The organism is Streptococcus raffinosi, from assembly GCF_030284685.1.
In the GTDB taxonomy this organism is placed as follows: Bacteria; Bacillota; Bacilli; order Lactobacillales; family Streptococcaceae; genus Streptococcus; species Streptococcus raffinosi.
Map to the genome: position 1 here is coordinate 1 of NZ_JASUZV010000008.1, position 57,671 is coordinate 57,671.

A 57,671-nucleotide genomic window follows, 5' to 3' on the forward strand; every position below is an offset into this window, starting at 1 on the left:
TCATAAATTCCTTTTATACTCTATCAGAAATAATGTTGAGTCAGAAACCGTATTATACTTGACAAATGGTAGAAAAATAAGTCTAAGTTTTGGGGCTTGGTAAGGTGGAGTCTAATTCGACATAAATATTATATTCCAGTGTTTGTGATGGTACAAATTATATTATCCATTGCAATAATTTACGGATTTTTATTCATTACAAATGCCAATGATACGATTACGATGTCTTATCTTTGTACAGGAGCAATAGCAATTAATGTGATAGCAGTAACTTGTGTATTAGCTCCCCAAATTGTTAGTGAAGCTAAGCAAAATGGAGTTTATGACTATCAAAAAACATTACCGGTCTCTAGAATAGGGATTTTACTTTCAGATTTATTTATTTGGGGGTTACTATGTCTACCAGGTATTTTATCTAGTTTACTAATTAGTAGATTCGGATTTGGGTTAGATATTTCCTTTGATGTCTTTGCAATGCTTTCAATTTTATTGATCATATTTGCTTTGCTTTCGGTAGGATTTGCGATTGCTTATTTGCTACCCTCTAATCTTGTATCACTAATAAGTCAACTTATCATGATTGGAGGATTGTTATTTTCACCGATTATTTATTCTCCAAATAGACTGCCTGAATGGACAGAAAAAATTTATAACTATTTACCTTTTGTACCTTCAAGCCAGGTGATTAGAGCAAGTGTTTTTGACTTAGAGCAAATCAATTCTCAGCATTTCATTGTTCTACTTGCTTGGGCAATTGTAGGCTTCTCTCTATCATTAACGATATTATCTAGGAGGAAATAAAAATGACAGTACTAGAAATTACTGATTTAACAAAAGTAGTAGATCAGAAAACTTTATTAAATAATATCAATCTTTTACTGACTTCTTCACATATTTATGGGCTTATTGGAGAAAATGGAGCTGGAAAAACAACATTATTTAGATGTTTATTAGGTTTAAGTTCATTTGTTGGAAAAATTTATATCGATAACGAGTTAGTAACTAAAAATAACATAAATGAATTTTTGAAAAAAATTGGTTTTATTTCTCCTTTTCCAGATAGCTATGATTCTTTGACAATTGAAGAGGTATTCGAACAACATATTCGATACTATGGAGTGGCATGCATTGAAGCAGAAAAGTATTTAAAGGAATTTGGTTTAACTGTTTCTTTGACTGATAAAATTTCAATGCTTTCCTTAGGTATGAAACAACGGTTGAATATTGCTCTGGTTCTTTTACATAATCCTGATATAGTAGTACTTGACGAGCCTTTTAATGGTTTAGATAGGGAGGGGATTTCGTTATTAAAAAAAGTTTTAGTGGAGTTAGAACAGAAGGATAAATTGATTATTGTTTCTAGTCATTCCTTTGCAGAACTAGAGAGTGTTATTGATAAAGTTATCATGATTCAAAACGGAAAAATAGTAAAAACATCTGATTTTAGAGAAATAAAATCTGGAGATTTAAAAACATTAGAAGATTTATATCAAAAATATCAAGTAGAGGCTAATTTATGTTGAATCAAAGTAATTATGAATTGAAAAGAAATAAAAAGCATTTTAGCGGTTTGCTCTGGACAAATATTATTGTACATTTCAGTTTTTTAATATTTTTTAGTTTGGTTGGACGATTTGATTCCTCTGAATCACAGACTATTTTAAACTCTTCTACTGGAGTAATGGCGTTGGCAACAACAGTCACATTCTCAGTTGCGGTTGTTTATGGAGTTGTACTGTTTAATCGGTTGTTACTAAACTATTATATTAAGCAAGCAAGAGAAAAAACATATCTTTTTCCTGGTGGTCGTTTAAGTATATTTTGGGGTAAAGTTTGTGCTTTGTGTACTTATTTTGTATTTAATTTTTTCCCTGTTGTATTATTTGAGAATTTCATATTTTATTTTATTGTAAATGCATCGGGATTTGCAATGATCAGCTTCCTGAGTTATGTTTTTAAAGTTATGCTTATTGTTATATTCTCAACGTTATTCTCACTTGCTATAATTTTATTATCTCAATTATTCGGTCAAATTTTACAGTCAAGTAATACATCAGTAGTTGCATCGGTGATTTTAGTATCTGTAGTAGGGAATTTTGTAGCACTATTATATCAAATAAATAATTTTATAATTATTTTAATTATATTGATTACATTGGTGGTCCTAACTATAATATCAAAAATATTAGCAAACAGAATTCAAAAAGATGACGTTATTGAAGGTTGAATATTCTATATGAATACTAAAGGAATTGGACAAAATGTTGCTGAATGTTATTATGTGTAAGTTGGTAGGAGGTAGTATTTACATTCACTTATTTCAAGAAAGAAGAACAGATTTATCAGATACATTATCTTTTCTGTATTCAAACCTACTTATATTAGTGATCTCTTGGCGACTTTACTACACATTTAATGTTTTAAAATATCTATAGATAAATTCACTTATGAAGATAAGATTTAAATCTGTAAATTTCTGAAACAAGGATGTACTTTCGTATGGAATAAAAATCGGTTTGTAGGTCACAATGATAAATAAAGAAAGCTAAAAAGACTTATCTCTATATTGCATAGAGATAAGTCTTTTAATTATGTGACTTTAAGTCTGTTTCGCTCCGAAGGTGCGAAACAAATAAACCACCCGCTATGCGGGTGCGCATCGAAGGTTATACCGTCATAACAAAAAAACTCCAAACGAGTTACAATATAGGTGTTCAAGCCAATTGTAAAACGAAAGGAGTTAAGACTATGGCGCAAAAAGCTCACAGTTTATCACATACAAAATGGATGTGTAAGTACCACATTGTATTTACACCTAAGTATAGACGAAAAATAATCTATAATCAATATAGGAGTAGTCTGGGAGAGATTTTTCATAGACTATGCCAATATAAAGGCGTTGAAATAATAGAAGGTCACTTAATGCCAGATCATGTTCATATGCTAGTAAGTATTCCACCACGAATGAGTGTAGCTAGTTTTATGGGATATTTAAAAGGTAAAAGTGCATTGATGATGTTTGATAAACACGCCAATTTAAAATATAAATTTGGTAACAGACATTTTTGGGCAGAAGGTTATTATGTAAGTACGGTAGGACTTAATGAAGCCACAATTAAGAAATATATTCAGGAACAAGAGAAGCATGATATCGCTTTGGACAAATTAAGCGTAAAAGAATATGAAAATCCCTTTATGGATAATGGTAAGTAATGCGAATGCCTCTTTGAGAGGCTTGTGACGAGTCAAAAGCAATAAGGCTTGAACAAAGTGAAAGCCAGCGTCTTTAGGCGCTGGCTGGTATTATGGGCTTATAGCCCTTGATCAAACCACCCGTTAGACGGGTGGTTATGATTGCGATAAGCGATTGATTGAAACTGATAAATTGATTTGGTTTCCTGCCAAAAATTCTTTGGCAGTTTTTGTTTTTCTATTTTAGTCTGGTTTTGTTTATCATGTCCTCTACAAGGATGTACTTTAATTGTCTAGAATCGCTTTCTAGGACAACTATATCCTATTTACTGGTTTTCTCTAAAAAAATGCTATGATAAATCTAGGGAGGGGATTATGATGCAGATTAATCTTGAAAATTTAGTTCCCATTTCTGAAGCTAATCAAAATTTTTCTAAAGTTGCTCGTATGGTCGACAGCAAGGGGACTGCAGTGATTCTAAAAAATAATAAGCCCAAGTATGTATTGGTAGAATATGACACCTTAATTAAAAATGAATAAGGTGAGACAGAAGTTGCAGAGCAGGTCACAGTCGACGATGTGGCTAACTCTGTTTTGTCTCGTCATTTAGATGCCTTCAAGGAATTAGCGAAATGAAGCGATAAAACAGATAATTTAGTGATAGCAAAATAGATAGAAAACCAGGTCATCAGCTCTGGTTTTTCTATTGCTTTTAATATTTTCATTTGTTAGAATGTAGATAATGTGCGTGCTTGTCACGCCCTTTTTCTGTGTCTTTTACGGCTTTAGTGGTTGTAAATAACTATAAAAATCCTAAAGGCATGGTAATTGATAAAAAAGAAAAGGAGAAATTTATGGCTTATATTTGGTCTTATCTCAGACGTTATCCTAAGTGGCTGGTGATGAATTTTACGGCAGCCATTTTATTTGTTATTGCTAACTTGGGTTTGCCGACGGTTCTTGCCAGAATGATTGATGAGGGAATAAACCGTGGTGATGTTGATAAGCTTTACGCTTATGCTTGGGTCATGTTTGGTGTAGTTTTGACTGGGATTGTTGGTCGTATACTTCTGTCCTATGCGGTTGGTAAGTTGACCACTACTATGGTGCAGGTCATGCGTAATGATATTTATGCCAAGCTTCAGGAGTATTCCCACCATGAGTACGAGCAGATTGGGGTATCCTCTTTGGTGACTCGTATCACGTCGGATGCCTTTGTTCTCATGCAGTTTGCAGATCAAGTTCTCAAGCTGGGTGTTATCACTCCTTTGATGATGGTTTCCAGTGTATTTTTGATTTTGACGACAAGTCCATCTTTGGCTTGGATTGTGGCAATCTCCTTGCCTTTCCTAGCCGTAGTTGTCTGGTATGTGGCGGTAAAAACGCGTCCGCTTTCTGAAAAGCAACAGGCAACTCTTGACAAGATTAACCAGTATGCTCGTGAAAATCTAACTGGACTTCGTGTCATTCGAGCTTTCGCTAGAGAAGATTTCCAAGAGAAGAAGTTTGCCTCTGAAAATGCTGCCTATGCGGATAATTCCAGCAAGCTCTTTAAATTGACTGGTTTGACCGAGCCACTTTTTGTACAAATCATCATCGCCATGATTGTGGCAATTGTTTGGTTTGCTCTTGAGCCATTAGGCTCTGGAAGTTTAGCTATCGGGGACTTGGTTGCCTTTATTGAGTATAGCTTCCATGCACTCTTGTCTTTCCTTTTCCTAGCCAACCTCTTTACCATGTATCCTCGTACGGCGGTATCTAGTGAACGTCTGCAGGAAATTATGGACATGCCGATTTCTATCAATCCAAATGAAGATGGCGTGACAGAAACCGAGACTAAGGGATATTTGGAGTTTGACAATGTGACCTTTGCCTATCCTGGTGAAACGGAAAGTCCTGTCCTACACAATATTTCTTTCAAGGCAAAACCTGGTGAAACCATTGCCTTTATCGGATCTACGGGTTCAGGTAAATCATCACTTGTACAGTTGATTCCACGCTTTTATGATGTAACACTTGGACGCATTCTTGTTGATGGTGTAGATGTCCGTGACTACAATCTTAAGGCTCTTCGTCGTAAGATTGGCTTTATTCCACAAAAAGCCCTGCTCTTTACAGGGACTATCGGTGAAAATATCCGTTATGGTAAGGAAAATGCCAGCCATGAGGAATTGAATCAAGCTACGGATGTGGCTCAAGCCAAGGAATTTATCGAAAGTAAGGAAGAACGCTATGATTCTCACTTGGCTGAGGGTGGCAGCAACCTTTCTGGTGGACAGAAGCAGCGTTTGTCAATTGCACGTGCGGTGGTTAAACGTCCTGATCTTTATATCTTTGATGATTCCTTCTCTGCCTTGGACTACAAGACTGATGCGACTTTGCGCCGTCGTCTAAAAGAAGTGACTCAAGATGCGACAGTCCTGATTGTAGCCCAACGTGTGGGAACCATTATGGATGCAGATCAGATTATTGTTCTGGATAAGGGTGAAATCGTTGGTCGTGGCCGTCACGAAGAGCTTATGGAAAGCAATGACATTTACCGTGAAATTGCTAATTCACAATTGAATCAAAAGAGTCTTACAGAAGATTAGAAGGAGGTCAAAATGAAGAATAATAAAAAGAAAACAACTCATTCCTCAAGTTTTGGCCGTCTTTGGTCCTACTTGCAGGCTTATCGTTTGCCACTTTACCTAGCTATTTTCTTGAAAATTGTTAGTGTCATCATGAGTGTTCTTGAACCTGTTGTGATTGGATTAGCCATTACGGAACTGACTAAAAATACGCTGGACATGTTCAAGGGTGTGGAAGGTGCCCATATCAACGTTTCCTATGTTGGTGTGGTTCTGGTCTTTTATCTCTTGCGTGGTCTCATCTATGAGTTGGCTTCTTACTATTCCAACTATTTTATGACCAATGCCGTGCAGGCAACGGTTCAGGATATGCGTAATGAGATGACTGAGAAAATCAATCGTACCTCAGTGTCATACTTTGACAAGCATCAATTTGGGGACCTCTTGGGACGCTTTACCAGTGACGTCGAGACAGTTTCGAATGCCTTGCAGCAGTCCTTTTTGCAGGTAGTTAATGCGGTCTTTACTTTGGCCTTGGTTATCGGGACAGTGCTTTACCTTAATCTTCAATTGGGAGCTATAGTTGTCATCACCATTCCCATTACTTTCTTTGGTGCTCGCTTTATCATGAGTAAGTCTCAGCCCTATTTTAAGCAGCAGGCTGATGCCCTAGGTGCTCTTAACGGTTTTGTTCAAGAAAATCTGACTGGTTTCAATGTGCTTAAGCTCTTTGGTCGTGAGGACAGATCCTTAGATGACTTTAAAGAAATCACGGAAGACCTTCAGAAGGTAGGGTTTAAGGCCAATTTCATTTCAGGACTCATGATGCCTGTCCTTAATGGTTTGTCTGATTTGACCTATCTGATTGTTGCTGTTCTTGGTGGTTTGCAAGTTTTGGCTGGTCGTCTGACGATTGGTAATATGCAGGCCTTTGTTCAGTATGTTTGGCAGATTAACCAACCCATTCAGAACTTGACTCAGTTGGCTGGACAATTGCAGAGTGCTAAATCTTCTTTGGACCGTATTTTCCAACTGATGGATGAACCAGACGAGGCCAATGATGCCACTGAGGTGCTTGAAGGAGACTTGACTGGCCAAGTTAGTTTTAAGCATGTGGACTTCCAGTATGTGGCTGATAAACCTCTGATTCGTGACTTTAATCTTGAAGTCAATCCTGGTGAAATGGTGGCTATTGTCGGCCCAACTGGTGCCGGAAAATCAACCATTATCAACCTCCTCATGCGTTTCTATGATGTGACTGCAGGTTCTATCTCGGTGGATGGTCATGATATTCGTCACTTGTCACGTCAAGACTATCGTAAACAATTTGGTATGGTGCTTCAGGATGCTTGGCTCTTTGAAGGAACTATCAAGGAAAATCTTCGCTTTGGTAATCTTGAGGCGACTGACGAAGAAATCGTTGAAGCCGCTAAGGCTGCCAATGTGGACCATTTTATCCGTACTTTGCCTGGTGGTTACAACATGGAAATGAACCAGGAATCAAGCAACATTTCACTGGGACAAAAGCAACTTTTGACCATTGCCCGTGCGCTTTTGGCTGATCCAAAAATCTTGATTTTGGACGAGGCAACTTCATCAGTTGATACCCGTCTGGAACTATTGATTCAAAAGGCCATGAAGACCCTTATGCAAGGTCGAACAAGCTTTGTCATCGCTCACCGTTTATCAACTATTCAAGAAGCAGACAAGATTTTGGTCCTTAAAGATGGTCAAATCATCGAACAAGGGAACCATGAATCCCTCCTTGCAGATAAAGGTTTCTATTACGATTTGTATAATAGCCAGTTTGCGGAGAAATAAACAGAAAATGCCCCCAGTTTTAACTGGTGGGCATTTTGTTTACTTTTTATGTTTTAAACTTCTGATAAATTGGATTTCTTCTTCGGTAAGATCCTTCTTAACAAATGGATTACCAAAGTTTTTTCCAGTCATCATGAAAATGTCGTATTTAGTTTCATAAATATCAGTAATGTCTTCATAATTAAGAGTTAATGTCCCTCTCTTTGTGGTGACGATAACATGGTCTTCTTCAAAGGTAAAAGTCGACTCAAGATTCTGCATTAGAGGATTCTTGTTATAGGTCCGATTCATTTTCATGTTAATCAAGTAATACATAGCAACCAAAAATAGAGATGCTAAGAAAATACCGTAAATTGGTAGACCATTTGCAACACAGTATATCAGAATCAGAATAGGCATAATAATCAGATAAGCCATTGCAAATTTATGTTGTCTAAAAATTTTCCAAGAAAATCTAAGGTAAAGGTCCCTAGTCATTGTGCTTTTAATTGTAAATGGTAACATTTTTCCCTCCTTAGCAAGTATTATAACATAGGAAAAATGTAAATGAAAATAAGGTTAAGAATGCTTTTACATTTTTAACCTTATTCTTTTTAATATTTATTTCTCAGCACGTCGTGTGACGAACATGGCATCTCCGAAACTGAAGAAGCGGTAGCGTTCTTGGACGGCGTGTTTATAGGCATCGAGGACAAATTCACGACCAGCAAAGGCTGAAACCAACATGACCAGAGTTGATTTTGGAAGGTGGAAGTTGGTTGAAAAGGCGTCTACGACTGTGAATTGGTAGCCTGGTTTGATAAAGATATTGGTCCATCCTGAGTCGGCTTGGAGTTGACCATCGTATTTATTGCCGATTGTTTCCAGTGTTCGGATAGAGGTTGTTCCAACAGCAACAATGCGGCCTCCAGCGGCTTTGACGCTATTAAGGGTATCGGCAGCGTCTTGACTGAGGGTGTAAAACTCTGAGTGCATCTCATGTTCGTCGACATTCTCAACAGAAACAGGTCGGAAGGTTCCCAGCCCAACGTGGAGGGTGAGGTAGACCAATTTTACGCCTTTAGATTCAATCTTTTGAAGCAATTCAGGTGTGAAATGGAGACCAGCTGTTGGTGCAGCGGCAGAGCCATTTTCCTTGGCATAGACCGTTTGGTAACGGTCACGGTCTTCCAATTTTTCATGGATATAAGGTGGCAATGGCATCTCGCCCAAACTTTCCAAGACCTCAAGGAAGATACCGTCGTAGCTGAATTCTACGATTCGACCACCGTGATCCAGTTCCTCAGTGACAGTGGCAGTCAAGCGCCCATCACCAAAACTAACCTTAGCACCTACTTTAAGGCGTTTGGCTGGCTTAGCCAAAACTTCCCATTGATCCCCTTGGGTATTTTTCAAAAGGAGAAATTCCACATGGCCGTGGGTATCAGGCTTTTCACCATAGAGACGGGCTGGAAGCACACGTGTATTGTTCATAACCAAGGCATCGCCAGGATTAAGCTGGTCAATGATGTGGTCGAAGTGGGTGTCAGTCATTTCCTTGGTTACAGGGTCAATGACCAAGAGTTTAGAGGCATCACGTTGCTTCAAGGGTGTTTGGGCAATCAGTTCCTCTGGCAGTTCAAAATCAAAATCGTTTGTATTCATTTCTTTCCTCGTTTAAAAATGTTCAGCCTTTTTATTATAGCACGATATAGGACGACCGTCATTAAACTTGTCGAGTAAAAGCGCTTGACAAAAAAGTTAAAAAAAGAGATAATAAAGAAAAATGGTATATACCAATTAGCGAGGTGTGAAAAATGAAAACGATTATTGTAAAAAATCAACTTGAAGGAGGAAAGGTTGCCTTTGACCTTTTAAAAGAGAGCCTTGCAGCGGGTGCTCAAACTTTGGGCTTGGCTACAGGTAGTTCCCCTATTGCCCTTTACCAAGAGATGATTGAGAGTGATGTGGATTTTTCAGAACTTTACAGTGTCAATTTGGATGAATACGTCGGACTAGCACCAGACCATGAGCAGAGCTACCATGCTTTCATGCAAGAACATCTTTTTAATGCTAAACCATTTAAAGAGAGCTTCTTGCCTGACGGCATGGCTGAAGATTTGGAGCAGGCAGCTAAGGACTACGATGATATCTTGTCCCAACATGTCATTGACTTTCAAATCTTAGGAATTGGAAGTAATGGGCATATTGGATTTAATGAGCCAGGTACGTCTTTTGATAGTCAAACCCATGTGGTTGACTTGACTGACAGCACCATTGAATCTAATAGCCGTTTCTTCGCCAGTCGAGACCAAGTTCCTACAAAGGCTATTTCAATGGGGATTGCTTCCATTATGGCTGCTAAGACGATTATCTTGTTTGCCTATGGTGACAAGAAGGCAGACGCCATTTTCAAGATGGTAAAGGGTCCGGTAACAGAGGAAGTACCGGCCAGTGTCTTGCAACATCATCCAGACGTGACTCTTATCTTGGATGAAGCAGCCGCTGCGAAATTGTAGGATAATACATGAGTCAAGAAGATGTGAGTATAGAAAAAAACAGGTTGAGCTAGTGCTACTCAACCTGTTTATTAATGAATAAACATAATATAGATTTTGACTTCAAATATTTACGTTACCTAATTATTACTCATTTTTCATCAATTACCTAAAATTCTTTAGTCGGAATAGTCCCTATTTTTATTGGTAATAAAATCTCTATTTGATATTGTCCATCTTTTATAAAGCGTTTGATATTACCTTGATATTCTTGAACAAGAGCATCAATATTTCGCAACCCCCAGCCATCTTTTTGACGGGATTTACGAGTAGATTTTTCTTTCTCATCAAAATTATTTCTAATTTTGATAAAAAGATTTTGTTGAAAGTATCGGATATTAAGTGATAAGCTTCTTTCTTTATTTGGTAGTCTGAGACAAGCTGCAATACTATTGTCTAGGCAGTTTCCTAATATAACAGCTAAAATATCTGGTTGAATAGATAATTCTTGTGGTACAAAGCAATCAATTTCCATTTCTATCTCATCTTTTAAATGATGTAGTTTTTGATTAAGTAAAAAATTAATAGTTTGATTTTTAGAGTAGAAAGTTTGTTCACCTACTATACTATCTGTTAATGAATAAAGATAATCTTTTGCCTCTTCAGGATTTTTCTCTAAAAGCGATAAAAGAGTCAAATGTTTATTTTTTAAGTCATGCCGAAGACTTTGGAGACGTTGATACTCTTCTTGAGATTGTTGTATTTCTCGAACTTGAAACTGTAGCTGTTCTTTTTCCAATTGATTTTGGTAATATTGCTGCTGTTGACGAGCAAGGTACAGATTAAAATAAAGAGAGGAGAGCGTCAATACAATGAGAGATGAGAGAGAAATGATTGATAGGTAATCTGCTCCAAATACCCCTCCTTGAATGGCAGATATTGTAAAAGCAAAGAAAATAGATAAAAGAGGCACGATAAACTGATAAAGCCAGTTTCCCTTAGAAGTAGCAATACGAAGCCTTTGATGGGATAGGAGAAGCTTTCGTAAAATAAGAGTTATTCCTGTAGATAAGAAGAAACTTATTCCGAGATACAAACTAATAGCTTCTAAATTTTTTGATAGTTCCCCTAAAGGTAAAATTAGTTGGATTCCTTGGTTTAGAACAGCCCCTGCTAACAAACTTAGACTAGTTTGTAAAAGAATCCAAAAGGAAGACTGGCGAATAGGATAATCAAAATTGAGGCCGATTAGATAGTATTCTAAAATGTTTAGAAGGAGATTACTGACCAAAAAAATACGACTTTCAGAGAATAGGAACACGAGTTCCCCATGAAAAATCAATATGAAAAAAAGGGCTACTAAAGGCTTCTTTTTCATATTGATTTTAGACAATGGTCTATAAAATAACATACTTGCTAGAAATAAATCGTACAAGATACTGATTATTCGTAATCCTACTAACATTAAAAATGCCTTTCACTTAGATAGCTATAATACTTTTCTTTAAAAGAAAACTGAAACTTTCTACTAATTGGGAGTAGGTGTTCTTCAGTCCCATTTAGTAAAATAGTAACTGTTTTTGAATCAAAGTCTTTGATGTATTTGGGGTTTAAAATATAGGAAGCATGAATTTGAATAAAATAATTAGGGAGTTTTTCCAAAATCTCTTTTGTTTTTAGTAGAGACTTGTAGGTACCTGTCTTTGTGTATATAAATACTGAACGTTTATCTTTCTCAAAAAATACAATATCGCTCGAAGGGACAGAATAATTGTGCTTACCAAATGAGAAGGTAAAAAGTGCTTGGCCTATATCCAAAAAACGCAAAATACGATCCAATACTTTCGTTAACTTTTGAGGTTCTATCGGTTTTACGATATAGTCAAAAGTCTGAACTTCGAAGACTTGTTCCATATAATCACGATAACTTGTCACAAAAATAATAGGAATGAAAGGATTAAATTTTCTAATCTTCTGTGCTACGTCAATTCCATTGATTCCTGGCATATTAATATCCAAAAAGACACAGTGGATGTCTGGCGTTAGCTGATTTAAGAGTTTTTGTGGATTTGTATAAAGTTTTGTTTCTAGAGAAAATTTATCATAAGAAAGTAAATAATGTTCTAATTGACTAGCATCTCTATCAGAGTCATCACAAATAGCAACTTTTAACATTGAAAACCTCCTCACTCATTTCTGTATGTTAATTATAACGTTAAAATGGTCAATTATGACATAATCATAAGACTCTCTTAAGGCTATTATACAATAACCCTATAAAAAATGAAGTATGCTGGGAAATCTTCTCAATACGGAGAAACGAAATTATGACTTTTGAAACGCTCACCATTGAAAATTTAACAAAATCATTTGATAAACAACATTTTGCTAATAACCATATCTTCTTAGAGCTAGAAGCTGCAAAAATCACAGCTCTTATAGGACATAATGGTGCTGGTAAATCAACTCTTTTAAAGCAAATGATTGGTTTTATTAAGCCTGATCAGGGAGATGTTCACTACGGAGATATTTCTTTTATACATAACCGTAAACAAGCTCGAACAATGATGAGTTATATGTCACAACAGTATGCACCACTTGAAAAGTTAACTGTTGAGCAAAATTTAGAGATGATTGGAAGAATGAGAGGGTTAAGCACCTCAGAACTACAAAAAGAAATTGAGCACCTTCTAGCAGATCTAGAAATAGTAGAATACCGTGATAAACAAGGGAAGAATCTTTCAGGAGGGCTAAAACGGCTTACATCTTTTGCCATGGCATTAATTGGCTCTGCTGATATCATGCTTCTTGACGAACCAACCAACGATGTTGATCCTGTACGTCGTGAAAAACAGTGGCGATTATTACAAAAACTGGCTTATAAAGGACATACTATTATCATTGTTACCCACAATCTACTAGAGGTTGAAAAATATGCGGATAATTTTGCTCTTTTTAACCATGGTAAATTATTAAAATCTGGTCCAGTACACCAAATGTCTTATAAAAATCATTATCAAATTTCTTTCAATTTTGTTAGTAAAGAATTTTTAAGTCTATTCGAACATTTTACGATAGTCAATGGTTGTGTTTGTCAGATGGAAATTGAGGAAAGTGAATTAACCCGAATACTCATTCAAGTCAAGGAAGGTCTAGAAAAAGAGCTTATTTCAAACCTTTCAGTTAAGATGAAAACATTATCTATTTCCAATCTCTATAAAGAGGAGCTTGTTAACTGATATGACTCAATTTTTTTACTTACTTCGTTGGAACTATCTTCGACAAAAAAATCTATTCATTCTATTCACACTAGCTCAAGTACTTTTGTCCGTTTCACTTCTTTTTGGGTATCCGTTGGTAATTGGTAAGATGGACACAACAACTGCTTACTATCTTGCCTCTGGAACAGTTTTAATGGGAGTTATTTCTATTGGATGTACAATTTCATCTCCTGTTATAGCTAATGCCAAGTCAGAAGGTCATGTGGACTATATTCGAGCTTTACCTATTCCTAGAATTCTAATTTCTTTAGCTGATCTATGTATATGGTTAATTGCTATTTTACCAGGTGTATTCTTCTCTTTTTTATTAGGCTGTCTTCGCTTTTCTGTCCAATTAAATTTGTCAATTTTGTCTGTTTTTGTGATGCTGCTTATTTGCCTAACAATGATTAGTCTAGGATTTTCAATTGCTTATATATTTCCCCAAAATATTGTCACGCTAATGTCTCAGCTTATTTTAATGATTGGTCTTATGTTTTCACCAATCATGTACCCGTCAGGTCGTCTTCCAGATTGGTTAGATCAACTTTATTTTCTACTTCCATTTGTCCCTTCTGCGAATCTTCTTAGAGCTAGCTTTTATAGACATGGAACTGTTTCGCTTGTAGATATAGGAGTTCTTATTTTCTGGATTTTTCTGACACAACTGCTTATCTTAGGGACACTACAGAAAGAATTGTAATACTATCTTGTCGAAAAATAATCCCACGAAACTCAGGTTGAGGCATCTGGTACTCAGCCTTTTTCTTTTGTGATAATTCTCCTCCAAACAAATCAATTGCCTAGTCCTCTTTGATAGCGCTATAATAGTTAAGTTGATTTTGACTATCAAACAACAACTATAGATATTTCATAAAGAAAGAGGAAATACAATGGCAAAACCTATTCGAGTATTGCTTTATTATAAATACCTTCCTATCGAAAACGCTGAGCAATTTGCGGCTGACCACTTGGCTTTCTGTAAGTCAATCGGCCTCAAAGGACGCATCTTGGTCGCTGACGAGGGGATTAATGGAACGGTTTCTGGTGACTATGAAACCACTCAAAAATACATGGATTACGTTCACAGCCTTCCAGGGATGGAGGACCTTTGGTTCAAGATTGATGAGGAAGAAGAACAAGCCTTCAAGAAGATGTTTGTTCGTTACAAGAAGGAAATCGTTCACCTTGGTTTAGAGGATGATAACTTTGACAGCGACATCAATCCGCTTGAAACTACAGGTGCTTACTTGTCACCAAAAGAGTTTAAAGATGCTCTTTTAGATGAGGACACTGTTGTCCTCGATACACGTAACGACTATGAGTATGACCTTGGTCACTTCCGTGGAGCCATTCGTCCAGACATTCGCAACTTCCGTGAATTGCCACAATGGGTCCGTGATCATAAGGAAGAGTTCATGGATAAGCGCGTGGTTGTTTACTGTACTGGTGGTGTCCGCTGTGAGAAATTCTCAGGTTGGATGGTCCGTGAAGGCTACAAAGATGTTGGCCAATTGCACGGTGGTATCGCAACTTACGGAAAAGATCCAGAGGTTCAAGGGGAGCTTTGGGATGGTAAGATGTATGTCTTTGATGAGCGTATTGCCGTTGATATCAACCATGTAGATCCTATCGTTGTCGGTAAAGACTGGTTCGATGGCACACCTTGTGAACGCTATGTCAACTGTGGTAACCCATTCTGTAACCGCCGTATGCTCACTTCAGAGGAAAATGAAGACAAATACCTCCGTGGCTGCTCACATGAATGTCGTGTCCACCCACGTAACCGTTATGTCTCTGAAAATGGTTTAAGCCAAGAAGAAGTTGTCTCACGCCTTGCGGCAATTGGTGAGAGCTTGGATGTAACACTTGCCTAAGTTTAAATATTGAAGAAGCTGAGAGAGATCTCGGCTTTTTATATTGCAATTTATTTCTAAAAATATGACATATATATATTGCAAATAGAAATATATAGTGTATAATATAAATGAAAAGAGATGGTAATCACAATCGATTTCGAAGAAAATATCAGATATGCTGAAAAGGAGGGGGCATGTGGCAAAGAATTTACGCTTAAAAGCAGCACGAGCGGAGCATGATATGACTCAGGGTGACTTGGCTGAAGCGGTAGGAGCAACAAGACAAACCATAGGGTTGATTGAAGCTGGAAAGTACAATCCCAGCCTAGCCTTATGCATTGCTATTTGCAAAACACTGAATAGGACTTTGGATCAGCTGTTTTGGGAGATTTAGGAAGGAAGTAAAGATGATGAAATTCAAACTGATTAATAATGAGGTTACAGATGAACGCGAAAAAGCTCTAGGTAATAAAGTTGCTGCCGAATGCTATTACATAATGATTGCAGGGACACTTGTATGCTTAGTTTATGGCTCCCTCTTTAACAATGGTGTCATCTCTGCTGATTACTTACTTTATCCATTGTTGATAAGTAGTATTTGGTCTATTTATAGATCTGCACGACTTAGTGTTAACACTTTTGGGGGTTCTGGTATGACAGTCCTAGGTTGTTTACTGGTGGCTGGGCTTTTCACCCTTATGATAATGTCAGCTAACTATCGGTACAACCATGATGTCTATCATAATAATCCCTTGGATCCTAGATATCTCATGGCTTGGCCAATTACTTATACCATATATGCTCCCGTTGTTTTCTTTATGAATTGGGCTCTCGTTGCACTGGGAAGATATGAGAGAAGGCGTCTTGAAAAACAGCTAGACGATTTGGAGAATGAAGAATAAATAGTGTTAGAATCAGACCAGACTTTTGGGTCTGATTTTATTATGTTATAATGGGTCCTAAAACTAAGGAGGTCACGTATGCTACTAACTGAATTTGATGCGAATAGACAAGCGATTATCAATCCACAAGACCTACATGAACCAATTGAGGGATTTCCAAAAGTAGTTATCTCTTGCTTTTCAAGAGTGACCTTTGCGCGCTTGCTTGAGAATTATGATCATGAAATCATCGTAAGAACCTCCATGGCCAATTTTGAAGTCATTGTCTATGGGATTACGATTGGAGACCAACAGATTGCTGTCTTTAATGCACCAGTTGGGGCTGCTTCCTGTGTGGGAATTATAGAGGATTTGATTCAATTTGGGATGGAAAAACTCGTTCTCTTTGGGACTTGTGGGGTTTTGGACCAAGATATTGAGGCGACCTCCATCATCATTCCAACAGCTGCTCTTCGCGATGAAGGGACCAGTTACCACTATCTTCCAGCTAGTGATGAGGTGGAAGTGAATAAGGAAAGTCTCCCTCTCTTCCAAGTCTTTCTGGATCATCACAAGGTTTCCTATCAAAAAGGAAAAGTTTGGACGACAGATGCTCCTTACCGGGAAACCATCGACAAAATGAAGCGTCGAAAGGAAGCGGGAGCTATTTGTGTGGATATGGAATGTTCGGCAGTGGCTGCCTTAGCAGCCTTTAGGGGCTTTGAGCTCTGCCATTTCTTCTATGCGGCAGACCACCTCTCGGAAGAAAAATGGGATATTCGAACCTTATCAAGTCATGAGGATTTAGATGGCAAGGATCGAATTGCAGAGTTAGCCATCCAATTTGCACTCTTATGGGAGAAGACGTCTTGAAAAACAGCTAGACGATTTGGAGAATGAAGACTAAATAGGGTTAGAATCAGACCAGACTTTTGGGTCTGATTTTTTATTGGGATGACATAAAACTCTCTTTTTCAAGCCTCTTATTTGTAATCATTCTAAATAACTGTTATAATACTTTTTAGAATGATTCTAAATAAGGAGGATACAATTGGAAGATAAGAATTTTGCAGAACGTTTAAATATTTTGAGAGCTGGTGTCTTGGGGGCCAATGATGGTATCATTTCCATTGCGGGAGTGGTTATCGGTGTGGCTAGTGCGACATCGAACATTTGGTTTATTTTGATTTCAGCCTTGTCAGCGATTTTTGCCGGTGCCTTTTCAATGGCAGGTGGCGAATATGTCAGTGTGTCAACGCAAAAAGATACCGAAGAAGCTGCTATCGCTAAGGAACAAGCCCTTTTGAATCGCTCACCTGAGGCAGCTAGAGAAAGTTTATATCAAACCTTCCTCAGCCAAGGAGATTGCGAAACGGCAGCGGAAGTTAAGGTCAATCAGGCCTTTAGTAAAAATCCAATCAAGGTCTTGGTTGAGGAAAAATATGGCGTTGATTTAGAAGAAATCACAAATCCATGGCATGCTGCCTTCTCTAGTTTCTTGGCTTTTTCAGTGGGTTCTTTGCCACCAACATTAGCTATCCTGCTTTTCCCAGAGCCTTACCGTATTCCTGTAACGGTGGTTGTGGTTGCACTGACCTTACTCTTGACTGGTTATATCAGTGCCAAACTTGGAAAAGCACCTGTAAAACAAGCTATGTTGCGTAACTTGACAGTAGGTCTCTTGACAATGCTCGTGACCTTTGCAGTAGGTCATATCTTCCACGTGAATGTGTAACGGTTAACAAGATGATAGGTCTACCTTTTTAGGTAGGCTTTTTTAGGTAGGCTTTTTTAGTCTACTAGACTATGCTTATCCGTGGTACAATAGGGCTATGCGTTTAGATAAATTATTAGGCCAGGCGGGCTATGGTTCTCGAAATCAGGTCAAGAAGCTCATTCGTAGTCGGCAAGTCTATGTGGATGGTGTCTTGGCAGAACAAGACAATCTCAATGTGGATGCTAGTCTCCAGACCATCACGGTTTCTGGTAAGGAGCTAGAGCATGCGCCAGAAGTCTACTACCTTATGAATAAGCCGTCAGGAGTGGTGTCAGCTCGAAAGGACAAGGAACACCAAACAGTTATTGATTTGATTAGGCCTGAGGATCAGCGAGAAGGGCTTTATCCTGTGGGGCGTTTGGATAGAGATACGGAAGGTTTGGTGCTGATTACCAACAATGGTCCCCTGGGCTTTGCCATGCTTCACCCACGCTATCATGTGGCTAAGATTTATTACGTTGAGGTCAATGATGTTCTTGGGCCTGATGCACCTGCATTTTTTGAGTCAGGTGTTGTCTTTGAGGATGGGACTATTTGTAAACCAGCTCAGCTGGAAATTCTCAGTTCTGCAAGTGATAAAAGTTGTGCTCAAATCACGATTTCAGAAGGCAAGTTTCATCAAGTGAAAAAGATGTTCTTGGCTTATGGGGTCAAGGTGACCTACCTCAAACGTATTTCCTTTGGAGATTTTGTCTTAGACGAAAAGTTACCAAGGGGAAGCTATCGTCCATTGACCGAGGAGGAAAAGAGCATCTTAAAAAGGTATTTAAACTGAGCCATTTAGTTTTGGGTTATTTGGGTTATGTTACGGTGGAAGTGTTAGCTATAAGTAATAGTTATGGTATCCCATAAGTAATTTTAACTATTCATTTGGTCAATACAGTGGTATGATAGAAGTAATTTAATCGGTAAGCTTAGTTAGCGCAACTTCATGTACTGTTTTAGGACAGTGAAAGAGGGAGGTCTATTATGACAGATGTATTTTACGAGGATTTAGCAAAGACACGTCAGCAAATTCATCAACATCCAGAAGTTTCTGAAGATGAACACGAGACAACCATTTTTTTGAAAGGGTATTTGAGAAAATTAGGTATTGAACCTTTAAATTATCCTTTAAAGACAGGACTGATTGCTGAAATTGGGTCAGGCCACCCGATTATTGCTTTACGTGCTGATATCGATGCGCTTCCAATTCAGGAAAATACTGGACTTTCTTATGCCAGTGAAAATGGAGCCATGCACGCATGTGGTCATGATTTTCACCAAACCTCTCTCCTTGGAGCAGCACAGATTTTAAAAGAAAGAGAAGCGGAGCTGAAAGGCACAGTTCGCTTGATTTTCCAACCAGCTGAGGAAAATTTCCAAGGGGCCTACCAGATTATTGAAGCGGGTGGTATTGACGGTGTGTCAGCTATCATCGGTTATCACAACAATCCTCACTTGAAACCGGGACAGATTGGTCTTCGTTCAGGTGCGATTATGGCAGGTGTGGAGCAGTTTAGGGTTGATGTCAAGGGTGTTTCTTCGCATGCGGCCCGTCCTGATTTGGGTGTGGATACGGTTTTGGTCACTACGACCATCATTAACAATTTGCAGCAAATCGTAGCCCGAACGATTTCACCTTTTGACTCAGCTGTTTTGTCCGTAACTCATATCGAAGTTGGCAATACTTGGAATGTTCTGCCGGCATCAGGCTTTTTTGAGGGAACAATTCGTACTTTTGATCCTAAGATTCGTGAGGATGTCATTGCTCGTTTTGAAAAGGTCGTTCAGGCAACAGCTGACCAGTTTGGTGCTCAGGCCGATATTGTTTGGGGCAATTCTCCCTTTGTGACTTACAACGATTTGACTCTCACACCTCTCATCTTTGAACATTCTAAGGCTTTCGCAGAAGTGATTGAAACCTTGCCATCAACAGGTGGCGAAGACTTTGCGACTTATCAGAAGGCAATCCCAGGTGTTTTTGCCTTCATTGGTTCTAATGGAGACGATGATGCTGCCGACTGGCACCATGATGATTTTCTTGTGAAAGACGAGGCTTTACCTGTAGCTGTTAATTACTATGTGGAAAACGCCCTCTTCCTATTAGATTATTTTAAGGATAATCACTAATCATTGAAGAATATATAATTGAAGCATCTAGCCGATTGGCTGGGTGCTATTCTTGTTTCGTGATGAATTTGGTGATGAGAAAGTGCGATTTTCTTTTTCTTGCTTTTCCTTTTGTTTTCCGATAAAATGAAAGCGTTGTCATTTTAAAAATAAGTTAGGAAGTGGTCAAGTATTTTACAGGAATCCTTTGCCTTATGACTTCCAAGTAAGGAGAAAATATGTTAATTGGTATCCCAAAAGAAATCAAAAATAATGAAAATCGTATGTCTCTAACGCCTGCTGGTGTCCAAAGTCTTGTGGCTAAGGGACATGTCGTGTTAATCGAAACAAATGCAGGACTTGGCTCTGGTTTTACTGATGCAGATTATGCAAATCAAGGTGCTAAAATCGTTGCAACTGCTGCAGAAGCATGGGCAGCAGAACTTGTTGTTAAAGTTAAGGAGCCACTTGCTGAAGAATATGGCTTTCTTCGTGAAGACCTTTTACTCTTTACCTACTTGCACATGGCAGCAGCTCCGGGCTTGGCAGATGCAATGGTTAATGCCAAGACAACAGGTGTGGCCTATGAAACGGTTCGTGATCAAGAAGGCCACTTGCCACTCTTGGTTCCAATGAGTGAAGTTGCAGGACGCATGGCTGTACAAATTGGTGCCCACTTCTTGACTAAGCAAGAGGGTGGTTCTGGTGTGCTTCTAGGAGGAGTGCCTGGTGTTCCTAAAGGTAAGGTTACCATTATCGGAGGTGGTGTCGTAGGGACACATGCAGCCCGTATTGCACTTGGACTCGGTGCCCAAGTAACCATTCTTGATATTAGCGCCAAACGTTTGTCAGTCCTTGAAGATGTCTTTGGTAGTCAAATTCAAACACTGATGTCAAATCCGTTCAACATCGAAGCAAGTGTCCGTGATGCTGATGTGGTTATCGGTGCCGTTCTTATCCCAGGTGCTAAAGCGCCTAAACTTGTTACTGACCATATGGTTAAACAGATGCGTCCTGGTTCTGTTATTGTGGATGTAGCGGTAGACCAAGGTGGGGTTATTGAAACAGCGGATCGTGTAACGACTCATGATGAACCAGTTTATGAAAAATACGGTGTCCTTCACTATGCCGTTGCCAATATTCCAGGAGCCGTGGCACGTACATCAACCATTGCCCTTACCAACGTTACCCTTCCTTATATCGAAGCTCTGGCAGGACTAGGCTTCAAACAGGCAATTCAAAATGATGAAGGTCTTCGTCAAGGCGTAACAACTTACCAAGGTCACATCACTAGCCAACCAGTTGCCGAAGGATTAGACAGAAACTACACGACAATTGACGAATTGCTATAAGGATCAATCTATCCTAATAACAGAGGAGCCACGCCATGATTGGTGTGACTCCTTTTTGATATTCAGTGTTTTACCGTTTGATATGGCTATAGCTACTAAGCTTGATAATGGTAGAATGACTCCTAATGATAGTTCTGTTTTATGGTATAATGAGTAGGTAAATACTATAGTAATGACTACTAAAAATGTTTATTGTTTCTTGCTTTGGCATGCAACTTATTAGGAGGTTTTTATCATGGCTAATCATATTCGTGTTATGGTGTCGATTGTTTTGGCTCAGCTGATTGTCCTTTATTTGGGACTTCAGATGGCTCTACCATTTACTAAGGTTCTAACCACGGTCGGTGTGGTTGCTTTTCTCGAGATTGTTTATCATGTGGTGATAGCTCGTAAGATTGGAGCAAACATTTCTTTCAGAGTGTTTTGGCAGACGTTTAAAAAGGTTCTTCGCAAAAATGCTGCCTTTTTAATTCTATTAGGGATTGCACCGATTTTCTTCAAAAGTGAAGACTTCATGGCCTTCATCACCCGGCAGCTTTTCTTTGTTGTCTTGGTGAGTGATGTCATCATGGCTTCAAATGACATGCCATTATCTCGATGACAGCTAAAACCTAAACATTTCATTGGGAGAATGTGGATAATGTTTACCATTCAAAGAAATCATTTGTCAGACCAAGGTGTAGATTATGTCACTTTTGGCAAGGGAGACAAAAATCTCATTATCATTACGGGATTAAGTTTGCAACGTTTAAGTGATCTGTCCGATCTTGCTATTTACGCCTTGTTTTATCAATATGCTAAGGAGTACAAGGTCTATATTTTTGATCGAAAGGACCATCTCGAAGAAGGCATTACTATTGAGGATATGGCGGATGACCTTTATCATTCTTTGGAAGCATTGCATATTGATAATGCTTCTATCATAGGCATATCACAGGGGGGTATGATTGCTCAGCTATTTGCTATCAAGTATTCTCAAAAGGTGAAAAAGCTATTATTAGCGCTGACACTCTCTCGTAATAATACCATCAGTAGAGAAACCGTCGGAGGATGGATAGAGATGGCCGAAAATGGTGATATGGATAAGCTTAATAAGGATTTCATAAGTAAAACATTTTCGTTTCCTGTGTTAAAGAAATTATATGTGATTAACAACTTATTTTTGAGGTCTGTAAGTAAGGAAAAACGTACTCGCTTTGTTCGTTTAGCCAAGTCAATTCTAGCCTTCGATTGCTATAGTTCACTTGATAAAATCACTTGTACGACTCTTGTACTGGGAGCCAAAAACGATTTAGTTCTGGGTGTGGATGGCGCCAGGGAGCTGGCAAATGGGATTCCAAACGCTTCTTATTATGAATTTGACAAATTGGGGCATGCGGCTTATATTGAAAGCAGACGGTTCAACAAAGTTTTATTAGAATTTCTACAATAAATCACTCAGAAAACTCATTTTTAAAGAGTGTTTATATCTCCAGTGATATAAGATATGAAAGCGGTTATGGCAAAAGCTGTAGCCTTTTTAATTTCCAGTTCAGATATGTGCAGTCTGAAAAATTAAATGATAGAATGGCAATAGATAGGAGGATACAGAGATGTTAAACTATGATTTGATTGTTATCGGTTTTGGTAAAGCCGGTAAGACTCTGGCCGCTAAGATGAATGCGGCTGGTAAAAAAGTTGCTGTCATCGAGCGCAGCAAAGCCATGTATGGCGGTACTTGCATTAATATTGCTTGTATCCCAACCAAGACTATGATTGTAGCGGCCGAAAAGGGCTGGTCATTTGACGAGACCATGAAGGAACGTGGTGCAGTGACTAGTCGTCTTAACGCTAAGAATTATAAAATGTTGGCCGATAATGGCGTTGATGTCATTGATGCAGAAGCACATTTTGTGTCAAATAAGGTCATCGAAGTGGTGGCCGGTGATGACCGTCAAGAGCTTACAGCTGAGACCATTGTCATCAATACAGGTGCCGTGTCTAATGTCTTGCCTATTCCTGGCTTGACAACAACTAAGCATGTCTATGATTCAACTGGTATTCAAACCCTTGAAGCCTTGCCAAAACGTTTAGGTGTCCTAGGTGGTGGTAATATCGGCCTTGAATTTGCTGGCCTTTATAACCGTTTGGGAAGCCAAGTGACTGTCTTGGATGCAGCGACTAGCTTCTTGCCACGTGTAGAGCCATCTATTGCTAAGTTGGCTAAGGAATACATGGAAGAGGACGGCATTGTCTTTGAGCAAGGTGTTAAAACTTCTGAAGTTAAGAATGACGGTGATGAAGTTGTCGTTGTTACTGACAATGGTGAGTTTCGTTTTGATGCGCTCCTTTATGCGACAGGACGCAAGCCTAATATTGAACCTCTTCACTTGGAAAACACCGATATTGCCTTGACTGAGCGTGGTGGTATCCAGGTTAATAAGCATTTGGAAACAAGCGTTCCGGGTGTCTTTGCAGTGGGTGATGTTAATGGTGGCCTTCAATTCACTTATATTTCATTAGATGATTTCCGTATTGTCTTTAATTACTTAACAGGGGATGGTAGTTATAACCTTGAAACACGTGGAGTTGTTCCAACTGCCATGTTCCTCAACCCACCTTTGGCTCAGGTTGGACTTACTGAAGACCAAGCCAGAGCGGCAGGTGGACCAGTTGCTGTCAAGGAGCTTCCAGTCGCTAGTATGCCTCGTGGTCATGTGAACGGTGATTTGCGTGGTGCCTTCAAAGCTGTGGTAAATCCTGAAACTAAGGAAATCTTGGGTGTGACCCTCTTTGGTCAAGAATCTCATGAAATTATCAATTTGATTACTCTTGCTATGAACCATCATATTCCATACACAGATTTGGCTAAACAAATCTTCACTCACCCAACTATGGCTGAGAACCTAAATGATTTGTTTGCGATTTAAGATGAAGAGAGCCGAGAGGCTCTTTTTTAATATAGAAGATTAATTTTTAAGACTTTCCTTAGGTGAGTAAGGTCGTTAGGTTAAATTATCCAGTGGATGATTTCAGCAATCCAGGAAGTTCCATGACTAATTTTTGAGCCCCTTCACTTTTTAATTTCTATACTCAGGCTAAAACAGTTCCCCGAACTGTTTTACTCTCAAAAATTCCGAGTTCCTTAAACTATTATGCTTCAGGAACTTTTCTCACAGCGGAAAGTCTTGTAAAAAGTCGTTCTAAAATCATAGGCTAATCTATTCGATAAATTCTATAGAAATGTTTGGCCAGATTATGTTCCAATTTTTCTTTTTCACTCTCTCGTTATAGACCGTTTGTCGTTCTTTATCTGAAAAGTAATGTGGTGTGGGAGAGACTTTGAAGTTAACTAAATCGTCTATTCCAAAGGGAATAAAAACCTCTAGTTCCTGATTGTCATTTAGTCTAGCAGCTATGGCAGTACATTTTTCAGGAAATTTTGAAACAGCATCGGTAGAGCTGATATACTTTTCAGTATTAGGGCTATGTATATTCATATAAAACTGATTTTTTATTTCCCAATTGTATTTAGGATATCTTATCTTTATTTGATTTTCTATTTCAACAGTTTGCTCATATGATATGTTTTTATCAAAGAAAATGACATCGATATCTGAGAAATTGATATTTGAAGATGTATTTCCGGTGCTTAAGTAGTCCCAAATATAATTGCGTAAAGTTCCAGCACAAAGCCAACAGTCATTTAGTTGAAAAGAGTGGATAATCTTTAATAGTGCCATTAGTTCGTAGTTCTGTTTAATTAGTTTTTTGACATCAATCATTTTAAAACCTCATTGGTATTGTACTAGTTTAAGATAGAAATATCAAAATAAGATTGTATCTCTAATGCCAAGCGACACTCTAGGTTAGATGTCGCTTTTTTTGCGCTTTGATGATAAGATAGAAGTGCTATAAGAAAATTCTTTAGATTGGTGCTCTTAATCCACTCAGGGAGGTTGATTGACCTTGAGTCACCACTAGAATCTGTATGAAAAATCTAGAAAGACACTCGCTTGCCAGTTGGTCTGTGAGTGTGTGTAACTTATGACTAAGAAAGTAGGAGTGGGCAAGGCCCACAGTAAGATTATTTTGATGGGTGAGCACTCGGTCGTTTATGGTCATCCTGCCCTTGCTCTCCCTCTCAAGGACATTGAGGTTGTCTGTCAGATTCAGGCGGCTGATACTCCTTTGACGCTCAAGGCTCAGGATCCCTTGACGACAGCGATTTTTTCAGCGCTTAATTATCTGGAAATCAAGAATCAACCTATTAGCTATGCTATTAAGTCTAGCGTCCCTGAAAAGCGTGGCATGGGATCGTCTGCAGCGGTTGCCATTGCAGCGATTCGTGCGGTTTTTGATTATTTTGAACAGGAGCTTAGCCGAGAGGCCTTGGAAATGCTGGTCCATCAGGCGGAGACCATTGCCCACAGTAAGCCCAGCGGTTTAGATGCCAAGACTTGTCTGAGTGACCGAGCTATCAGCTTTACCCGTAATATTGGCTTCAAGGAAATCGAGGTTGATCTAGGAGCCTATCTAGTTATCGCAGACACGGGCATTCATGGAAACACCCGTGAGGCCGTGGAAAAGGTTGAGGCTATCGGACTAGATGCCTTATCAGACCTAAATCAGCTAGGCGAATTAAGTCAGAGGGCGGAAGGAGCCCTTAAGGTCAAGGATCAAGAGCTTCTTGGGCAGCTTATGTCGCAAGCTCATAATCACCTTAAATCTTTAGGTGTGTCCTGCGATTTGTCTGACCTGCTCATAGCGACTGCTCTGGAACAGGGTGCGCTGGGAGCCAAGATGTCAGGCGGAGGACTGGGTGGCTGTATTATTGCCCTGACAAGTACTAAGGACCAAGCCCAAACGATTGCTAAAAAACTTCAAGAAAACGGAGCGGTAAACACGTGGATAGAAAGCCTGTAAGCGTCAAATCGTACGCAAATATTGCTATTGTCAAATACTGGGGTAAGGCGGATGCCAAGCGTATGATTCCTTCAACTAGTAGTATTTCACTGACTTTGGAAAATATGTATACGGAAACCAAGTTGTCTTTTCTGCCTGAGGATGCGACCAGTGATGCCATGTATATCGATGACGAGCTTCAGGGGGAAAAAGAAACAACCAAGGCCAGCAAGGTTTTAGATTTCTTCCGTACCAATCCAAACAAACATGTCAAGATTGAAACTTGGAACAATATGCCAACAGCTGCAGGTCTATCATCAAGTTCATCAGGACTTTCTGCCCTAGTTAAGGCAGCCAACGAGCTCTTTCAAGTCGGAAAAACGCAGTCTGAATTGGCTCAAATTGCCAAGTTTGCTTCAGGTTCGTCATCACGGTCTTTCTTTGGACCGTTAGCAGCCTGGGACAAGGATAGTGGTGAGGTTTACCAAGTTGAAACAGATCTCAAATTAGCCATGATTATGCTAGTTTTAACAGATCAAAAGAAACCCGTATCAAGTCGTGATGGTATGAAATTGTGTACCGAAACATCGACCTCCTTCCCAGAGTGGATTAAACAGTCTGAGCTAGATTACAAGGATATGTTGGCCTATCTCAAAGCAAATGATTTCCAAGCGGTCGGCGAGCTCACTGAAGCTAATGCCCTTCGTATGCATCAAACCACAAGTACGGCCAACCCTCCATTTTCATATCTGACGGATGCTTCCTATCAGGCTATGGATGAGGTTAAGGCCCTTCGTGCCTCTGGTGAGCAATGTTATTTCACTATGGATGCAGGACCAAATGTTAAGGTGCTCTGTCTGGAAGAAGACCTGGACCGCCTAGCAGACCACTTCCGCAAGGATTATCAGGTCATCATTTCACGGACCAAGGAGTTGCCAGATGCTTAAGCAGTCGGTCAATCAGGTCACAGTAAAAACAGGTGGAAAACTCTACATTGCTGGAGAATATTCAGTCTTAACACCTGGTCAAACGGCCCTAATCCAATTTATTCCTATTTTCATGTCAGCAGAGGTCAAGGAAGCCCAAACTACCCAGTTGACCTCAGACATGTTTGACTATAGTGTGGGTCGTGAGCCAGACGTAAATTACGCCCTCATTCAAGAGGCTTTGAATACTTTTGAGGCTTATTGTGGTGAGAAGTTGCCCGCTCTGGACCTTTCCATCACTGGAAAGTTAGAACGAGATGGGGTTAAATTTGGTATCGGTTCTTCGGGTTCTGTTGTGGTATTGCCCCTCAAGGCCTTGGCAGCAGCCCTTCAGAAAGACTTATCTAAAGACATTCTCTTTAAATTAGCTAGCTACACCCTTCTTAAGCAAGGAGACAACGGTTCTATGGGAGATTTAGCTTGTATCGTATACGAGAATCTGGTTTCCTATCGCTCCTTTGACCGTGCAAAAATAGCAGAGCTTATAGACCGAATGACTCTATCCGAACTTTTGGAAATAGACTGGGGTTATCGGATTCGTCCTGTTCAACCAGTGCTCAAAGCTCACTTTTTGGTGGGGTGGACCAAGCAAGCTGCTATTTCAAAAGACATGGTTAAGATGGCCAAATCTTGCATATCAAGCCAGTATCTAAGTGAAACCGAAGTTGCCGTTCAAGATGCCATCAAGGCTCTGGAAACAGGAGATAAGACCTTACTTAAGAGCAGCCTCCAAGCTGTCAGTGACCAGTTGGAATCGCTTAGTCCAGATATTTATGTGGACAAGCTGACAAAACTCAAAGAAGCTGAACAAGGACTTGATGCTATCGCTAAGTCTTCTGGAGCAGGTGGTGGTGACTGTGGTATCGCCTTTGCCTTTGACCAAGCCAGCCGAGATATTCTAGTTAAGCGCTGGCAACAGGCAGGCATAGAGCTCTTGTATGAGGTTTAGGGGTCAGCTAAGTAGACATTATCACGCAAGAAAGTAAAGAAATAACCTATGACAAATCGTAAAGACGATCACATCCGTTATGCCCTCAAGTACCAGTCGCCCTACAATAGTTTTGACGATATGGAACTTATCCACAAGTCTCTACCGACTTATGATTTAGATCAAATTGACTTGTCCACACATTTTGCGGGACGAGATTGGGACTTTCCTTTTTATATCAATGCCATGACAGGTGGTTCTGCTAAGGGTGGTGCAGTCAATCGAAAACTAGCTGAGGTGGCCAGTCGAACGGGTATTCTCATGGTGACAGGTTCCTATAGTGCTGCTCTAAAGGGAGAGGCACCAGAATCCTTTGACTATCGTCAAGAGTTTCCAGACTTAGACCTTGCGACTAATATCGGTGTGGATAAGTCTGTGGACCTGGGCATTAAGACAGTGGAAGCTATGAACCCAGTCTTTTTACAGCTCCATGTTAACCTTATGCAGGAGCTTCTCATGCCTGAGGGAGAGCGTATTTTCCACACTTGGAAGGAAAATGTGGCGGTTTATGCACAGAAAATAGACTGCCCACTTGTCCTCAAGGAGGTCGGCTTTGGTATGGATGTGGAAACCATTCGTTACGCCATGTCTCAAGGCATCAAAACGGTGGATATCTCAGGTCGAGGTGGAACTAGCTTTGCCTATATTGAAAATAGTCGAGGCGGCAACCGTGATTACCTTAATGACTGGGGACAAAGTACGGTTCAGACCCTCTTGCAAGCCCAAGACCTTCGTGAGAATGTGGAGATTCTAGCCTCTGGTGGCGTGCGAAACCCACTTGACATGGTCAAATGTTTGGTCCTAGGAGCAAAAGGTGTAGGCGTATCACGAACAGTCCTTGAACTAGTAGAACGTTATCCTGTGGATAAGGTTGTGACTATCGTTAATGGCTGGAAGGACGACCTTCGCCTCATCATGTGTGCCCTTGATTGTCGCACTATTGATGAGCTCAAATCTGTTGATTACATTCTACACGGTAAGCTACAAGGGACTTATGTCAAACAAGAGAAGTAGGAAAGAGCGTGCCACTTCGAAGAAGATCGCTGACGTCCGCACTCACTTAAGGAAAGTCTAAAAAAATCCATTTTACAAAAGAATATCTTACAAAAAAGAGCGGAAGCTCTTTTTTTATTACCCACTCAAGCAAAAAGTAACTTTTCCCCTTGACAAGTTACTGCCTTAGGAGTATTATTTTCAGTGAAATACGGTAGGTGAGGCTACCACAAGGATACGGATGACTACCGCAAAGCAGTGGAGACACTACTCGTTGGTCAACAGTCCTGATCGCCAAGGTCAAGACTAAGCTCATTTCATCGCCTTGCGGAGCTAAAGCTTGAACGGTCCATTTTTTGACAGAATCTATTAAAAAATCAACCTCGAGTTTATAGAGTCTTACCTGTATATGGGTAGGACTCTTTTCATTTGTCTGAGGTCCACCCACTATGTAAAAAAATGAAAGGAGAAACCTATGAGACTAATCGACGATCACCCCGAACCGCACCTAACCAGTCAATCGCTGATTAGTGTCTTAGGGACTCTATAAGTGATTGGCTCCTGATTAAATAAGGAGATTCCAATGTCAACAAATAAAGAAAGACTTATTGCTGCTCTTCAAGAGCCACTTGAAACAACCCTTACTCGCTACAAGACTCATTTGGATGGCTTGAAGGAAGACCAAGTAGAAGAAAACCGTGACCTTTATGGGGAAAATGTCATAACCAAAGGACAAGAGGATTCTATCATCAAAAAGATTTATGAATCTATCATCAATCCCTTTACTGTTATTCTCTTAGTCATTGCTCTGGTTTCCTTTATCACCAATGTCTGGCTTGCTAAACCGGGTGAAGAAGACCCAACGACTTCTATCATCATTGTCACTCTAGTTTTGATATCTGGTGGTATCCGTTTTATTCAAGAACTTCGTAGCGACAAGGCTGCCAGTAATTTGTCTCGCATGATTGTCAATACAGCAACAGTACTTCGAGATGGCAGTGAGCAAGAAATCCCAATTGATGAAATTGTGGTTGGAGATGTGGTCAAACTAAGTGCGGGAGATATGATTCCGGCTGATGTGGTCTTACTAGATTCTCGTGATTTCTTTGTTCAACAGTCTGGCTTGACAGGTGAGAGCGATGCTGTGGAAAAAGCTTGTCTGGCTAAAGCAGATGGTCAAAATCTAGAGAGCCTGCTTGAAAGTGAGAGCCTTGCTTTCATGGGAACTAATGTTATCTCTGGTCGTGCAACAGCCTTGGTTTTAGTTGTTGGTGATGAAACCATGATGGGAGCAATTGAGCAGACCATCAATACTTATGACGAACCAACTTCATTTGAACGTGAGATGAATTCCATTTCTTGGCTCTTGATTCGACTCATGTTGGTTATGGTTCCTGTTGTTTTTGTGATTAACGGTTTAACAGATGGGGACTGGCTTGAAGCCGGCGTCTTTGCCCTTAGTGTGGGAGTCGGTTTGACCCCAGAAATGTTGCCGATGATTATCACAGCCAGTCTTGCCAAGGGTTCTATCATTATGGCCAAGGAAAAGGTGGTCATCAAAAAGCTTAATGCTATTCAAGACCTAGGGGCTATCGACATCCTTTGTACGGATAAGACAGGAACCCTGACTCAGGATGAAATCGTTCTTGAGTACCCTCTTGATATCCATGGTGACCTAGACCTATCAGTACTTCGGAGAGCCTATCTTAATTCTTATTTCCAAACTGGCTTAAAAAATCTTATGGACCGTGCCATTATTAGCCGAACTGAAAGAGAAGCTAAGAAACATGACATCGTTCGTGACCTTGACCAGACCTTCCACAAGATTGATGAGCTACCTTTTGATTTTGAACGTCGTCGCATGAGTGTCATTGTTCAAGACACTGATGGATTTGTTAGTATGGTGACAAAAGGTGCCCTTGAAGAAATGCTCTCTGTTTCTAACTGTGTGGAATACAAGGGAGACATTATCCCATTGACTGACGATGTTCGTGAGGAAGTCCTTGCGGAAGTTGCACAGTTGAATGAACAAGGTTTGCGTGTTCTCGGTGTTAGCTACAAATCACAGCTTAATGAAAATGACGTCTTTAGTGTCGAAGATGAAAGTGATATGATTTTGACGGGATATCTTGCCTTCCTTGACCCACCAAAACCATCAGCAGCACCTGCTATCAAGGCTTTGGCGGAATATGGTGTGACCACAAAAATTTTGACTGGAGACAATGATAAGGTGACACAGGCTGTCTGTGAAAAAGTTGGTCTAGATGTGACGCACATTCTACTTGGAAGTGATCTTGATACTATGTCAGATCAAGATTTGGCTAAGGCTGTGGAAACGACAACAGTCTTTGCTAAGTTATCCCCAGACCAAAAGGCACGAATTATCCTAAGCCTTAAGGAAAATGGGCATAAGGTAGGCTATATGGGTGATGGTATCAACGATGCCCCATCCATGAAGGTATCAGATGTGGGGATTTCTGTGGATACAGCTGTTGATATCGCCAAAGAAACTGCAGATGTTATCTTGCTTGATAAGGATTTAATGGTCTTGGAAAAAGGTTTGGTTGAAGGACGGAAGGTCTATGCTAATATGACCAAATATATCAAGATGACCGTTTCTTCAAATTTCGGGAATATCTTTTCTCTCCTCTTTGCCAGCATTTTCTTACCATTTCTACCAATGGCACCTGTGCATTTGATTATCCTAAATCTTGTCTATGATATCTCTTGTATCGCCCTTCCATTTGACAATGTGGACAAGGAATTTCTTAAAGAGCCACATATCTGGGAAGCCAAATCAATCATGCGTTTCATGGCTTGGATAGGACCTATTTCGTCCGTATTTGATATTTTGACATATATCTTGCTCTATTTCATCATTGTGCCAATGATTTTGGGGCATGGCTATGTTCATGGTTCACCAGAAGCAGCAGCCTTTATCATTATTTTCCAAACAGGTTGGTTTATCGAATCTATGTGGTCTCAAACCATGGTTATCCACATGTTACGTTCACCAAAACTACCATTTATTCAAAGTCACCCAGCACTATCAGTTGTTGTGACAACCTTATTTGCTGCTTTCTTTGTGACTTCTCTTCCATACAGTCCATTGGCTAGTCTCTTAAAACTCAGCCATCTAAACGGTCTCTATTTCATTCTCTTGTTTATCATCATTACTTTGTATATGCTTAGTGTTACCTTTGTGAAGCATATCTATATTAAGAAATACAAAGAATGGTTATAGGATAACTATACTTAGAAAAAGAGCGTCAGCTCTTTTTTCATTACCGTCCATTCTGCCAAAACTTTTTCATTTATGGTATAATAAGACGATTATGGATGGTGAGAAACTCTAATTTAGAACGTTGAAAAAGGGTCTCATTGAACAGAATCAATAGAAAATGGGGGAGTTTCTCTTGCTTAGGAGAAACTGTAAAGAGTGCTTTCTTTATTACATGGGGTAGTAGGAGAAAAGTACTAAAATTCACAATTAAGAGGGAATAAACACATGAGTAATTACGCAATTATCCTTGCTGCGGGTAAAGGAACTCGCATGAAATCAGATCTTCCAAAAGTATTGCACAAGGTTTCAGGTATCACCATGCTTGAGCATGTTTTCCGAGCAGTTTCAGCTATTGATCCAGCTAAAAACGTTACTGTTATTGGTCACAAGGCTGAGCTAGTTCGTGAGGTTTTGGATGGTCAATCTGCCTTCACCATGCAAACAGAGCAGTTGGGGACTGGTCACGCCGTTATGATGGCTGAGGCAGAGTTGTCTGGTCTTGAAGGACAAACGCTTGTTATCGCTGGGGATACGCCTTTGATTACTGGTGAAAGCCTCAAAAATCTTATTGACTTCCACGTTAATCACAAAAATGTTGCCACTATCCTAACAGCAACTGCGGACAATCCATTTGGCTATGGTCGTATCATCCGTAATGAAAATGGCGAAGTGACTAAGATTGTAGAGCAAAAAGATGCCAACAAGTTCGAACAACAAGTCAAAGAAATCAACACAGGGACTTATGTTTTTGACAATAAACGTCTCTTTGAAGCGTTAAAAAATATCAACACTAACAATGCGCAAGGAGAATATTATTTGACAGACGTCATTTCTATTTTCCGAGAAAATGGTGAAAAAGTAGGTGCCTTCACTCTTCGTGACTTTGAAGAAAGTCTTGGGGTTAACGACCGTGTTGCCCTGGCAACAGCGGAAGATGTCATGCGTCGTCGTATCAACAAGGCTCACATGGTCAATGGTGTAACCTTACAAAATCCAAATGCGACATACATCGATGTAGATGTGGAAATTGCACCGGACGTTGTGGTTGAAGCTAATGTGACACTTAAAGGTCAAACAAAGATTGGTGCAGAGTCAGTGCTTACCAATGGTACCTACATTGTTGACTCTGTTATCGGTGCCCACACAGTTATCACCCACTCTATGATTGAGCATTCAGTGGTTGAAGATGGTGTTACTATTGGACCATTTGCTCATGTTCGCCCAGACTCTACGCTTAAGAAAGACGTTCACATTGGGAACTTTGTTGAGGTTAAAGGATCAATTATCGGTGAAAATACCAAGGCTGGACACTTAACTTATATTGGCAATGCGGAAGTCGGCTCTAATGTTAACTTTGGTGCAGGTACTATAACAGTCAATTACGATGGTCAACATAAGTTCAAGACACAAATTGCCGATAACGTCTTTATCGGAAGTAATTCAACCTTGATTGCTCCGCTTGAAATCGGAGATAGTGCCCTTACAGCGGCCGGTTCGACCATCACTGAAAATGTGCCAGCGGACTGTGTAGCCATTGGGCGTGGTCGTCAAGTCAATAAAGAGGGTTATGCGGTGAAGAAACCTCATCACCCAAGTCAACGATAAGGCTTTATGAAGGTCACCTAATGGCGACTTTTTAGGCATCACATCAATTAAGTGGTAAGAAAAAAGGAGGAAAGCCATGAAATACGAAGAAAAAACATTAACACGCGACTCAAAATTTAAAGGAAATATTTTTGAGGTAGCTGTAGACGAGGTCCTTTTACCAGATGGTAAGACGTCTCGTCGTGAGCTCATTTTCCATAGAGGAGCTGTGGCCGTTTTAGCGGTTACTCCAGAAGGTAAACTTGTTATTGTTAAGCAATACCGCAAGGCTATTGAAGATGTATCGTATGAAATCCCTGCGGGTAAATTGGAAGTTGGTGAGGCTGGTGATGAAAAGGATGCGGCAGCACGTGAACTTGAAGAGGAAACCCAATATCAGGGTGATTTAGAGTTGATTTATGAATTTTACACTGCCATTGGTTTTTGTAATGAGAAAATTAAACTCTATGTGGCGACTAATCTCAAACCTGTTGAGAATCCTCGTCCACTTGATGATGATGAATTCCTTGAAATTTTTGAGTTGACCTATGATGAGTGTATGGAGTTGGTGAAATCAGGTGAGATTAAAGATGCTAAAACGATTCTTGCACTCCAGTACTATGCACTCCACTTTGGGGGAAAATAAGTTATGGGGAGACCGCTGTTAACTGACGATATCATTGAGCAGGCCAAGCGTGGGGAGATTGATTTAACTGACCACCCTTCTTATCAGGGCTACGATGAAGACTTTTATGATGAGGCCTTTGATGCTGATTATGAGCCTTCTACCTATAAGAGTCGTCGGATTGAAAATGCGAAACGCAACCAGTTTCAGCACAAACTCAATCGTATTCTGTTTTGGGTAGTCGTACTCTTGATTATCCTCTTCATCGCTGTCTTTTATTTCTAATAATAGTCTAGGCTGGTTATGCCTAATTCTCTTATGACAAGTGATTCACGCAAGATTACAAGCTAAAAAGGAACTATATGAAAATTGGAATTATCGCTGCCATGGAGCAGGAATTGGTGCTTCTAGTGGAGCAATTGGAAAACAAGGTTGAGGAAACCATTCTTGGAAATACCTACTACACAGGACGTTTAGGCAAACACGATGTGGTTTTGGTCCAATCAGGTGTTGGTAAGGTCATGTCAGCCATGTCTGTGGCTGTTTTGGCGGACCACTTTGAAGTTGAGGCCCTCATTAATACTGGCTCTGCAGGGGCAGTAGCGCCTGGTCTAAAGATTGGTGATGTGGTCGTGGCTTCAAAGTTGGCTTATCACGATGTTGATTTGACAGCCTTTGGCTATGATTACGGCCAAATGTCTATGCAGCCACTATATTTCGAGAGTGATGCAAGCTTCGTGACGACCTTTAAGAAGGTTTTGGCTCAAGCGTCAATTGACAGTAAGATTGGTCTTATCGCTACCGGTGATAGCTTTATTGCTGGTCAGGACAAGATTGATGCCATTAAGGGGCATTTTCCAGAGGTTTTGGCTGTTGAAATGGAAGGGGCGGCTATTGCTCAGGCGGCTCATAGTGTCAAGAAACCTTTTATCGTTGTGCGTGCCATGAGTGATACAGCAGCTCACGATGCTAACCTTACCTTTGACGAATTTATTATTCAGGCAGGGAAACAATCGGCTGCTATCTTGATAGACTTTTTGGAAGAACTTGACTAATTTTCCATCGCTTAATCCCTAAAAGCTACAGAAACTTAACCTGACTTTTAGGTAAATTAGAAACTATTTGATAATTATTAATTATTTTCTTCTCATAATTGAATATTTTTGAAAATATTTTATAATATCACGAAAACACTAGCAATTGAGTTTAAAAGCTTTATTGTTAGTGTTTTTTTGTATTTTAGAAAAATTTTAGTAAAATTTAGTGCTTTTTTCTTACAAAACAAGACAAAGTGTTGCACAATTTACAAAAATGTTAATTAATTGTGACTTACATCTTGCAAAAAATTAGAATAGGAGTATAATGCTGGTTGGGAAAGATAAAAATGTTTTGTAAATGGAGGATATTATGAATAGGTTATTTAGTGATTCGAAGCAACGCTTTTCCATCCGTAAATTTTCAGTCGGTATTGCATCCGTTTTGATTTCAACTGCAATTTTTGGTATTGGTACAGCACAAGCCGATCAGGTGACAGAGGTTTCTAGTCAACCCGCTACAGATGTGGTGAATGTCTCAGCAAATCAGTCATCGTCAGAAGTTACAGTGCCATCAGTACCAACTACAGCAGTAAGTACTGAAAATACAGGTACATCAGTTGATGTTCCTAAGAGTGGTAAAGTAGACAGTCCAGTAGCTTCATCTGTCAGTTCAGAACAGGTTGAAGCTCCACATGGAAATGTGAGTAGCGAAGCATCAAATAGCTCTACAGCTTCAAATGCCACTGGTGTAACTAGTGAGCGTTCAGCTAGTGATTCAGCAAGTGTTGCTGATCACAATTCAGCTAAACATGAAGCACCTGTAGAGGCTAAGAAATTGACGAATAGTAGTACTCCTACTAGTACTTCTGATACTCAAATAACCAAAACGGGAACTGAAATTCATGTTCAAAACCCTAATGTTGAGCTTCAATTTCCAGACGGAAATAGTATTTACTCAAGAAGTAAGGTTGTTTATCATGATATTTTATTCCCTAACGATATAGCTATTAATTCAGGTGACAAAGTTGTCTTCACTCTTCCAAGTGAATTGCAATTTAAGACAAGCTATAGTGTTAATGTTTACAACCCTAATAACGAAGTTGTTGGTATTGCTCAGGTAGATCCTAAGAATAACAGCGTTGTAACTACATTTAATCATTATTTCGAAGATCACCCTATTGGGAAATATATGAATTTAGAGTTAGATACACTTTATTCAGAAGCTCTCAAAGGTGGCGAAAAATTGCACCTCAATTTCAATGGTCATGTCGTTAATGTGACAGTTGGTTCTGCAAATCCTATCCCTGGTGACGAAGTCATTGCTAAATGGGGTAGTCAGGACAAGAATGATCCAACCCTAATTAACTGGGGAATGCGTCTCAATTATGCAAGACGTGTCTTGAATAATCTTCAATTGATCGATACTTGGTCTGATAATCAAAGATTTGTTGATAATTCTTTAGAGTTACGTTACATTGATTCTGCTGAGCCATGGGTTGATAAGGGTTCAGCTATGGAATTGATTAAGAGTTTCTCTCATGACGATACTAAATTTGAGTTAAATCTTGGTCGTTTGGACCGTATGGTTTATGTTTGGTATCAGACACGATTGACCAACCCAGCATCAAATTCTAATAATCCTACGAATAAAGTTGACCTTCATGCAGATGTTGAGTCAAAAACATATACTTCTGAAGTACGTTTAGTTGGAGGCGTGGGAAATGTCGGCGGTGAACAAGAAGTACATTTCAATCTTGAATTAGCCAAAGAGTTGGCAGGTAGATCCTTGAAAGATAAGGAATTCACCTTCAAATTGGTTGATATGACAGATAATAAGATGGTTGATCTTGGTGAAACAACCAATGATGCCACTGGTAAAATTGTCTTCTCAAATCTTGTTCTTAACCAACCTGGTACCTACCACTATCGTGTGACAGAAGTTCCTGGTAATGATAGTGACGTCGTTTATGATAAGCTTCAAGCTGATGTGACTGTCCAAGTGGCTAGAGAGACCACTGATGGCCGAGAAAAATTAGTGGCCAAAGTGGTTTATCCAGATGACGTTATCTTCAACAATAAATTGGTCACACCAGCCAAAGCTAAGATTCAATTTAGCAAGGAATTGAGCAAGTCAGGTGTAAATCAAGCTTTGACTGCTAATGAATTCCAATTTGTCCTCAAGGATAGCGCTGGTCATGTGGTCCAAACTGTAGGTAATACAGCAGACGGTCATGTTAACTTTAGCGAATTGACTTTCGACAAGGTTGGTACTTACAACTATACCGTTGAAGAAGTTGCAGGTAAGGATGACGCTATCGTCTATGATACGATGAAAGCTGCTGTTTCTATCACTGTGACACGTGATGGGGATGCTCTTGTTTCAACAGTTGTTAATCCAAAAGATACTATCTTTAACAACAAGTTTGCGACTCCAGCCCAAGCCTCTATCCAATTCAGTAAGGAATTGAGCAAAGCAGGTGTTAACCAAGCCTTGACTGCTAATGAATTCCAATTTGTCCTCAAGGATGAAAAAGGTAATGTTGTTCAAACTGTAGGTAATACAGCAGATGGTCGTGTTGCCTTTAGTAACCTTAGCTTTGAAAAACCAGGTACCTACACTTATACTGTTGAAGAAGTCAAAGGTAATAACGAAGACATCATCTATGATGGTATGAAAGCAAAGGTATCAATTACCGTGACACGTGACGGAGAAGCCCTAGTATCAACCGTTACAAATCCAAAAGACACTATCTTCAATAACTATGTCAAAGAATTGAAACCAGCTAAAGCTAAATTCGTATTGACTAAAGTTCTTGCAGGTCGTCAACTTCAAGATGGTGAGTTTAGCTTCGTCCTCAAAGATGAAAAAGGTAATGTTGTCCAAACTGTGACTAACGATGCTAAAGGTAACATCAACTTTGACAGTATTAACTATGATAAACCAGGTGTTTATTACTACACTGTCGAAGAAGTCAAAGGTTACGAATCCAATGTGGTTTATGACAGCATGGTAGCTAAACTTAAAGTGACGGTAACTAAGAGTGTTGGTGATAAGGAAAACTTGCTCGTAGCAGCAGTTGTCCTTCCTTTGGATACAGAATTTAACAATAGTTACATTCCACCAAAATCTCCAAAACCACAAACACCACCAACTCCAACAAGACCACCACATGTTCCACAAAAACCATCAGTGGTTTCTACAACTTCATCAGTGAACCCACAACCAGCTAAGCCAGTTCAATCTTCTGTGAAATCAGGACCTCAACTTCCAGAAACTGGTCAAGCCAGTGATAAAGCCTTGCTTGCTCTTGGAGTGGCAGCAGAAGTAGCTGCAGTCATGGGTATAGCCTATAACCGTCGTCGTAAAGACATTTAAGGTGATAACTAAAAAACAGCTTGAAATTTTTGTTTCAAGTTGTTTTTGGTTTTTCAAGTTCGCAATTGTTATACTAGGACACGAAGTCGATATAGGGGGTCTTAAGGAGTAAAACAAACTGTTTTTTGAAGATGTCAGGTGGAGTTGGAAATTCTTGAGAAATCCACAGTTGGATGATGTTAAGGATATTGAGGAGAAATAATTCTTGTAAGAAGGGCTTTGGCATTTGAAGGTCTATCTTTGCCGGACTTATATTTTCTTTGAGCCATTTTCCATAAGTGATTTGCAAGAAGCTTCGCCAACTTGGATCTGCTGCAGTCGTGTAAAGACATCTTAGCCAGGTTCTTTTAGAGTAAAGTAAGGGAATAATATTATCACAAAAGAGTGTGATTGGATCTTTTGTGGTTAGATCCTGTTCGATATGAGAATGGATATCGGCATCAATCATTTCATGAATATACTGAATTAATTCATCATAATTGTTAAAATGATTTTGATAAATAGACTGCCTAGATATGCCTGCCTCCTTAGCAATTTGGGTTAAGGTAAAGTGAGTGCTAGAAGGGTGTTTAGAAGCGAGCGAGAAGAAGGCATTGATAATATTTTCTCTAGTTCCTTTAGGCATAAGAATCTCCTTAGTCTTTTATAATTTTATTATATTGAAATGCTTTTCAAAATCAATAGTCGTGCTAGCAAAAGAGGAATAAAAAGCTGACACCGTGTAAATTTGTGAGGTAAGTCTATCCGATAAAGCGAGAATTTTCTATGGAAAAGAGTAGGTTAGAGACTAGTTTTAGCTGTAGCAGTTACAGATTTAGAGATTAGCTTTTTGGGGGAAAAGTCATTGACAGGATGTCATGTTTTTACTATTGATTTCACCTTCTTTGAGGCTTAATATAACTATAATACAAAGGAAAGAAGGTAATTCTGATGTTGGTTTGGCGAATTGTGACGGTGGTGGAATTACTTGTATTTGCTATTTTGGTAGCCTTTATCTTGCTTAGACCAGCAGATGCAACAGGTGTTGATAATAGCCTGACTATGCAGCTAATCAGTCTAGGTTTGATTGCCTTCTTATACTTGCTATTTCTCATAGGTCAAGTTATCTGGTACATTATCCTAAAAACAAAAAAGTCGTCTACCTCTCTCTGATGGTCAAGAGGAGGGTTCTTGCTATATGTTAAGGAAGTAAATGACTATTACTACGATATTATAAATGAAAGAGGCAGGAATTGATTTCCTGTCTCTTTATATCTTTTGTCGTCGTGAGTTGAATGTTTTTCCCTTGATTTTGGGAGCTTTTTAATGCTTGAGGAGTCAGCTTCCAGATGAAATTTCGTCCAAATTAGGCTATAATTGTTAGTATGAAAGTTCTACTTTATCTTGAAGGAAAATCAGTTCTTGAAAAATCAGGAATTGGTCGGGCTCTCCACCATCAGATGCATGCCTTGGACTTGGCGGGGATTCCCTATACAACAGACATCTTGGGTGATTACGATGTTGTTCATATCAATACTTACGGACCACGCAGTTTGATGTTGTTGCATGCCGCAAAACGCCGTGGCAAGAAGGTCATCATGCATGGTCATTCGACTCGTGAGGACTTTGAAAATTCATTCATCGGCTCCAACTTGCTGGCACCTCTTTTTGGAAAATATTTGGCCCACATGTATCAAAAGGCTGACTACGTGATTACGCCATCTGAGTATTCTAAAAAATTGATTCAGTCTTACGGGGTGACGACGCCGATTATTGCTGTTTCAAATGGTATTGATTTGAAAAAATACGGCAAGGACCCGCACAAGGAAAAAGTCTTCCGTGACTATTTTGGCATTAAGGAAGGACAGCCAGTTGTGATTTGTGCTGGCCTTTATTTTCAACGTAAGGGCATCGAAGACTTTGTCAAGGTTGCTGAGAAGATGCCACATGTTCGATTCATTTGGTTAGGCAGTATCAGTAAGTGGTTGATTCCTAAAAAGATTCGAGACATTGTCAATGGCAAGCATCCCGATAATGTCAGCTTCCCAGGTTATTTTAAGGGAGCGGTCTTTCAGGGGGCTATGAGTGGCGCCAGTGCTTTCTTTTTCCCATCTTATGAGGAGACAGAAGGAATTGTGGTACTTGAAGCCTTTGCTAGTCATCAGCATGTTGTCTTGCGTGACATTCCAGTTTATGAGGGCTGGGTTGACGACACGGCCGCCACATTTGGACATAATGTGGATGAATTTGTAGTGGCCTTGCAAGATATTATTGATGGTAAAGTGGACAAACATGAAGCAGGATACAAGGTTGCGGAAAGTCGCTCGATTGATGATGTGGCTCAGAAACTTGTAGAAGCCTACAAAGAAGTATTGGAGATTTAAATGCGTATCGGATTGTTTACAGATACCTATTTTCCACAGGTATCCGGTGTTGCGACGAGCATTCGCACATTGAAGACGCAGTTGGAAAAAATGGGGCATACGGTCTTTATCTTTACAACAACTGATAAGGATGTTGATCGCTATGAGGATTGGCAGATTGTCCGTATTCCTAGTGTGCCTTTCTTTGCCTTTAAGGACCGACGTGTGGCTTATCGTGGCTTTTCTAAGGCACTGGAGATTGCCAAGCAATACAAGCTAGATATTATTCATACACAGACTGAATTTTCTTTGGGTCTTCTTGGAATTGCGATTGCGCGTGAACTCAAGATTCCTGTCGTGCATACCTATCATACGCAATACGAGGACTACGTTCGCTACATTGCCAAGGGCATGGTGATTCGACCAAGCATGGTTAAGTACATTGTTCGTGGCTTTATGAGTGATTTAGATGGGGTCATTTGTCCAAGTGAAATTGTTTATGACCTTCTTCTTAAGTATAAGATAGCAGCTGAGAAACGTGTTATTCCAACTGGTATTGAACTTGAAAAATTCCAACGCCCAGAAATCACCGAAGAGGATAAGGCGGAATTGAGAGCCAAACTTGGTATTGCTTCTGATGAGATTATGTTGTTGAGTCTTTCTCGTATTTCTTATGAGAAAAACATTCAGGCAGTCCTAGCAGCATTACCATCTGTCTTAAAGGAGGAGGAAAAGGTTCGTCTGGTTGTTGCGGGTGCTGGGCCTTATCTGGAAGACCTTAAGTCGCAGACTGCTAAACTTGGTATTGAGGACAAGGTGATTTTCACTGGTATGATTGCGCCTAGTGAGACGGCACTTTATTATAAGGCTGCTGACTTCTTTATTTCAGCATCAACCAGTGAGACTCAGGGCTTGACCTATCTGGAAGCCTTGGCAAGTGGTACCCCAGTTATTGCGCATGGTAATCTTTATTTGGATAATGTGATTACAGACCAAATGTTTGGAACACTTTATTATCATGATAATGACCTGGCTGGTGCTATTTTGGAAGCAGCCATTGCAACACCTCAAAAAGATGAGAATAAGTGGTCTAAAAAGCTCTATGAGATTTCTGCAGAAAACTTTGGAAAACGTGTTTATGAGTACTATTTGGATTTGACCATTTCTAAGGATTTCCACAATGATTTGAATGGTGAAGATAGTACCATGAAGCGCCTGACTCGCATGGTGACCTATCTACCTACTAAGGCTATCAGCCTGCCTGTTAACGGATCTGTTCGCATCCTCAAAGGGTCTGCCAAGCAGGTCAAGAAAATCCGCAATATTACAAGACTTTTGGATTAAGTAAGTGCTTTGAGTTGCATCGTTTTACAAAAATCTGAGAATTGCTTCATAAAAGAGATAATTAGCTTGAAAAATTACAGTTTCATGCTATAATAACGCATAGAGACATATCAGTCATGGGAAATCTTTTAGAGAGCGTGTGGTGCTGGAAATCACGCAGAGGACATGATTGGGACTACTCGATTAACTTTTTATGCAAACATAAAACGGTGGCCACGTTAGAGCCAATCAGAGGTGTAGGACAAACTCGTTTTTTGTCGTACACGAACTAAGGTGGAACCACGTTGCGACGTCCTTTCGAGGATGTCGTTTTTTTCTATTCATCCTTTGCTTGAATACACCTCTTTCCAAACATTACTTACAAAATTAATTTAAGGAGAAAACCATGATTAAGATTACATTTCCAGATGGCGCTGTTCGTGAATTCGAATCTGGCGTGACAACTTTTGAAATTGCGCAATCTATCAGCAATTCTTTGGCTAAAAAAGCTCTTGCTGGTAAATTCAACGGTAAATTGATTGACACAACTCGTGCTATTACTGAGGACGGAAGCATCGAAATCGTGACACCTGATCACGAAGATGCCCTTCCAATCTTGCGTCACTCAGCAGCTCACTTGTTTGCCCAAGCAGCTCGTCGCCTCTTCCCAGATATTCACTTGGGTGTTGGCCCAGCTATTGAAGATGGCTTCTACTACGATACGGACAATCAAGCGGGTCAAATCTCAAACGAAGACCTTCCTCGTATTGAAGAAGAAATGAAGAAAATCGTTAAAGAAAACTTCCCATCTATTCGTGAAGAAGTGACTAAGGATGAAGCGCGTGAAATCTTCAAAAACGATCCTTACAAATTGGAATTGATTGAAGAACACTCAGAAGACGAAGGTGGCTTGACCATCTACCGTCAAGGTGAATACGTTGACCTTTGCCGTGGTCCTCACGTGCCATCAACTGGTCGTATCCAAATCTTCCACCTCTTGAATGTTGCAGGTGCTTACTGGCGTGGAAATAGTGATAATGCCATGATGCAACGTATCTACGGTACGGCTTGGTTCGACAAAAAAGATCTTAAAACATACCTTAAACGTCTCGAAGAAGCTAAAGAACGTGACCACCGTAAACTTGGTAAAGAACTTGATTTATTTATGATTTCTCAAGAAGTCGGTCAAGGTCTTCCATTCTGGTTGCCAAATGGTGCCACAATCCGTCGTGAGTTGGAACGCTACATCGTGGACAAGGAAGTCGCCGCGGGCTACCAACACGTTTACACTCCACCAATTGCATCAGTTGAACTTTATAAAACTTCAGGTCACTGGGATCACTACCGTGAAGATATGTTTCCTCCAATGGATATGGGAGATGGGGAAGAATTTGTCCTTCGTCCAATGAACTGCCCACACCACATTGAAGTCTACAAACACCATGTTCATTCTTATCGTGAATTGCCAATCCGTATCGCTGAAATCGGTATGATGCACCGTTATGAAAAATCTGGTGCCCTTACAGGACTTCAACGTGTTCGTGAAATGTCACTTAACGATGGACATACTTTCGTTGCTCCAGAACAAATCGAAGATGAATTCAAGAAAATCCTTCAATTGATTATTGATGTTTATGAAGACTTTAACTTGACGGATTACCGTTTCCGTTTGTCTTATCGTGACCCTGCAGATAAGCACAAATACTTTGACAATGATGAAATGTGGGAAAATGCGCAACGCATGTTGAAAGCGGCTGTTGATGACATGGGTGTTGAGTACTATGAAGCTGAAGGAGAAGCAGCCTTCTATGGACCAAAATTGGATATCCAAGTTAAGACTGCTCTTGGTAAGGAAGAAACTCTTTCTACTATCCAGTTGGATTTCTTGCTTCCAGAACGTTTTGACCTTCACTACATCGGAGCTGATGGTGAAGAACACCGTCCAGTAATGATTCACCGTGGGGTTATCTCAACCATGGAACGATTTACTGCAATCTTGATTGAGAACTACAAGGGTGCCTTCCCAACATGGCTTGCCCCTCACCAAGTAACCCTTATTCCAGTATCTAACGAAAAACACGTGGACTACGCATGGGAAGTGGCTAAGAAACTTCGTGATCGTGGTGTCCGTGCCGAAGTGGATGAACGTAATGAAAAAATGCAGTTCAAGATTCGTGCTTCTCAAACGCAAAAAATTCCTTACCAATTAATTGTTGGTGACAAGGAAATGGAAGACGGAACTGTTAACGTTCGTCGTTATGGTCAAAAACAAACACACACTGAGACTGTCTCAGAATTTGTAGATAATATCCTTGCTGATATCGCTCGCAAATCACGCCCAGATGCCGAATAAATAAAGGGTCGGTTAGCTAAGCTAACTGACTTTTTAGTAGGATAAACCATGCCTGTTTTTATGAAAAGACTTTGCTTTCTGCTGGGGGCATTCCTAGTCTTATTACTAACTAGCTTTACCTATCATAGATTAGCCTTGCAAAGAGAAAAGGCCTCTCTAACACCTAAAGGTCAACTGGTAGCTGTCAATGGACACAAAATGAGCGTCTTGGTAAAAGGAAACGGTCCGCAAACCCTAGTTTTTCTCTCTGGTGCTGGAACGGCTTCACCGATCTTAGATTTTAAAGATGTGTATGATGGGCTTTCAGACAAGTATAGAATAGTCCTTGTTGAAAGAGCTGGTTATGGTTACAGTGAGGATACGTCTCAGTCAAGGGATGTTGCTGTAGTCCTTTCTGAAACACGTCAAGCACTTGCCAAAGCTCATGTGTCAGGTCCCTATATCGTGATTTCTCATTCGATGGCCTCATTAGAGACGCTCCTCTGGCAAGAAAACTACCCGAGTGAAGTGAAAGCTGTGGTTGGTCTTGATTGGGCATTTCCAGAAAGTTATTCCCATTTGAAGAGGTACCCTCAGATGTTGCGTCTGGCCCGTTGGGGAAGTCAATTAGGTCTGCTAAGATTACTGCCGAGACAATTATATATGCCCAATGAGAACCTAAGTGATAGTGACCGCCGTCTCTATCAAGAAATAGCTTACAGACAACTCTTGTCGCAAGCTATGTTAAATGAGAGCCTGTGTGTTAAAGAAAATGCTAAAAAGGTGAACTCCACTAGCATCAAGTCACAAATACCCGTGCTACTCATGGTCTCTAATGGAAAAGGGACAGGTTTCAGTCAGGAGCAGTGGCGACACTATGCGACTAGTTTTGCGAAGAATCAGGAAAATATCGAACTGGCGTTTTATGATGCTCCTCATTATTTCTACCACTATCAGACCAAAGAAGTGATTAGAAGCATAGAGGATTTCATACAAGAGACAACTGATTAAATGATTGAGGAGAGATGTGATGCTCATTGGTTCAAAAGCCTTTAATTGCTTATGGAAGGAATGGCAGGAAGAACACCAACCATTGCAAGTACTTCAGTTATTGCTGGCTTATATAGAGATGCCAGAAGACCTATCTGGGGAACTTAAAGAAACCCAAGACTTATTATCTTATTTTGATCCTGACTTGGCGCCTCATAATTCCTTTTGGAAGGATATTGTTAGGTTAGTAGATTTGGCTTTTCCTGGTGATAGCTTGTCTCAGGAAGGCCTTGTAGAGCGCCAAATTCATCAGCTACGTTACCTGATTTCGAGTCAACAGGCCCAGTATGTGCGGAGGCATTATAAAAAGCCAGGGATGACGGACAAAGATGCTTTGGCTGCCTATCTCAGATGGAAGCCATTTACCATGTTTGATCAGGGGCGTTTGCACCAAAAGATTGCTGTCCGTGCTGGGGAGGTGGTTTATCCTGATGGGATTCCAAGTATCAATCTTAAGATTCTCCTTTATAATCGCATAGAGTTTATTTTGGATAGTCAGGGAAATTTTCTCAATGAGGTCGATGCTGAGAAGGTGACGGAGAGTGGCGTGGTTAATGGCGCCAGTTTCAACTATGGCAATTATAAGCGCCATTGGCAACTGGATGTGGAACCAGTCCAACCACATGATCCTGACTATCGTAATCGGATGACAAAGGGTTTTCGATCTCCTAACAAATTGAGAAAGAAGTGGGGACGGAAAGCGCCCGAACAGTTTGATAAATCTTTCTACAATCCAAAAGGTATCTATGCCCAATCTCATAGGTCTTTGGCAAATGATGTCAAACGCCAAGCCAGAGCTTTTCTCGCTATGGTTTATGGCTTCAAACCGTTCCATACAAAGTAATCAAAGGAGTTTAATATGTCTAAACAACCCCAAAATAATAAGGGAACGGCGGTCCTAGGATCGCTAGTCTTTATGGCCTTATACGCCTTAGGTATTTGGCACAATGCTGTCCGAGGAAATATTCCCTTCCTCATTCTTTGGAGTGTCTTACTCCTTGTTAATGTCAGCTATTTGATTTTCCGTTTGAAAAAATAAAAAATAAGACAGACCTGTAAGAAATTTAGGTCTGTCTTATTTTTATATTCAATTATAACTTACCACTTGCTTTCTTCGGGGATAATAATCCAGCAAATGATGTAGAAAAGAAAACCTGTTCCGAATAAGAAAATCGCTGCAGCCCAGATGAGGCGAATAATGACAGGGTCAATGTCAAGATAATTGGCGATACCAGAGCAAACACCGGCGATGATTTTGTTGTTAGGATCTCGTCTGAGTTCTTTTTTCATGTGATTTACCTCCGTATGGCCTTGTTATATCATAACTATTTGAAACCTAGTATTAGTTTTAAGGAAGCATGAAATAGACGATTCCCATGTATTGAAGGGCTGAAGCCAACATGATGAAGAGGTGCCAAATCATGTGGAAATATGGTTTTTTCTTAGCATAGAAAGCTGCGCCAACCGTGTATGACAATCCTCCAGCAAGCATGAGTCCCCAAAAAGCAGGTCCTGTCTTAGTGATGATAGCAGGGATAATGAAGATTACCAACCAACCCATCATCAAATAGAGGAAGAGAGAGAACTTTTCATTGATTTTTTTGGCAAAGATTTTGTAGAGAATACCAAAAATTGTTGTTCCCCATTGGAGGATGATGATGCTGTAACCTAGCCAACCGCCAACTAGCGAGAGGGCAACAGGCGTATAGCTCCCAGCAATGGCAATGTAAATCATGCTGTGGTCAATGATACGTAGGACCATCTTGTGGGGTGAATTGTAATCCATGGCATGATAGATGGCTGAGCTCAAAAACATGAGGAAGAGACTGATGACAAAAACAGACATTCCGACAGCAGCAGTCATACCATAACCGTTGTTGGCATGGACGGCAGTGATTGGCAACAAGACCAGCATGGCTATAGCTCCGACAGCATGAGTCACGCTATTAGCCACCTCTTCGCCAAAGCTAAGTTTTTTACTGAGTTTGAGGTTGGGAGAAACATTAAATGTAGCAGTATTAGACATGGGTACCTCCTTCTAGGTCGTTTAAAAGTTGATGGGTAGCTCGGTAGCACTGTAGCGTCTGACAGGCTGAAAGAATGACTTGCGGTGCATCCTTGGGAATTTGACCATTCATGCAGGCGACAAAGTCATTGTAGTAGGCCTTCTGGCTTTCAGCATCTGTTCGTAGAATTTCCAAGGTTTTCGCAATCTCAGAAATCTCAAAAACGGTCTTTAGACTCGTAATCACAATAAGTCTGGCTACTTGAGCAGCATTGTATTTTTTCTTGATAGGTTTTGCGACATGGCCATGCTTGACATAATTATTGACCATAGAGGCGGTTAGCCCCTTGTCGTTTGGTCCCAAAGTGCTCTGGGTGACTTGATTGACATAGAGCAAAACCTGATCCAAATAGAGTTCAATCTCTGGTAATTCCTCCCAGAGAGGGTAGTGTTGTGTTGTCAAATTATAAAAACCTCTTTATCTAGTTTCCATAACTAGATTATAACATTATAGAAATTCAAGTCAAGTCAGAACTCGTGAGACATAAAAAAGATGTTGAGATAATATTTCCAACATCTTTATTTGTTATTCAATAAGATTATGTGATTTTTTGGACTGTTCTTCTATCACTTTTATGAGTTTCTAAGTTTCTCTAGAATTGCTTGAGCAGTTTCCTGATTCATATGTTTGGCCTTGAGAAGCTCAGTTAAAACTTGAGGCATTTCTTCGGGACTAGCTCCGGCTAACAGGGCCAGAGATTTAGCTTGGAGTTTCATATGTCCTGCTTGGATTCCTGTTGAGGTCAATGCCTTAAGGGCAGCCAGATTTTGGGCCAGTCCAAGAGAGACGATGATACTGGCAAGGGTTCTGGCATCTGGGTGGTTCAACAGATCATGGGCAATAGATACACTCGGATTAAGTCCAATAGAACCACCACGGGTTGCAATAGGCATGGGTAGGGTTAATTCTCCCACCAGTTCCTTAGCCTCTTGATCATAGGTCCATGTAGACAGGCCACGGTAGCTACCATCCTTGCTAGCATAGGCATGGCTTCCCGCCTCAACTGCTCGCCAATCATTTCCGGTTGCGATAACTAGGGCATCAATACCATTGAAAATTCCCTTATTATGGGTAGCTGCTCGGTAAGGGTCTACCTGAGCCAGTTGGCTGGCGAGTTCCATCTTCTTGGCTAGGTCATGGGCTTCTTCCTTATTTCGACTGAGGAAGCGTGTGCTAAGACGGCAAGTCGCTGTCACAAGGCTTTCGGTAGCTAGATTTGAGAGAATGGCCATGAGGCTTTGACCTTGGGAGAGATTTTCCAATTCTGGTACCAGCGCTTCCATCATGGTGTTGACCATATTGGCTCCCATGGCTTCTTGGGTATCGACAGCTAGATAGACAATGAGGAAGTCTCCCTTGGTGTCAGTCCAGAGCTTGCGTGGCCCTCCCCCGCGTTTAACGATAGAAGGGTGGGCTTCTTTAGCAATCTCTATAAGCTCTTGACTAGCTGCATGAATTTTACTTGAAGCAGTGGCTTTATCGGGGACATCAAAGAGGGCGACTTGTCCAATCATCTGACGATCATGAATCGTTGTTGTGAAACCGCCAGAGCGCTTAATGAGCTTATTGGCATAAGAAGCAGCAGCTACAACAGAAGGTTCCTCAGTAACCATGGGAACCTGATAGGTCACGCCATCGACCAAGACGTCTGGGCAAATGGCAAAGGGAAGTGTAAAGCGACCAATGACATTTTCAGCCATTTGATTGGCGGTTTCAAGAGAAAGTTGGTGATCATTACCCAGAAGATTTTGATTTTCCTGAGACAAAAGAGCATTATTTTTCAAATGCTCTTTGCGTTCTTGCGGTGTCTTCTTGGAAAAACCTGTCCAAGAGAGTTTAGTCATATTAATTTCCTTTATAGATACGTTGGTGTTCAGAGATTTCAGTCAGTCGGAAAGGGCCAGTTTGATATTCAGCGAATTGGCTAGAACCAGTGTCATCTAACTGAGCTTCTTCATAGAAAAGTTTTTCATAGTCGGCAACACTTAACTTTTGACGTTTGGCAAAGGTATCTAGACGGTCTGAACGAAGCAGGTCTTTGTAGCCTTCAACCAGATATCCTGAGAAAATTTCAGAGACAGCTCCAGAACCATAAGAGAAGAAGCCAATCTTGTCTCCAGCTTTAAGGTCTTGCGACTGTTCAAGCAAGGAAAGAAGTCCAAGATAAAGTGACCCTGTATAGATATTCCCGATTTGACGACTATAGGTAATAGAAGCTTCGAAGTTACTTGTGAGACGCTCTTTATTCTCTGAGTTCAAATCTTTTGGAATAATTTTATTAAGTCCCTTAAGAGCCAATTTGGGATAAGGAAGGTGAAGGCAGAAAGCTGCAAAATCAGCGAAATCTGCTTGATGACGTTCCTGATAAGCTGACCAAGTGGTTTTCAAACTGTCAAGGTACTGTTTGGTTGAGTAAATACCTTGAACATAAGGCGTTGAACTATAGTTGGGACGCCAGAAGTCCATGACATCACGGGTTTGTGCCACATTGTCATCAGCAAGCTCCAAGATACGAGGATCCTGACTGACTAGCATAGCTACGGCACCAGCCCCCTGAGTAGACTCCCCAGAGGAACCTACACCATAACGGGCGATGTCACTAGCGATAACCAGAACCTTGCTATCTGGATGGGCTGCTACATGTAATTTAGCGTAGTTCAGTCCGGCAGTTGCCGCATAGCAGGCTTCCTTCATTTCAAAAGAACGGGCAAATGGTTGAATGTTGAGAAGATTATGGACATAAACTGCAGCAGCCTTGGATTGGTCAATGGAAGACTCAGTAGCCACAATGACCATATCAATGGCCTGCTTGTCGTCGTCGGTTAAAATGTCAGCGGCTGCATCAGAAGCAAGTGTCACGATATCTTCCGTAATCGGTGTAACGCTAGTTGCATCAAGCATCAACCCCTTGCTGAATTTTTCCGGCTCTGCCCCACGGGCAAGAGCTAGATCCGCCATGTTTAGAACATATTGACTGGTCGCAAAACCAATCTTGTCAATTCCAATAGACATATGATGTTTCCTTTTTTCTTCATTGTAGAGCATCCAGAGGATACTAATCTATAGTGATTTTACCATAAAAGAGCGCTTTCGCCTTGAAAAAACTTTGATAGTTAGTAATATCTTATTTTTTGATAAGGGCTAGAGAATTTTACAAGACTTTCCTTGGGGGAACATGACCCTTTTGTTTCTCATTTGAAGTAGAATAAGGTAAAATTGAAGTGGTACTCTACTATTTTTTTAGCTATGTTAGAAAAGTAAAATTGTTGTTAGATATTGAAATCATTGCGAACGTTAAGTGAGACTTTCCGCTGTGAGAGCAGTGTCTGTGAATAAAGTGTTTTGTTTACAGACACTCGGAATTTTTGAGACCATAGGCTCAAAAATTAGTCTTGGAACTTCGAAGAAGTTCTAAGACGTCCGTAATCACTTTAGGAAAGTCTTAAAAAATACTTTGTTTTTAAATAGAATAAAGAGGAAAATCATGACAAAAGCAGATACTATTTTTAAAGAAAATATCACTAAAATCATGGAAGAAGGTGTTTGGTCGGAGCAAGCACGTCCCAAATACAAGGATGGTACAACAGCCAACTCCAAATACATCACAGGTTCTTTTGCAGAATATGATTTAAGTAAGGGAGAGTTTCCAATTACGACTCTTCGTCCTATCGCTATCAAATCTGCCATCAAAGAAGTGTTCTGGATTTATCAAGACCAGACAAACAGCTTAGATGTCCTTGAAGATAAGTATAATGTCCACTATTGGAATGATTGGGAAGTTGAAGACGTGCCTGCTAATAATGGGGACAAGCGTTCAATTGGTCAGCGTTATGGGGCGGTTGTTAAGAAACACGACATCATTAATCGTTTACTAGCCCAGTTAGAGGCCAATCCTTGGAATCGCCGTAATGTCATTTCTCTTTGGGATTATGAAGCCTTCGAGGAGACAGCGGGGCTTCAGCCTTGTGCCTTTCAGACCATGTTTGACGTTCGTCGTGTGGGTGAGGACATTTATTTGGATGCGACCTTGACGCAGCGCTCCAACGATATGTTGGTGGCCCATCACATTAATGCCATGCAGTATGTGGCTCTTCAGATGATGATTGCCAAGCATTTTGGCTGGAAAATTGGTAAGTTCTTTTATTTTGTCAATAACCTCCATGTTTATGACAATCAATTTGAGCAAGCCGAGGAACTTCTCAAGCGTCAACCGTCTGACTGCCAACCACGCTTGATCCTTAATGTTCCTGATGGAACTAATTTTTTCGATATTAAACCAGAAGATTTTGAATTGGTGGACTATGATCCTGTTAAACCCCAACTCAAATTTGACTTAGCAATTTAATAAATGCTTATGATTTAAGCCCATAAAGAGCTGGCAAAGTTTTTCCAAGCTCTTTTTCTCTTTTTTTGTTAGAATGGATTGTAAACGTAAAAAGAAAAGGAAATACTATGTCTAAACAACTCATTGCTATTTGGGCGGAAGCTCATAACCATGTTATTGGGAAGAATCACACCATGCCTTGGCACTTGCCTGCTGAACTGGCACATTTCAAAAAAACAACCATGGGTTCAGCTATTCTTATGGGGCGTGTGACCTTTGATGGCATGAATCGCCGTTGTCTACCAGGACGTGAAACCTTGATTTTGACACGAGACAAGGATTTTAGCTGTGAGGGTGTGAGAGTGGTGACTAGTGTTGAGGAAGCTCTAGCTTGGTTTGAACAGCAAGATAAGGACCTCTATATTGCTGGCGGTGCTGGTGTCTACAAGGCTTTTGATGGTCACTATGATGCACTCGTTAAGACAACTATCGAGGCTGATTTAGAGGGAGACACGTATTTTCCACAACTAGATATGACGGCATTTAAAGAGGTATCACGACATCTAGTGGTTAAGGATGATAAAAATGCCTATGATTTTAGCGTAAGTCGCTATGAAAAAGAAGGAGACTAGGTTCATGCAACGTAGTGTTTTTGGATTATTTACTGCATTATTGGGAGTACTATGTGTATTGTCCGCAATCCCTGCCTTTCGTAAGAAACGTTATGGTTTAGCAGTTTTTCTCTTATTAAATGCTTTTACTAACCTTGTCAATACTATTCACGCCTTCTATGGCACCCTATTTTAGAAAAGAGTGAGGAATAAATGGCTGGAAATCGTAATGAAGAAATGGTTTATTGTTCGTTTTGCGGCAAAAACCAAGAAGAAGTAAAGAAAATTATCGCTGGGAATGGCGTCTTTATCTGTAACGAATGTGTGGCCTTGTCACAAGAAATTATTCGTGAAGAAATGGCAGAGGAAGTTTTGGCTGACTTGGCTGAAACACCAAAGCCAAAAGAACTTTTGGATATTTTGAACAACTATGTCGTAGGGCAAGATCGTGCTAAACGTGCCTTGGCAGTAGCTGTTTACAACCACTATAAACGTATCAACTTCACCGAAAGTCGTGAAGACAACGAAGTGGAACTGCAAAAATCAAATATTCTTATGATTGGACCAACAGGTTCAGGGAAGACTTTCTTAGCTCAGACCTTGGCTCGTAGTTTGAATGTACCTTTTGCAATTGCTGATGCCACTTCATTGACAGAGGCAGGTTATGTGGGTGAGGATGTGGAAAATATCCTCCTCAAACTCATTCAAGCCGCAGATTTCAATATTGAACGTGCGGAACGTGGTATCATCTATGTCGATGAGATTGATAAAATTGCCAAAAAAGGTGAGAATGTTTCCATCACTCGTGACGTTTCAGGTGAAGGGGTTCAACAAGCCCTCTTGAAAATTATTGAAGGAACAGTGGCCAGTGTTCCCCCTCAAGGTGGTCGTAAACACCCTAACCAAGAGATGATTCAAATTGATACGAAGAATATTCTCTTCATCGTGGGTGGTGCTTTTGATGGTATCGAAGATATCGTTAAGCAACGTCTGGGTGAGAAAATCATTGGTTTTGGTCAAAATAATAAGGCAATTGATGATGATTCATCCTATATGCAAGAAATTGTCGCTGAAGATATCCAAAAATTCGGTCTTATCCCTGAGTTCATTGGGCGTTTGCCAGTCCTTGCTGCTCTTGAACAGTTTACCGTTGATGATTTGGTACGCATCTTGACCGAGCCTAAGAATGCCTTGGTCAAACAGTATCAAACTCTCTTGTCTTATGATGGCGTTGAACTTGAGTTTGATCAGGAGGCTCTTGGGGCTATTGCAAGCAAGGCAATCGAACGTAAGACAGGTGCTCGTGGACTTCGCTCTATCATTGAAGAAGTCATGATGGATGTCATGTTTGACATTCCGAGTCAAGAAGATGTTACAAAGGTTCGCATCACCAAAGAAGCTGTGGATGGCACTGCTTCACCGATTATGGAAACGGTGTAAAGGGGGATGTATGGCTGAAGAACAAGTCCTAAATACCCATAATGCTGAGATTCTGCTCAGTGCAGCAAATAAGAGCCATTACCCACAAGATGACCTGCCTGAAGTTGCCCTTGCAGGACGTTCAAATGTTGGTAAATCAAGCTTTATCAACACACTTCTTGGTCGTAAAAACCTTGCCCGTACTTCTGGAAAACCTGGAAAAACGCAATTGCTTAACTTCTATAATATTGACGATAAACTGCGTTTTGTGGATGTGCCAGGCTACGGTTATGCCCGCGTTTCCAAAAAAGAACGTGCCAAATGGGGGAAAATGATTGAGGAGTATCTCGTGACTCGAGACAATCTTCGTGTCGTTGTTAGCTTGGTTGACCTTCGACATGAACCAACTCAGGACGATATTCAAATGTATGAATTTCTCAAGTATTATGAGATTCCAGTTATCGTTGTAGCGACTAAGGCTGATAAGATTCCTCGTGGAAAATGGAACAAGCACGAATCCGTCATAAAGAAAAAACTTAATTTCGATAAAAATGACCATTTCATCGTCTTTTCATCTGTCACACGTGACGGTTATGATGAAGCATGGGATACGATTTTGTCAGAATTGTAAGAAGAGCTCGGAGAAATCCGAGTTTTTTTGTGATAGTTTGTGTCTATCTCTTTGATAGTTTCCACCTATTATCCAAGGAGATGATATTGTGATAAGCTTGTTTTATTACATTTTTGGAGGAATTTATGGAAAACCATAATTATGAAAATGAAGGTCAGTTCCAACGGAAGATGACTTCACGCCACCTCTTTATGCTATCGTTGGGTGGTGTCATTGGTACTGGTCTCTTCTTGAGCTCAGGCTATACGATTGCACAAGCGGGTCCCCTCGGTGCTATCCTATCTTATCTTGTGGGAGCTATCGTTGTTTACTTGGTCATGCTTTCATTGGGGGAGTTAGCAGTAGCTATGCCAGTGACGGGGTCCTTCCACACCTATGCTACTAAGTTTATTAGTCCGGGAACCGGCTTTACAGTAGCCTGGCTTTATTGGATTTGTTGGACGGTTGCCTTGGGAACAGAATTTTTGGGTGCTGCCATGTTGATGCAACGTTGGTTTCCATCAGTTCCAGCTTGGATTTTTGCAGCCTTCTTTGCCTTAGTGATTTTTGGGATTAATGCTTTGAGCGTGAGGTCTTTTGCGGAAGCGGAATCCTTCTTCTCGTCAATAAAAGTCATTGCTATCTTGGTCTTCATCATTCTCGGTCTTGGAGCAATGTTCGGTTTGGTGAGTTTTGATGGTCACCATGAGGCTATTATGTTTAAGCATTTGACGGCTAATGGTCTCTTTCCAAATGGTGGTCTTGCCATTGTGTCAGTCATGTTGGCTGTTAATTATGCCTTTTCGGGAACAGAGTTAATCGGTATCGCAGCTGGTGAGACAGATAATCCTAAAGAGGCTGTTCCACGTGCTATTAAAACGACCATTGGACGCTTGGTTATCTTCTTTGTTTTGACCATTGTGGTCTTGGCTTCGCTTCTTCCCATGAAAGAAGCAGGGGTATCCTCAGCCCCTTTCGTTGATGTTTTTGACAAGATGGGGATTCCATTTGCGGCAGACATCATGAACTTTGTTATCCTGACAGCTATTCTTTCTGCTGGGAATTCGGGACTCTACGCTTCGAGCCGTATGCTTTGGTCTTTGGCCAATGAGGGAATGCTCAATAAAAAGCTAGTGAAAATTAATAAGCACGGTGTTCCAATGACAGCTCTTTTGATTTCCATGGCCGGAGCAGTTTTATCGCTCTTCTCAAGTATCTATGCAGCAGATACGGTTTATCTAGCTTTGGTATCAATCGCTGGTTTTGCAGTTGTAGTTGTTTGGCTTTCTATTCCTATGGCACAGCTTAATTTCCGTAAACAGTGGAAGCTAGAACATTCTGAAGACCAACTGGACTATAAGACTCCGTTTAATCCTGTCCTTCCTTATATCACAATCGTTCTATTGGCTATTTCTGTGCTTGGGATTGCTTGGGATAGTTCACAACGTGCGGGACTCTACTTTGGTATTCCTTTCATGATTTTCTGTTACCTTTATCACTACCTTCGCTTTAAAAAATGGTAAGGAGGTCTTTCATGGCAATATTTAAAGATTATTTGGAAAATAAATCCCCTCTCATTCTTCATGGCGCACTAGGAACAGAGATGGAGGCCTTGGGTTATGATATTTCAGGCAAGCTCTGGTCAGCCAAGTACCTTCTTGAGAAGCCAGAGGTTATTCAAGAAATTCACGAAACCTATGTAGCTGCTGGGGCTGACTTGATTACCACATCATCTTATCAAGCGACCTTACCGGGCTTGATGGAGGCAGGGCTTACTGAAAGAGAAGCGGAGCAGGTTATTGCCCTAACGGTCCAGTTGGCAAAGGCTGCACGAGATAAGATATGGTCAACCTTGGATGAGACCGAGAAAGCCAAGCGTCCCTATCCTTTGATTTCTGGAGATGTTGGTCCTTACGCAGCCTATTTGGCCAATGGTTCTGAGTATAGTGGAGATTATGGTCAGGTTACCGTTGAAACTCTTAAGGATTTTCATCGCCCTCGAATTCATGTTCTCCTAGATCAGGGTGTCGATTTGTTGGCTTTGGAAACCATTCCTAATCATCTGGAAGCACAAGCCTTGGTTGAGCTTTTGGCTGAAGAATTTCCTGAGGTAGAAGCTTATATCAGTTTTACCATTCAGGTTCCAGATGCCATCAGCGATGGGACTTCTCTAGATGAGATGGCCAAGCTTGTTTCTCAGTCTAATCAAATCTTGGCGGTAGGAATCAATTGCAGTTCGCCGATTCTTTATGAACAAGCTCTACCTGTTCTCAAGAAGGCAGGCAAGGCACTTATTACTTACCCTAATTCGGGTGAAGTTTATGATGGTGACAGTCAAACTTGGAAACCTAAAGACAAGGATGCCCTCACCCTGCTCGAACATAGCAAAGATTGGCATGCTCATTTTGGGGTTCAGATTTTAGGGGGGTGCTGTCGTACACGTCCAAATGACATCAAGGCCTTATATCAAGAATTTAGAACCTAGTCAAATTTCTAATTATTTGTTATAATATGTGATTGTAAGGCCAAACGGCCTACATACTATCTGTAAAAATAAA

Annotated in this window: 55 protein-coding genes, 1 pseudogene and 1 riboswitch; of the genes and pseudogenes, 45 read left to right on the top strand and 11 right to left on the bottom strand. The window is 40.3% G+C overall.

Features of this window, described 5'->3' with window-relative positions; translation table 11 throughout:
- Window positions 1–96 precede the first annotated feature (96 nt).
- From QRD39_RS06225 to QRD39_RS06255, 7 genes and pseudogenes are all read left to right on the top strand, one after another.
- Entirely contained in the window at window positions 97–801 is a 705-nt protein-coding gene (locus QRD39_RS06225; RefSeq protein WP_285955999.1) for an ABC transporter permease, read from the top strand.
- 2 nt (window positions 802–803) lie between these two features.
- Window positions 804–1,523, top strand: a complete 720-nt coding sequence (locus QRD39_RS06230; RefSeq protein WP_285956000.1) for an ABC transporter ATP-binding protein — start codon at window positions 804–806, stop codon at window positions 1,521–1,523.
- On the top strand, window positions 1,517–2,227 hold the full coding sequence (locus QRD39_RS06235) for an accessory regulator AgrC (protein ID WP_285956001.1): 711 nt from the start codon (window positions 1,517–1,519) through the stop codon (window positions 2,225–2,227). The genes QRD39_RS06230 and QRD39_RS06235 overlap by 7 nt, the downstream gene beginning before the upstream one ends.
- 521 nt (window positions 2,228–2,748) lie before the next feature.
- Window positions 2,749–3,213, top strand: a complete 465-nt coding sequence (gene tnpA, locus QRD39_RS06240) for an IS200/IS605 family transposase (RefSeq protein ID WP_285956002.1) — start codon at window positions 2,749–2,751, stop codon at window positions 3,211–3,213.
- Between the two features lie 357 nt (window positions 3,214–3,570).
- Window positions 3,571–3,828: pseudogene (locus QRD39_RS06245) on the top strand (type II toxin-antitoxin system Phd/YefM family antitoxin).
- A gap of 218 nt (window positions 3,829–4,046) precedes the next feature.
- Window positions 4,047–5,783, top strand: coding sequence for an ABC transporter ATP-binding protein (locus QRD39_RS06250; protein WP_285956003.1), 1,737 nt, complete (start codon window positions 4,047–4,049; stop codon window positions 5,781–5,783).
- Window positions 5,784–5,795: 12 nt separating this feature from the next.
- Window positions 5,796–7,583 (top strand): ABC transporter ATP-binding protein, encoded by a 1,788-nt coding sequence (locus QRD39_RS06255; RefSeq protein ID WP_285956004.1) that lies wholly within the window; start codon window positions 5,796–5,798, stop codon window positions 7,581–7,583.
- Between the two features lie 39 nt (window positions 7,584–7,622).
- On the opposite strand, the gene QRD39_RS06260 is transcribed toward QRD39_RS06255, so the two are convergent.
- The gene (locus QRD39_RS06260) at window positions 7,623–8,087 is read right to left on the bottom strand and encodes a YcxB family protein (protein ID WP_285956005.1); all 465 of its coding nucleotides are present in this window, start codon (window positions 8,085–8,087) and stop codon (window positions 7,623–7,625) included.
- A 96-nt stretch (window positions 8,088–8,183) separates the two neighbouring features.
- Complete coding sequence (queA, locus tag QRD39_RS06265; protein ID WP_008534027.1) at window positions 8,184–9,227, bottom strand: tRNA preQ1(34) S-adenosylmethionine ribosyltransferase-isomerase QueA; 1,044 nt, start codon at window positions 9,225–9,227, stop codon at window positions 8,184–8,186.
- 152 nt (window positions 9,228–9,379) lie between these two features.
- Between queA and QRD39_RS06270 the strand changes: the two genes are divergently transcribed.
- A complete protein-coding gene (locus QRD39_RS06270; protein ID WP_285956006.1) occupies window positions 9,380–10,081 on the top strand; it encodes a glucosamine-6-phosphate deaminase in 702 nt (233 codons plus the stop codon).
- 148 nt (window positions 10,082–10,229) lie between these two features.
- On the opposite strand, the gene QRD39_RS06275 is transcribed toward QRD39_RS06270, so the two are convergent.
- Window positions 10,230–11,525: a sensor histidine kinase gene (locus QRD39_RS06275; protein WP_285956007.1), complete on the bottom strand. Its 1,296-nt coding sequence runs from the start codon at window positions 11,523–11,525 to the stop codon at window positions 10,230–10,232.
- Window positions 11,525–12,235 (bottom strand): LytR/AlgR family response regulator transcription factor, encoded by a 711-nt coding sequence (locus QRD39_RS06280; RefSeq protein ID WP_285956008.1) that lies wholly within the window; start codon window positions 12,233–12,235, stop codon window positions 11,525–11,527. Before QRD39_RS06280 ends, QRD39_RS06275 begins: the two co-directional genes overlap by 1 nt.
- 152 nt (window positions 12,236–12,387) lie before the next feature.
- Between QRD39_RS06280 and QRD39_RS06285 the strand changes: the two genes are divergently transcribed.
- The 13 genes from QRD39_RS06285 to QRD39_RS06345 all read left to right on the top strand — a co-directional run bounded on the left by QRD39_RS06285 (window position 12,388) and on the right by QRD39_RS06345 (window position 24,189).
- Window positions 12,388–13,299 carry an ABC transporter ATP-binding protein gene (locus tag QRD39_RS06285; protein ID WP_285956009.1) on the top strand — a complete coding sequence of 304 codons (912 nt, stop codon included), beginning with the start codon at window positions 12,388–12,390 and terminating at the stop codon, window positions 13,297–13,299.
- Between the two features lies 1 nt (window position 13,300).
- A complete protein-coding gene (locus QRD39_RS06290; protein WP_285956010.1) occupies window positions 13,301–14,023 on the top strand; it encodes an ABC transporter permease in 723 nt (240 codons plus the stop codon).
- Between the two features lie 190 nt (window positions 14,024–14,213).
- On the top strand, window positions 14,214–15,197 hold the full coding sequence (trhO, locus tag QRD39_RS06295) for an oxygen-dependent tRNA uridine(34) hydroxylase TrhO (RefSeq protein ID WP_285956011.1): 984 nt from the start codon (window positions 14,214–14,216) through the stop codon (window positions 15,195–15,197).
- A 178-nt stretch (window positions 15,198–15,375) separates the two neighbouring features.
- Complete coding sequence (locus QRD39_RS06300; RefSeq protein WP_306766662.1) at window positions 15,376–15,573, top strand: helix-turn-helix transcriptional regulator; 198 nt, start codon at window positions 15,376–15,378, stop codon at window positions 15,571–15,573.
- A gap of 13 nt (window positions 15,574–15,586) precedes the next feature.
- Window positions 15,587–16,081, top strand: a complete 495-nt coding sequence (locus QRD39_RS06305; RefSeq protein ID WP_285956012.1) for a DUF6773 family protein — start codon at window positions 15,587–15,589, stop codon at window positions 16,079–16,081.
- A gap of 78 nt (window positions 16,082–16,159) precedes the next feature.
- Window positions 16,160–16,933, top strand: a complete 774-nt coding sequence (locus QRD39_RS06310) for a nucleoside phosphorylase (protein ID WP_285956013.1) — start codon at window positions 16,160–16,162, stop codon at window positions 16,931–16,933.
- 178 nt (window positions 16,934–17,111) lie between these two features.
- Window positions 17,112–17,795: a VIT1/CCC1 transporter family protein gene (locus QRD39_RS06315; RefSeq protein ID WP_285956014.1), complete on the top strand. Its 684-nt coding sequence runs from the start codon at window positions 17,112–17,114 to the stop codon at window positions 17,793–17,795.
- A gap of 97 nt (window positions 17,796–17,892) precedes the next feature.
- Window positions 17,893–18,612: a 16S rRNA pseudouridine(516) synthase gene (locus QRD39_RS06320; RefSeq protein ID WP_285956015.1), complete on the top strand. Its 720-nt coding sequence runs from the start codon at window positions 17,893–17,895 to the stop codon at window positions 18,610–18,612.
- A 194-nt stretch (window positions 18,613–18,806) separates the two neighbouring features.
- Window positions 18,807–19,949, top strand: a complete 1,143-nt coding sequence (locus tag QRD39_RS06325) for an amidohydrolase (RefSeq protein WP_285956016.1) — start codon at window positions 18,807–18,809, stop codon at window positions 19,947–19,949.
- A gap of 218 nt (window positions 19,950–20,167) precedes the next feature.
- Window positions 20,168–21,280, top strand: a complete 1,113-nt coding sequence (gene ald / locus QRD39_RS06330) for an alanine dehydrogenase (protein ID WP_285956017.1) — start codon at window positions 20,168–20,170, stop codon at window positions 21,278–21,280.
- Window positions 21,281–21,515: 235 nt separating this feature from the next.
- On the top strand, window positions 21,516–21,881 hold the full coding sequence (locus QRD39_RS06335; RefSeq protein WP_285956018.1) for a hypothetical protein: 366 nt from the start codon (window positions 21,516–21,518) through the stop codon (window positions 21,879–21,881).
- 39 nt (window positions 21,882–21,920) lie between these two features.
- Window positions 21,921–22,712 (top strand): alpha/beta fold hydrolase, encoded by a 792-nt coding sequence (locus QRD39_RS06340; RefSeq protein ID WP_285956019.1) that lies wholly within the window; start codon window positions 21,921–21,923, stop codon window positions 22,710–22,712.
- A gap of 160 nt (window positions 22,713–22,872) precedes the next feature.
- The gene (locus QRD39_RS06345; protein ID WP_285956020.1) at window positions 22,873–24,189 is read left to right on the top strand and encodes an FAD-containing oxidoreductase; all 1,317 of its coding nucleotides are present in this window, start codon (window positions 22,873–22,875) and stop codon (window positions 24,187–24,189) included.
- Between the two features lie 291 nt (window positions 24,190–24,480).
- Here the strand turns inward: QRD39_RS06345 and QRD39_RS06350 are convergent, their stop codons facing one another.
- Entirely contained in the window at window positions 24,481–25,044 is a 564-nt protein-coding gene (locus QRD39_RS06350; RefSeq protein ID WP_285956021.1) for a nucleotidyltransferase family protein, read from the bottom strand.
- A gap of 262 nt (window positions 25,045–25,306) precedes the next feature.
- Here QRD39_RS06350 and mvk point away from each other — a divergent pair, with 262 nt between their 5' ends.
- The 10 genes from mvk to QRD39_RS06400 all read left to right on the top strand — a co-directional run bounded on the left by mvk (window position 25,307) and on the right by QRD39_RS06400 (window position 39,036).
- Window positions 25,307–26,185, top strand: a complete 879-nt coding sequence (mvk, locus tag QRD39_RS06355; protein WP_285956022.1) for a mevalonate kinase — start codon at window positions 25,307–25,309, stop codon at window positions 26,183–26,185.
- On the top strand, window positions 26,167–27,111 hold the full coding sequence (gene mvaD, locus QRD39_RS06360; protein WP_285956023.1) for a diphosphomevalonate decarboxylase: 945 nt from the start codon (window positions 26,167–26,169) through the stop codon (window positions 27,109–27,111). Before mvk ends, mvaD begins: the two co-directional genes overlap by 19 nt.
- Window positions 27,104–28,099: a phosphomevalonate kinase gene (locus QRD39_RS06365; protein ID WP_285956024.1), complete on the top strand. Its 996-nt coding sequence runs from the start codon at window positions 27,104–27,106 to the stop codon at window positions 28,097–28,099. The genes mvaD and QRD39_RS06365 overlap by 8 nt, the downstream gene beginning before the upstream one ends.
- Before the next feature lie 48 nt (window positions 28,100–28,147).
- Complete coding sequence (gene fni, locus QRD39_RS06370; protein WP_285956025.1) at window positions 28,148–29,152, top strand: type 2 isopentenyl-diphosphate Delta-isomerase; 1,005 nt, start codon at window positions 28,148–28,150, stop codon at window positions 29,150–29,152.
- Between the two features lie 182 nt (window positions 29,153–29,334).
- A riboswitch (M-box (ykoK) riboswitch) is annotated at window positions 29,335–29,490 on the top strand.
- Between the two features lie 224 nt (window positions 29,491–29,714).
- Window positions 29,715–32,375, top strand: a complete 2,661-nt coding sequence (gene mgtA / locus QRD39_RS06375) for a magnesium-translocating P-type ATPase (protein WP_285956026.1) — start codon at window positions 29,715–29,717, stop codon at window positions 32,373–32,375.
- Window positions 32,376–32,639: 264 nt separating this feature from the next.
- On the top strand, window positions 32,640–34,019 hold the full coding sequence (gene glmU / locus QRD39_RS06380) for a bifunctional UDP-N-acetylglucosamine diphosphorylase/glucosamine-1-phosphate N-acetyltransferase GlmU (RefSeq protein WP_285956027.1): 1,380 nt from the start codon (window positions 32,640–32,642) through the stop codon (window positions 34,017–34,019).
- A 76-nt stretch (window positions 34,020–34,095) separates the two neighbouring features.
- Window positions 34,096–34,644, top strand: coding sequence for an NUDIX hydrolase (locus tag QRD39_RS06385; RefSeq protein WP_002889100.1), 549 nt, complete (start codon window positions 34,096–34,098; stop codon window positions 34,642–34,644).
- Window positions 34,645–34,647: 3 nt separating this feature from the next.
- Window positions 34,648–34,908 carry a cell wall synthase accessory phosphoprotein MacP gene (macP, locus tag QRD39_RS06390; protein ID WP_002889099.1) on the top strand — a complete coding sequence of 87 codons (261 nt, stop codon included), beginning with the start codon at window positions 34,648–34,650 and terminating at the stop codon, window positions 34,906–34,908.
- A 77-nt stretch (window positions 34,909–34,985) separates the two neighbouring features.
- Window positions 34,986–35,678: a 5'-methylthioadenosine/adenosylhomocysteine nucleosidase gene (locus QRD39_RS06395; RefSeq protein WP_285956028.1), complete on the top strand. Its 693-nt coding sequence runs from the start codon at window positions 34,986–34,988 to the stop codon at window positions 35,676–35,678.
- Window positions 35,679–36,030: 352 nt separating this feature from the next.
- Window positions 36,031–39,036, top strand: coding sequence for a Spy0128 family protein (locus QRD39_RS06400; RefSeq protein ID WP_285956029.1), 3,006 nt, complete (start codon window positions 36,031–36,033; stop codon window positions 39,034–39,036).
- Window positions 39,037–39,109: 73 nt separating this feature from the next.
- Here the strand turns inward: QRD39_RS06400 and QRD39_RS06405 are convergent, their stop codons facing one another.
- Complete coding sequence (locus QRD39_RS06405; RefSeq protein ID WP_285956030.1) at window positions 39,110–39,661, bottom strand: TetR/AcrR family transcriptional regulator; 552 nt, start codon at window positions 39,659–39,661, stop codon at window positions 39,110–39,112.
- 305 nt (window positions 39,662–39,966) lie between these two features.
- Between QRD39_RS06405 and QRD39_RS06410 the strand changes: the two genes are divergently transcribed.
- The 7 genes from QRD39_RS06410 to QRD39_RS06440 all read left to right on the top strand — a co-directional run bounded on the left by QRD39_RS06410 (window position 39,967) and on the right by QRD39_RS06440 (window position 47,122).
- Window positions 39,967–40,188, top strand: a complete 222-nt coding sequence (locus QRD39_RS06410) for a DUF3923 family protein (protein ID WP_285956031.1) — start codon at window positions 39,967–39,969, stop codon at window positions 40,186–40,188.
- 212 nt (window positions 40,189–40,400) lie between these two features.
- Entirely contained in the window at window positions 40,401–41,399 is a 999-nt protein-coding gene (locus QRD39_RS06415) for an LTA glycolipid anchor biosynthesis glycosyltransferase, IagA/BgsA family (RefSeq protein WP_285956032.1), read from the top strand.
- Window positions 41,400–42,722, top strand: a complete 1,323-nt coding sequence (locus QRD39_RS06420; protein ID WP_285956033.1) for a glycosyltransferase family 4 protein — start codon at window positions 41,400–41,402, stop codon at window positions 42,720–42,722.
- A gap of 385 nt (window positions 42,723–43,107) precedes the next feature.
- On the top strand, window positions 43,108–45,054 hold the full coding sequence (gene thrS / locus QRD39_RS06425) for a threonine--tRNA ligase (RefSeq protein WP_285956034.1): 1,947 nt from the start codon (window positions 43,108–43,110) through the stop codon (window positions 45,052–45,054).
- Between the two features lie 48 nt (window positions 45,055–45,102).
- Window positions 45,103–46,044 carry an alpha/beta fold hydrolase gene (locus QRD39_RS06430; protein ID WP_285956035.1) on the top strand — a complete coding sequence of 314 codons (942 nt, stop codon included), beginning with the start codon at window positions 45,103–45,105 and terminating at the stop codon, window positions 46,042–46,044.
- A gap of 19 nt (window positions 46,045–46,063) precedes the next feature.
- The gene (locus tag QRD39_RS06435; protein ID WP_285956036.1) at window positions 46,064–46,927 is read left to right on the top strand and encodes a DUF3114 domain-containing protein; all 864 of its coding nucleotides are present in this window, start codon (window positions 46,064–46,066) and stop codon (window positions 46,925–46,927) included.
- A gap of 15 nt (window positions 46,928–46,942) precedes the next feature.
- Window positions 46,943–47,122 (top strand): hypothetical protein, encoded by a 180-nt coding sequence (locus QRD39_RS06440; protein ID WP_285956037.1) that lies wholly within the window; start codon window positions 46,943–46,945, stop codon window positions 47,120–47,122.
- 59 nt (window positions 47,123–47,181) lie between these two features.
- Here QRD39_RS06440 and QRD39_RS06445 read toward each other — a convergent pair whose 3' ends face one another.
- The 5 genes from QRD39_RS06445 to QRD39_RS06465 form a co-directional block, all read right to left on the bottom strand.
- A complete protein-coding gene (locus QRD39_RS06445) occupies window positions 47,182–47,373 on the bottom strand; it encodes a PspC domain-containing protein (protein WP_037613335.1) in 192 nt (63 codons plus the stop codon).
- Window positions 47,374–47,431: 58 nt separating this feature from the next.
- A complete protein-coding gene (gene trhA, locus QRD39_RS06450; protein ID WP_002889086.1) occupies window positions 47,432–48,109 on the bottom strand; it encodes a PAQR family membrane homeostasis protein TrhA in 678 nt (225 codons plus the stop codon).
- A complete protein-coding gene (locus QRD39_RS06455; protein ID WP_285956038.1) occupies window positions 48,102–48,551 on the bottom strand; it encodes a DUF1836 domain-containing protein in 450 nt (149 codons plus the stop codon). The genes trhA and QRD39_RS06455 overlap by 8 nt, the downstream gene beginning before the upstream one ends.
- A 170-nt stretch (window positions 48,552–48,721) precedes the next feature.
- Complete coding sequence (locus tag QRD39_RS06460) at window positions 48,722–49,993, bottom strand: hydroxymethylglutaryl-CoA reductase, degradative (RefSeq protein ID WP_285956039.1); 1,272 nt, start codon at window positions 49,991–49,993, stop codon at window positions 48,722–48,724.
- Window position 49,994: 1 nt separating this feature from the next.
- On the bottom strand, window positions 49,995–51,161 hold the full coding sequence (locus QRD39_RS06465; protein WP_285956040.1) for a hydroxymethylglutaryl-CoA synthase: 1,167 nt from the start codon (window positions 51,159–51,161) through the stop codon (window positions 49,995–49,997).
- A gap of 472 nt (window positions 51,162–51,633) precedes the next feature.
- On the opposite strand from QRD39_RS06465, the gene QRD39_RS06470 reads away from it, so the two are divergent.
- The 7 genes from QRD39_RS06470 to mmuM all read left to right on the top strand — a co-directional run bounded on the left by QRD39_RS06470 (window position 51,634) and on the right by mmuM (window position 57,598).
- Window positions 51,634–52,494, top strand: coding sequence for a thymidylate synthase (locus QRD39_RS06470; protein WP_021145798.1), 861 nt, complete (start codon window positions 51,634–51,636; stop codon window positions 52,492–52,494).
- A gap of 107 nt (window positions 52,495–52,601) precedes the next feature.
- Window positions 52,602–53,105 (top strand): dihydrofolate reductase, encoded by a 504-nt coding sequence (locus QRD39_RS06475; RefSeq protein WP_002889081.1) that lies wholly within the window; start codon window positions 52,602–52,604, stop codon window positions 53,103–53,105.
- A gap of 4 nt (window positions 53,106–53,109) precedes the next feature.
- Window positions 53,110–53,280 (top strand): hypothetical protein, encoded by a 171-nt coding sequence (locus tag QRD39_RS06480; RefSeq protein WP_008534072.1) that lies wholly within the window; start codon window positions 53,110–53,112, stop codon window positions 53,278–53,280.
- Between the two features lie 17 nt (window positions 53,281–53,297).
- Complete coding sequence (gene clpX / locus QRD39_RS06485; protein ID WP_285956041.1) at window positions 53,298–54,524, top strand: ATP-dependent Clp protease ATP-binding subunit ClpX; 1,227 nt, start codon at window positions 53,298–53,300, stop codon at window positions 54,522–54,524.
- 10 nt (window positions 54,525–54,534) lie between these two features.
- Window positions 54,535–55,134, top strand: a complete 600-nt coding sequence (yihA, locus tag QRD39_RS06490) for a ribosome biogenesis GTP-binding protein YihA/YsxC (protein WP_008534074.1) — start codon at window positions 54,535–54,537, stop codon at window positions 55,132–55,134.
- 125 nt (window positions 55,135–55,259) lie between these two features.
- Window positions 55,260–56,636, top strand: coding sequence for an amino acid permease (locus tag QRD39_RS06495; protein WP_285956042.1), 1,377 nt, complete (start codon window positions 55,260–55,262; stop codon window positions 56,634–56,636).
- Between the two features lie 11 nt (window positions 56,637–56,647).
- Window positions 56,648–57,598, top strand: a complete 951-nt coding sequence (mmuM, locus tag QRD39_RS06500) for a homocysteine S-methyltransferase (RefSeq protein ID WP_285956043.1) — start codon at window positions 56,648–56,650, stop codon at window positions 57,596–57,598.
- Window positions 57,599–57,671: the final 73 nt, after the last annotated feature.

What these genes read in the sequence shown, in the direction of transcription:
- QRD39_RS06230 (WP_285956000.1), top strand. Translation starts at nt 804, where the DNA reads ATGACAGTACTAGAAATTACTGATTTAACAAAAGTAGTAGATCAGAAA.
- QRD39_RS06235 (WP_285956001.1), top strand. Translation starts at nt 1,517, where the DNA reads ATGTTGAATCAAAGTAATTATGAATTGAAAAGAAATAAAAAGCATTTT.
- tnpA (WP_285956002.1), top strand. Translation starts at nt 2,749, where the DNA reads ATGGCGCAAAAAGCTCACAGTTTATCACATACAAAATGGATGTGTAAG.
- QRD39_RS06250 (WP_285956003.1), top strand. Translation starts at nt 4,047, where the DNA reads ATGGCTTATATTTGGTCTTATCTCAGACGTTATCCTAAGTGGCTGGTG.
- QRD39_RS06255 (WP_285956004.1), top strand. Translation starts at nt 5,796, where the DNA reads ATGAAGAATAATAAAAAGAAAACAACTCATTCCTCAAGTTTTGGCCGT.
- QRD39_RS06260 (WP_285956005.1), bottom strand. Translation starts at nt 8,087, where the DNA reads ATGTTACCATTTACAATTAAAAGCACAATGACTAGGGACCTTTACCTT.
- queA (WP_008534027.1), bottom strand. Translation starts at nt 9,227, where the DNA reads ATGAATACAAACGATTTTGATTTTGAACTGCCAGAGGAACTGATTGCC.
- QRD39_RS06270 (WP_285956006.1), top strand. Translation starts at nt 9,380, where the DNA reads ATGAAAACGATTATTGTAAAAAATCAACTTGAAGGAGGAAAGGTTGCC.
- QRD39_RS06275 (WP_285956007.1), bottom strand. Translation starts at nt 11,525, where the DNA reads ATGTTAGTAGGATTACGAATAATCAGTATCTTGTACGATTTATTTCTA.
- QRD39_RS06280 (WP_285956008.1), bottom strand. Translation starts at nt 12,235, where the DNA reads ATGTTAAAAGTTGCTATTTGTGATGACTCTGATAGAGATGCTAGTCAA.
- QRD39_RS06285 (WP_285956009.1), top strand. Translation starts at nt 12,388, where the DNA reads ATGACTTTTGAAACGCTCACCATTGAAAATTTAACAAAATCATTTGAT.
- QRD39_RS06290 (WP_285956010.1), top strand. Translation starts at nt 13,301, where the DNA reads ATGACTCAATTTTTTTACTTACTTCGTTGGAACTATCTTCGACAAAAA.
- trhO (WP_285956011.1), top strand. Translation starts at nt 14,214, where the DNA reads ATGGCAAAACCTATTCGAGTATTGCTTTATTATAAATACCTTCCTATC.
- QRD39_RS06305 (WP_285956012.1), top strand. Translation starts at nt 15,587, where the DNA reads ATGATGAAATTCAAACTGATTAATAATGAGGTTACAGATGAACGCGAA.
- QRD39_RS06310 (WP_285956013.1), top strand. Translation starts at nt 16,160, where the DNA reads ATGCTACTAACTGAATTTGATGCGAATAGACAAGCGATTATCAATCCA.
- QRD39_RS06320 (WP_285956015.1), top strand. Translation starts at nt 17,893, where the DNA reads ATGCGTTTAGATAAATTATTAGGCCAGGCGGGCTATGGTTCTCGAAAT.
- QRD39_RS06325 (WP_285956016.1), top strand. Translation starts at nt 18,807, where the DNA reads ATGACAGATGTATTTTACGAGGATTTAGCAAAGACACGTCAGCAAATT.
- ald (WP_285956017.1), top strand. Translation starts at nt 20,168, where the DNA reads ATGTTAATTGGTATCCCAAAAGAAATCAAAAATAATGAAAATCGTATG.
- QRD39_RS06335 (WP_285956018.1), top strand. Translation starts at nt 21,516, where the DNA reads ATGGCTAATCATATTCGTGTTATGGTGTCGATTGTTTTGGCTCAGCTG.
- QRD39_RS06340 (WP_285956019.1), top strand. Translation starts at nt 21,921, where the DNA reads ATGTTTACCATTCAAAGAAATCATTTGTCAGACCAAGGTGTAGATTAT.
- QRD39_RS06345 (WP_285956020.1), top strand. Translation starts at nt 22,873, where the DNA reads ATGTTAAACTATGATTTGATTGTTATCGGTTTTGGTAAAGCCGGTAAG.
- QRD39_RS06350 (WP_285956021.1), bottom strand. Translation starts at nt 25,044, where the DNA reads ATGATTGATGTCAAAAAACTAATTAAACAGAACTACGAACTAATGGCA.
- mvk (WP_285956022.1), top strand. Translation starts at nt 25,307, where the DNA reads ATGACTAAGAAAGTAGGAGTGGGCAAGGCCCACAGTAAGATTATTTTG.
- QRD39_RS06365 (WP_285956024.1), top strand. Translation starts at nt 27,104, where the DNA reads ATGCTTAAGCAGTCGGTCAATCAGGTCACAGTAAAAACAGGTGGAAAA.
- fni (WP_285956025.1), top strand. Translation starts at nt 28,148, where the DNA reads ATGACAAATCGTAAAGACGATCACATCCGTTATGCCCTCAAGTACCAG.
- mgtA (WP_285956026.1), top strand. Translation starts at nt 29,715, where the DNA reads ATGTCAACAAATAAAGAAAGACTTATTGCTGCTCTTCAAGAGCCACTT.
- glmU (WP_285956027.1), top strand. Translation starts at nt 32,640, where the DNA reads ATGAGTAATTACGCAATTATCCTTGCTGCGGGTAAAGGAACTCGCATG.
- QRD39_RS06385 (WP_002889100.1), top strand. Translation starts at nt 34,096, where the DNA reads ATGAAATACGAAGAAAAAACATTAACACGCGACTCAAAATTTAAAGGA.
- macP (WP_002889099.1), top strand. Translation starts at nt 34,648, where the DNA reads ATGGGGAGACCGCTGTTAACTGACGATATCATTGAGCAGGCCAAGCGT.
- QRD39_RS06395 (WP_285956028.1), top strand. Translation starts at nt 34,986, where the DNA reads ATGAAAATTGGAATTATCGCTGCCATGGAGCAGGAATTGGTGCTTCTA.
- QRD39_RS06400 (WP_285956029.1), top strand. Translation starts at nt 36,031, where the DNA reads ATGAATAGGTTATTTAGTGATTCGAAGCAACGCTTTTCCATCCGTAAA.
- QRD39_RS06405 (WP_285956030.1), bottom strand. Translation starts at nt 39,661, where the DNA reads ATGCCTAAAGGAACTAGAGAAAATATTATCAATGCCTTCTTCTCGCTC.
- QRD39_RS06410 (WP_285956031.1), top strand. Translation starts at nt 39,967, where the DNA reads ATGTTGGTTTGGCGAATTGTGACGGTGGTGGAATTACTTGTATTTGCT.
- QRD39_RS06415 (WP_285956032.1), top strand. Translation starts at nt 40,401, where the DNA reads ATGAAAGTTCTACTTTATCTTGAAGGAAAATCAGTTCTTGAAAAATCA.
- QRD39_RS06420 (WP_285956033.1), top strand. Translation starts at nt 41,400, where the DNA reads ATGCGTATCGGATTGTTTACAGATACCTATTTTCCACAGGTATCCGGT.
- thrS (WP_285956034.1), top strand. Translation starts at nt 43,108, where the DNA reads ATGATTAAGATTACATTTCCAGATGGCGCTGTTCGTGAATTCGAATCT.
- QRD39_RS06430 (WP_285956035.1), top strand. Translation starts at nt 45,103, where the DNA reads ATGCCTGTTTTTATGAAAAGACTTTGCTTTCTGCTGGGGGCATTCCTA.
- QRD39_RS06435 (WP_285956036.1), top strand. Translation starts at nt 46,064, where the DNA reads ATGCTCATTGGTTCAAAAGCCTTTAATTGCTTATGGAAGGAATGGCAG.
- QRD39_RS06440 (WP_285956037.1), top strand. Translation starts at nt 46,943, where the DNA reads ATGTCTAAACAACCCCAAAATAATAAGGGAACGGCGGTCCTAGGATCG.
- QRD39_RS06445 (WP_037613335.1), bottom strand. Translation starts at nt 47,373, where the DNA reads ATGAAAAAAGAACTCAGACGAGATCCTAACAACAAAATCATCGCCGGT.
- trhA (WP_002889086.1), bottom strand. Translation starts at nt 48,109, where the DNA reads ATGTCTAATACTGCTACATTTAATGTTTCTCCCAACCTCAAACTCAGT.
- QRD39_RS06460 (WP_285956039.1), bottom strand. Translation starts at nt 49,993, where the DNA reads ATGACTAAACTCTCTTGGACAGGTTTTTCCAAGAAGACACCGCAAGAA.
- QRD39_RS06465 (WP_285956040.1), bottom strand. Translation starts at nt 51,161, where the DNA reads ATGTCTATTGGAATTGACAAGATTGGTTTTGCGACCAGTCAATATGTT.
- QRD39_RS06470 (WP_021145798.1), top strand. Translation starts at nt 51,634, where the DNA reads ATGACAAAAGCAGATACTATTTTTAAAGAAAATATCACTAAAATCATG.
- QRD39_RS06475 (WP_002889081.1), top strand. Translation starts at nt 52,602, where the DNA reads ATGTCTAAACAACTCATTGCTATTTGGGCGGAAGCTCATAACCATGTT.
- QRD39_RS06480 (WP_008534072.1), top strand. Translation starts at nt 53,110, where the DNA reads ATGCAACGTAGTGTTTTTGGATTATTTACTGCATTATTGGGAGTACTA.
- clpX (WP_285956041.1), top strand. Translation starts at nt 53,298, where the DNA reads ATGGCTGGAAATCGTAATGAAGAAATGGTTTATTGTTCGTTTTGCGGC.
- yihA (WP_008534074.1), top strand. Translation starts at nt 54,535, where the DNA reads ATGGCTGAAGAACAAGTCCTAAATACCCATAATGCTGAGATTCTGCTC.
- QRD39_RS06495 (WP_285956042.1), top strand. Translation starts at nt 55,260, where the DNA reads ATGGAAAACCATAATTATGAAAATGAAGGTCAGTTCCAACGGAAGATG.
- mmuM (WP_285956043.1), top strand. Translation starts at nt 56,648, where the DNA reads ATGGCAATATTTAAAGATTATTTGGAAAATAAATCCCCTCTCATTCTT.